This is a genomic window from Streptomyces sp. NPDC060064 (assembly GCF_042736455.1).
Taxonomy (GTDB): Bacteria; Actinomycetota; Actinomycetes; order Streptomycetales; family Streptomycetaceae; genus Streptomyces.
The window spans coordinates 1-51,019 of the sequence record NZ_JBHWWF010000027.1 but is presented as its reverse complement, the minus strand read 5'-3'; the positions used below and the strand labels follow the sequence as shown (position 1 = coordinate 51,019).

Below are 51,019 nucleotides of genomic sequence, written 5' to 3'. Positions count from 1 at the left end.
ACACGCCTACACCGCAGCGTTCATGTCCATCGGCCTGTCCGTCGCCACCTGGGCCCTGTCCCTCAACGCCGAACCAGGCGCCGGCATCGCCCGCGCCGACCGCTGGGGAATCTTCGTCGGCGAATGGGCGCCAACCTTCTTCGGCCTCGGCCTCGCCCTCTCCCACTATGAGCAGCAAGACGGGACCCTCACCGCGAGCGTCCACGACCTCCGCGAACAGCGAGAAAAGCAAGCCATGTAGACACGAACGCCCGCCCCGAGGGCGGGCGTTCCGCTCTCTCTGCACGAGGTGCTGCCGCCAGTAGGGCAGGCGGGTGGTGCACGAGGGCTGACAAGAAGGCCACGTTCCGCTTACGGTGATCGCGCGGCCATCGGCAGTTCGCACTGCCCCTCGAGGGTTGAAGCCTTCGGGCCTCCCGATGGCCGCACCTAAGCCCGGTGGCCGCATCCAAGTTGGAGGGCACATGAGCGACAGCGCCTGGGGCTAGACCCCACAGACAGACGCCCCCGCAGCCGGAAACTGCGGGGGCGTTCGCGCGTCAGGCGGTCGGGCGGAAACGGTCGGTGATGCCAGCGAAGAGCGCTTCGGCCGCGTCGACGTGGGCGGCGTTGCGCTGGATCCTCTCCTCTGGCGAAGCGTCAGAAGGAGCGATCACCTCGCCCCACGGCGAGCCGTACATCTCTTCGACTCCGAGGATCACGGCTGGCGGCCGTTCCCGGTAGGCGACGAATGACGGTGCACTCTGCAAGCCCTCGGCCGTATTGCAGCTGGTGCACAACAGGCCGCGCACGAGCCCGGTTTGGTGGCAATGGTCTACGAGGAGGCGGCCACCGGCAGCGCTGCACATCGCGCAGGCACCGGCCTGCCACCGACGAAGGGCCTGCGTGGCGGACAGATGAGACGGCACCTCCCTCTCGGGGACCAGCCAGACGTGGCAGGACGGGATGCCCTGCCTGTCGAGGAGCTCCGCCTCGGCGAAGGTCGGGCGCCCTTGGGTCGCGTCGCCCAGCCATTCCCCCTCGGCAGCCTGACGGCGCCGAACCTCCTCCAGCGCTTCCGCCGCAGTCATGGTCACAGGCCGATTCCCCTCATCGGATTCTCTTCACGAGCGTCGACGACGCGGATGTACTCCAGGACTTGCGGCGAACCGTCGGCCCATCGGCCTTGAGTCCTGATCGCAGAGAGAGGCGCCTTGTTCTTGTACGCCTCTCCGGCGCCGCCCGCCCGGAAGCCGTGCGCCGTATAGATCAGCCCATCGTCAGGGAGGACGCGCGACGCGCGACGCTGCACCATCTCGTTGATCGCGTCGCCGGACACCGAGTCGCGGGTGACCTGGTCCCATTGATTGATGGCGCGCAGCAGCCGCCCATCAGTGATACCGCGTTCCGCGAGGGCTGCCTTGTAGGCGCGCATGACGCGGACGGGGTCGGTCTCCCTGTGTACGCCACGGGGCACGATGACCTCGACGCCTTCTCCCTCCTGGTCGGTCTTGCTGGAGCGGATGAGGATCGTCAGGTCGCCTTCCTCGTCTTCCCGCACGTCCTCCAGGTAGAGCCCGGCGAGTTCGGAACGTCGGGCCATCATGGTGAACCCGAGGATGAAGATCACTCGATCGCGCAGGCCGGCGAGCGTGGCTGGGTCGCAGTCGGCGACGAGAAGCCGGAGCTTGGCAAGGTTGATGGCGGGTGCTTTGCGCTTCCGTGTACCCGACTCCGAGCGATCCTTCTTGTATCCCTTGAGGACACGCAGGGCCGGGGCGGTCTCGGGCTGATCGCGATGTCCGGCCGCTTTGTGGGCCGCCCGGATGACTGCGATGGCCTGCTCAATGCTGGAGGGTGCAGGCGTGCGGCCGGTGCGCGCGGACGGCGTGGTGGTGAGGTGGCGGACGTACTGCGCGAGCGTCTTGGGTGTCGCGGGCAGCGGCACCCTGCCTTCTCCCGCACACCAGTTGGCGAAGGTCTCCCACTGGCGGCCGTAGGCGCGGCGGGTGTTGTCGGGGATGGAGTCTTCGATGGCTTGTCGGGCGTCATCGGAGAGTTCGTGATCCCGTTCGGTGTGGACGATGCTTGACGGGAGATGCCCGGCGAGCACCGGCAGGCGGTCCACGTCCACGAGTTCGACTTCGATCGGCTCCTCTGAGGTCTCGTTCACCGTCCAATCTTACCGCTGATAAGGAAGGTTATCCGGGGTTAGAGCTTTCTCGAAGGCTCCAAGTAGCGCATAAGCCATAGGACGTTATGCGCTAGTGATGCCTCAGGCGGTGGTCTGGTCGTCGATGATGCCGAGGGTGTCGAGCGCGGTCAGCAGTGACGCGAGGGCAGCGTTGCCGCCGCGGCTGCCGGTGACGGCCTGTCGGGTGACAGGGGTTGCGCCGTGGAAGCCGAGCGTGTTCGCCGCGCCGTCGAGGGTGTGCCGCACAGTGCCGTACAGCGAGTCGGCGAACTCGACCTTCCCGGCGATCTGAATGTTCTGCGCGTCGGCCGACAGGCGCAGGTAGCTCCTCTGGGTGCCGTTGAAGCCGGAGCCGCTCCAGTTGCTGACGATCAGGTCCGTGCCGGTGGCCTCGAGGTCCAGGGACGATCCGTCGACGCGGAAACGGTAGCCCTTGGCGAAGTCGGTGACGGTCAGGTTCCCGCCGTTGACGTTGACGTCGTCGCTGCTGTTGACGCCGCTGAGGAAGGCCGTGCCTTGTTCGATCGCGGCGACGCGGGCCAAGCAGTCGTTGACGAAGCCGTCGAGGCTGACGACGCTTCCACTCAGCGCTGTGACCGTCGTGTTCAGGGTGCCGAGGGCGGTGGTGGTGGCGAACTTACTGTCGGCCCAGGACCGGTCACCGTGCGGGTCGACAGCGGCAGCATGCACGCTCACCTTCGACGTGGCGCCGGCCGCGGTCTCGAGAGCTGCCGTGTCAGTGATGCCGTGGACGTCGGTCGTGTCCGACGCGTGCGCGCTGAGAGCAGCCGATGCGGCCGCCCGGTCGCCGTGCGGATCGGTGGCACCAGAGTGCGCGGTGACCTTGGCCTGCGCGCCGGTGCTGGTCTCGAGGGCGGCGGTGTCCGTAATGCCGTGCACGCTGGTGGAGTCTGCGGCGTGGCTGGCGACGGCTGCATCGGTGTACGCCTCGGCTTGCGCGTTGGATCCGTTTGCGCCGGCGGGGCCTTGGGGGCCGGTCGCTCCCGCAGATCCTTGCGCGCCCGTTGCCCCTGTCGGTCCTGCTGGCCCGGTGACGACGACGTAGGTGCCTGTGGATTCGACGGTGGGTGCGATCGAGGGCAGGGCGACGGTGGCCGCGGATGCGGGGAGGCTGATGTTGTAGGCGCGGCCGGGAGCGTTGGTGAACTCCTCGTCCACGCGGTACGTCCAGCCGGACGGGGTGAAGCCGTCGGCGTCGTTGGCGAGGAGCGTGGCGGTGAAGCCGCCCGACGCGTTGAGGGTGGCGTTGTTGGTGCCGAGGGCGATGACGCCGTGCTCAGCCGAGGTGACGCGGGACACGGAGGGCGTGAAGCGGATCGTGCCGACGGCGTGACTGCCGTCCGGTGCCCGGTAGCCGACCGCTCCGGACGTCAGGGTCACCGTCTGTACGCCAAGCGGGAAGGGCATCAGAGTCTCCTGTATCTAGCGGAGGCGGCTAGTACACCGAGCCCGAGCAGGCCGGGCTTAGCTGGCTGCGGCGCCCCGTCCTTGCGGCAGACGCGGGCGTCGGGGTCGTAGTTGGGGGTCTGCCAGCTGTAGCCGTCTTCGCATGACTGGCCTGCCGGTCCGCGGTCGCCTTGCGGCCCCTGCTCTCCGCGGTCGCCCTGCGGTCCGGGGACTGTGGAGTCTGCACCGGGCTGGCCCTGAGGTCCCTGCGGCCCGGGGACGTTGGAGTCCGCGCCATCGCTGCCGTCTGTCCCAGGCTGGCCGTCGGCGGGTGTCGGCGCTGGTTTCCCGGGCTTTCCAGGGTCGCCGGGGTCGCCCTTGGGGCCAGGCGGTCCGGGGATCGGCACCGGCACCTCCGCCCGAGACGGCAAGTCCTCGACGGCCTGCTCCGGGTCCGGTGCTGCGGGCGTCTTCCCTGCGGCCTGCAACTGGCTCCGAAGCTGCCGGACGTCACTGGCCAGCGTCGACACGGCCTCGCCTCGCAGGTCCGCTTCCGCTGCAAGCTGGGCACGCGCTGACGCCTCGTGGTCAGTCCGCTGCCACATGAGGATGACCACGCCAGCCAACGCCAGCAACGCAGCAACCACCCACAGAAGATGCCGTCGGCGGGCGAACGCCCGCTGGCCACGGGTCACGGCGTGCCTCCGAGCTGTGTCACGAGCAGCTTCAGGCGCGTCGTCTCCGCCTTCTCCGTGGCCAGCTCCAGGCGCAGCGCGGCCAGGTCGGCGCGCATCTCTTTACGCTCCTCCTGTAGCTGGTCTGTGAGGCTGTTGTAGCCGCCGATGACTCCGCCCTCCCGCTGTGCCCTTCCTGCGATCCGGGAGCCGTACATGGCTGCCAGTCCGGCCACGGCGGCGCTACCAAGTACGCCTAGGGCCGTGACCGTGGCGGCATCCATGTGGCGCCCTCCCGGTCGCGCAGGGTGGGCAGACTCAGACGCCCGAGACGGTGCTGGCAGAGTTCCTGTCGCCGACGACCTTGGCGAACAGGCCCTTCAGCAGGGAGCCGACCGCGGCGATCCCGGCGGTGCCGACGGTCTCCCAGAAGGTGACGTTGAACATGGACGCCGGGCCGGCCGCGAGGGCTACGCCGCCAGCGGCCACGAGGAAGGTCCATATGACGCGCTCGGCGAGGTCCTTGCCGTAGGTGGCGGCGGTCTTGGTGATGGTCGTGACGTTCGACATGTCGGGGTCCTTTACTGCGGGTTGGGGTTAGGCGGTGACTGTGAAGCCGTACTTGGCGCCGAGCTTTCCGAGGGTGGTCTTGCCGGGGATGCCGTCGGCGGAGGGGCCGGTGTAGCCGAGACGTCGCTGGTAGGCGGCGTAGGCGGCGATCGTGGTGGTGCCGAACGACCCGTCGCCTGCATAGGTCTTGGCGAGGAGTCCTTCGCGGACGAGGGCGTTCTCGACGAGGTTGACGCCGGCCATGTAGGTGACGTGCCCCTGCTTGGCGCCGGGGTCGGTGCGCGCGGCGCTGATGAGGCGGGACAGGTCGACCTTCGGCTTGGCGGGGACCGGGGTGGGTGCGGGCTTGCCGGGCTTCGTGGCCAACTGGGTTCGGACGTTGGCGCGGAAGACGTCCATGTCGAAGCTGGGGTCGATCTTTCCGGGCTGGACTTCCTTGTGCCCGGCGATCGACTTCTCGGTCCAGCCGTGGAAGCGGCAGTGGGCAGCAGCCCAGAGGACAGCGTCCCTGTACTGGGCGGCCGGGTAGGGGTCTTCGCCGTCGCCGAGGTTCTCGATCTCGAGCCCGTAAAGGACGTCGTTGCCGTCGGCGTTGGCCTGGTCGTCCTTGGGGAGCGGGGAGCGTTCGTCGCGCAGGGCGTTGAGGACGTCGGGGTCGACGAGTCCGGCGTGGTTGGCGCGGCCTTGGCCGATCATCCACAGGCCGTCGGTCTTGCCGAGCCAGTTGTGGCAGAGCGGGCCGGGCAGGGTCGAATGCCCGTTGAAGCAGATCTCTTTGTCGTTGTGCCCGGCGGTGTGGTGGATGAGGACGCCGATCACGGGGCCGAAGACTTTGCCGGTGGCGGCTTCCCGGTTGTGGGTGCGCCAGCCGACGTGCTCGTGAACGGTCAGGCCTTCGGCTATGTAGGCGGTGATTCGCTGCGTGGCGGTCATTGGTGTGGCCATGCGGGTCTCCCTCGAAGGCTCTCTACCTTTGAATCGTAGCCTCAACCCCACCAATCACCTACGAATCACAGGTACATTGTGGGTGGGTTCTTGCTCAGGGACCCGCGGCGGGGCTCGGCTGTGCGGGTCTGTGCCCCGCCGCACCCAACCCGCGCCACCCGCACACCCGCACAGGAGCGCCCTATGAGCAATCTCGTTGACCACGCCCGCCGCGAACTCACCCTGCTCGGCGAAGACCCCTGGATCGTGGACGGCCTGTGCAAGGTCGTCGCCGCGTTCGCAGAGATGGGCCACAGCGGCTCATCTGCCGCCCACGCCACCACGTACCTGGAAAAGCTGCTCCGGTACGAGGCGCTGACCCCGATCACCGACGACCCCGCCGAATGGCAGGACTGTTCCGAGATGAGCGGGTATCCCATCTGGCAGAACGTTCGCGACTCGCGCGCCATGTCGGCCGACGGCGGTAAGACCTACACCCTCGTCGACGAGGAGCCGCAGGACGGCGCCAGTGGCCAGCCTGTGCATGTGAGCAAGCCGAAGGCGGGCTGAGTCGTGACGCCCCTCCAGATAGTCCAGTCGCTGCTGAGCATCGGGTTCGCCGTCGCCGCGTTCATCCTGTGCGCCGAATCCCGCCGCTACCTCATCCGCGCCCAAGCCGCAGCCACCCGCGCCAACGCGGCAGCCGAACGGGCCGAATGGGCAGCCCAGCACGCAGAGGCGGCCATTGAGCAGGGCATCGCCGAGGCGGCGACAGCGCTCCGGACCCAGCGAAGGAGCGCCCCGTGAGCGACTTGGACGCGTTCGGCTGGCAGGCCGACCAGAACGGGTGCGGCTTCTACCGCATCCAACTCCCCATGCAGGGCCTTGCTGGTCTCGGTCACAACGTCGCCCACGCGCAGCGCATGCCGACAGCTGTCCGTGAAAGCCCGGACACGGTCATCGTCGGACAGCGGGTCTGCAATCCCGAACCATCCGTGACCTGGCAGCAGCTGGCCTCAGAGGGCCGCAAGCTCATCTTCGAGATTGACGACGACCTGTGGAACATCGACGCCACCTCCCCCGTGGCGCACACCTTCTTTGCGCGGCCCGACATCCGCGCCAACCTGCAGCGGAACATTGAGGTCGCCGCCGCGGTCACCGTCACCACCGAGCCGCTCGCCGACATCGTCCGACAGTGGAACCCGAACGTGCACATCGTGCCCAACGCCGTCCCCGGCTGGCTCCTTGAGCACCAACCGGCCCGACGGGACGACGGCACCCTGACCATCGGCTGGGGCGGCAGCGCCACGCACAACATGGACTTCGGCGAGGTCTCGGACCAGCTGCGGCAGTTCCTGAAGCGCAACCCGCAGACCGAGTTCCACTGCATCGGCAACGACTACGCCCGCTGGATGCGCATCCCCCAAGACCGAGCCCGGTTCACGCCCTGGGTCCCCGACGTGGAGACGTTTCTCAAGACCATCGACTACCAGGTCGGCATCGCCCCCCTCAGGCCGCATGTCTTCAACCAGTCGAAGTCGGCACTGAAAGCCATCGAGTGCGGGGCGCTCGGCATCCCCATCGTCGCCTCCGCAGTCCGCCCCTACGAGGACTACGTCCAGCACGGCGTCACCGGATACCTCGTGCGCCGCGACCACGAATGGGGCCAGCACCTGCGAGCCCTCGTCAACGACCCCGTCATGCGCGCCGAGATGGGCGCAGCCGGCCGCCAGCAGGCCGCACAGCACACCGTCACCGCCACAGCGCCCCTCTGGGAGAAAGCGATCCTCGGATGACCAAGCGAGTACTCCTGACCGGGGCCAGCGGCTTCGTCGGCGCGCACGTCCTGCGGCACCTCCTAGCCAACACGGACTGGCACATCAGCTGTCCCGTCACGTTCCGGCATCACGGGAACAGCGACCGCATCGCCTCCAGCATCGAAGGGAGGCCCGACTGGGCAGCCCGCGTCGACGTCGTTCTCTGCGACCTGACAGCCCCAATCTCGTCCACGACGCGGCACCGGTTCGGGCCAGTCGACTACATCCTCAACGTGGCGTCCGAGTCGCATGTCGATCGCAGCATCGAGGCGCCCGGGGCGTTCATCGAGAACAACGTGCGGCTCATGACGAACGTCCTCGACTACGCCCGCTACGCCCAGCCCGACGTGATCCTGCAGATGTCGACGGACGAGGTGTACGGCCCGGCGCCAGCGGCTTACGAGCACCGGGAGTGGGATGCGATCCTGCCGTCTAATCCGTACTCGGCAAGCAAGGCCGCGCAGGAAGCTATCGCGTACTCGTACTGGCGGACGTTCGGTCTTCCCGTCGTCATCACCAACACCATGAACATCATCGGCGAGATGGCGGATGTCGAGAAGTTCGTGCCCAAGACGATCCGGGCGCTCCTCGCCGGGGAGCCAGTCACTGTGCACGTCTCCCCTGACGGCACACCCGGGTCCCGGTTCTATCTGCACGCCCGGAACCTTGCCGACGCCTGGCTGTGGCTGCTGAACCACGTCGAGCCGCAGATGTACGGCGAGTTCGACCGGCCGTCACGGTTCCACGTCGTCGGCGAACGCGAAGTCGACAACATCGAGATGGTTCGTCTCCTCGCCAGTTTCATGGGCATCCAGAACCCGCAGCTTGACCTCGTCGATTTCCACTCGAGCCGGCCAGGGCACGACCTCAGATATGCCCTCGACGGGCGGAAGCTCGCAGAGGCTGGCTGGACCGCGCCGCTGCCGCTGGAGGACTCGCTGCGGCGCACTGTGGAGTGGACGCTGCAGCATCCCGAGTGGCTTGGCGTGGAGACGCTGGGGGCCGCGGCATGACTGATCTGACCACCCTCGGCCAGGCTGAGGCTGACCGGTTCGCTGCGGCCGAGCCATTCCCGCACCTCGTCGTCGACGGCCTGTGGCCCAACTCGCTGCTCGCTGCGATCGACGCCGAGTTCCCCGCGGCCAACGATCCGCGCTGGATCACGTACCCGGACGAGAAGGAACGCGGCAAGAAGGCCGGGGACTCCTATATGTGGGGCCCGGCGACGCGCGGCTTCTTCGACGCCGCCCGCGGTGACGAAGCGTGCGCCATGCTCGAGCTTCTCACCGGTATCGGGCCGCTCACTGCGGACGACATCGGCGGCGGCATGCACGAGACGGGCGAGGGCGGCCGGCTCGACATGCACGTGGATTTCAACGTGCACCCGACGCTGCCCCTCGAGCGCCGCCTGAACATGCTGGTGTTCCTGTCCCGGGACTGGGATCCGGCCTGGGGCGGAGTCTTGTACCTGGGCAAGGATCGCGAGGTCGAGGTCGTCCCCGCCTGGAACCGGACGGTGATTTTCGCGACGGGTGAGAGGTCCTGGCACGGGCATCCCGACCCGGTTGTCGGCGAGCACCTGCGCCGCAGCCTGGCCTGCTACTACTACGCCCCGCTGCGACCGGAGACGGCTGAGGCTCACTCCACCGTGTGGAGGTCGCCGTGAGTCGCCCCTACCGGGTCGCCGTCATCCCCACCCGGGACCGGCACCAGATGCTCGCCGACTGCGTGAACTCGATCGTCGACCAGGTCGACCACGTACTCGTCGTCGACAACGGCAGCCAGCCCCCCATTGATACGAGCGCGTGGGGCCGGCGCACCCGCAGGTACGGCGTCGACATGGACCCGCCGAACATCAGCGCCCTGTGGAACATCGGCATCGGCAAGGCGGACGGTGTCGCGTGGATTCACGGGGCCACGGACTGGGACATCGCCGTCCTCAACTCGGATGTCGTCGTACCGCCAGGCTGGGTGGATGCCCTGTCCGGGGCGATGCGTTCGACGACCGCGGTCCTCGCCTACCCGGACCAGTTCGACGGCCGACAGCAGATCCTGCACACGAAGGCGGAGCCCGTCGACCTGCGGCAGCGCATCACGGGGTACGCCTACATGATCCGTGGCGAGGTCGGCCTGAGGCTCGACGAGTCGATGGCCTGGTGGTACTCGGACGACGACCTCGACTGGAGGGCCCGCGAGAACGGCGGCGCACTCCTCGTCCCCGGCATCCCTGTCCAGCACCTGGACCCAAACGGATCCACCAATGCCCGCCCCGAACTTGCCGAGCAGGCGGGCCGGGACCGGGAGACGTTCATCGCCAAGTGGGGACGAGGGCCACACTGATGCACCCCGAAGCGCACGATGCAGTGAGCCGCATGCTGGACCTGTCCGGCGTGGACCGTGGCGCCCCGTGGCGGGTCCTCGACCTAGGCGGGCGGGACATCAACGGCAGTATCCGCGGCCACCTGCACAACGCGGTCTGGACGGGCTGCGACATCGAACCAGGCCCCGGCGTCGACATCGTCCACGATGCGACCCTGCCCTGGCCCAAGGGCGTAGACCGGTACGACCTGGTCGTCTGTACCGAAGTCCTCGAGCATCTGCCGCTGTGGCGGCTTGTCTTGCAGACCGCATCGGAGGCTTTGGAGCCGGGCGGGCCGGAGCTCCTGGTCGTGACCTGCGCCTCCGATGGCCGTCCGGAGCACGGCATGTCCGGCGCCCCGCTGCCTGCATCGGGCGAGTGGTACAGGAACGTGCCGCCCGACCATCTGCGGGAGGCGCTCGAGACCTACTTCGGTGACGTGCACGTCGAGTACCGGGCGAACCCTGGTGACGCTTACGGCTGGGCGCGGGGGGTGCTGTGGTGACCGGGCCGGGAATCACTGTGGTCATTCCGGCTCACCCATTCCGGGTGATCAACGGGATGCTGGACAGGGCGGTCGCTTCGGTGGAGGCACAGCTGCTTCCCGCCGCTGATCTGGTCGTTGTCGTCGACAAGGACGGTGACGGGGCGGCCAGGACCAGGCAGCGCGGCCTCGAGCAGGTCAAGACCGAGTGGGTGGCGTTCCTGGATAGCGACGACTGGTTCTACCCGGGGCACCTGAAGGTCCTGGCGGCCGGGGCCCGAGTCCACCGCGCGCAGTACGTATTCAGCTACTACATGGTCCATCACCGTGACGGGACGCCGTGGCCGGAGAATGATCCGCTCGGGCATTTCGGGAAGCCGTGGAACCCGGCCGCCCCGCATCAGACGACGATCACCACTCTGGTCCGTACCGACATTGCGCAGCGGGTGGGCTTCTCGGATCCGCCGGAGGGCAGCACCGTCGGCGGCCACCGCGGTGGTGAGGACTGGCATTTCACGATCGGCTGCCGTGACGCCGGCGCCCGCATCGTCCACGTCCCTCGCCGCACGTGGGCATGGGTTCACCACGGCCTCAACTCGTCCGGCCTTCCCGGCCGCGGGGATGCCGCTATCCAGATGGGAGCAGCGCATGGCGCAGCAGATCAGCATTGAGGCAGCGCTCGACGGCTACCGTCGGCGAGCCGAGGAGCTGTTCCACGAGAACGTGCTCCTCAAGGCGCGCATGGGTGAGCTGGAGGCCGAGAACGAACGCCTCCAGGCCGACGCCGACGAGCCGGCCGGGGCTAACGCCGCAGGCTGAGCAGGTTCACGGCGGCGATGATTCCGACCTCGATCAGCAGGATGAGTTCGAAGTTGCTCACGGTGCTTCCCTTCTAGGCGACGCGCTCGAAGACGCAGGCGGTACAGGTGGCCGTGTTGGAGGCGCTGGCGGTGCCCCAGGTCCACGTTAGGACCATGGCCCGGGACACGGTGCTGTCCAGCGTCTGGTTGGCGATGGAGTTGGGGCTCGCCAGGGTGCCCGTCTGCGTGCCGGTGCCGAGGCAGTGGAACACGGCGAGGTGCGGACTCCATGAGGCGCTGGCGCCCGAGGAGACGACGCGCAGGTAGAAGTCTGCGCGCCAGGGGCGGCCGGAGATGCCGGTGGCTGTGGCTCCTGGGCCGATGGCGCCCATGGTGGTTCCGGCTACGCCGCCGAGGCGGGCTGTGAGGGTGAAGTTGGGTGTGCCGGTGGTGGAGGCGACGCCGTAGGCGGTGATCCGGTAGACGGCTCCGGCGACAGCGTCGTCGGCGGGGATGGTGCCGGTGGCGATGATCGTCTCGGTCACGGTGTTGGCGACCGTGGTTGGGCCGGTGGCGAGGGCGTTGCGGTAGGTGGTGGCCCCGTTGACGAGTTTCAAGTCGCCGCCGACTTTGAAGTGATCGCCGCTGGCCGTGCCGAGGGTGCTGGTTCCGGTTCGAGCGAGGCTGACGTCGGCCGCACCTGATCCTGGGCCCCAGTTCATGGTGCCGTCCGACGTCATGGAGAGCCGGTTGACGCTGTCGCCGGAGACGAGGAACGCGAGCTTCTCTGTTGCGTTGGAGGTTCCGTTGAGGGTGATGTCCTTGGTGCCGGTCATGGTGAACGCGGCGCCGTTGCTGGCGATCTCTATCCATGAGGCGGAGGCGGGGGCGGATCCGTTGGAGTAGTAGAGGCGGCCGGTGTCGGACTCGGCGATGGGTTTGCCGGAGTAGGGGGCGGCGGGCCGGGTGCTGGAGGTGACGATCTGGAATCCGGTGGCGAGGTCGATGCGGTCGAGGTTCTGGTTCAAGTCCGTCTGGACGCTTACGAACTCGCTGCCGTCGTTGAGGGGCTTGTAGAGGCCGAGTCTCGTGGTGGGCGTTTCAGGCACGGTGGGCCTCCTTCATCTCGCGGGTGCGTCGCTGGGCGGCGTCGTCGATGGGCGTGTCTGGCTGGGGGTTGCGGGGGATGCGTTCGCCCTTGATGCGGCGGCGGGTCTGGTCGACGCGGACCGCGAAGTCGGAGACCTGGGCGGGGTCGACGACAGTGTCGAGGACGGGCTTGAGCGGGTTCTGCCTGCCGGACGGGGCGTCGATGCGGGTCTGCTTCTTGGCTTCGGCGATGCGCATCAGGTGGGCTGTGCGGGCGTCGGCGATCGTCACGGCGTTGTGCAGGCGCACGGGCTCCGGGTCACCTACACGGACTCGCCCGTTGGCGCGCCGGGCTGGGACGGTCATCCCGACGCGCGCTGCCGGGTCCTTGGCCGCCTCGTCCGGGTCTTCCAGGTCGGGGAGGAGGGGTTCATGGAGGATGATGTCGAGGAGTGTGGCCGTGTCAGCAGGGTCGATGCCGTATTCGGCGGCCCGCCACGCGAGGGTGACGTGCGGGAAAACGTGCTCGTGAATGTTGCCTGCCGCGTCGGTGCTGCGGACGCGCCAGACCGGCACGGCGTCGCTGCCGAAGAGTTCGGTGACAACGTCGGTGACGGTGCGAATGCCAGGCACAGAGGCCTCCCTCTTGGTCATGTGCGGAAGGCCCAGTAGTTCAACCTCATACCCTGTGAGTTGTTCCAGGCCACGACAAATCCGGTGGTGGTGAAGCTCTGGATGCCCCACACGGTGGGCGTCGCGGAGCCGAAGTTGCCTGCCACGCAGGTGACGACGGGGACCGTCTGCGAGTCCATCGTGGCGCCGTAGGTGAGGGAGGCAGAGGTGCCCGCGCCGAAAATAACGGTGCCGGTGACGATGCCTTCGTTGGTGTCGGGTACAACAAAGTTGCGCCATTTACCGATGTGCCGGGTGACTCCGCTGCTGTCGAACTTGAAGCGGTTCACGCCTGAGCCGCCGTCATCCCAGCCGACTGCCCCTTCAAAGGATGACGCGGTAAAGACTCCGCCTTGGGTCCCGCCGGTGTGATTCCCGACCACGATGCCGCCGGAGGACATCCACACGAACGCACCTCGACGTGCCTGCGTATCGGCGCGCACGACCGCGAGCTCTGTGGTTGCAGAGGTCAGGAACAGCCTTGCGAACACGTCAACGCCGGAGTCGTCATATACGCCGCCGTTAACACCGAGGTCGGCGTTGGTTCCTGAGGAGTTGGCGTTGATGAAGCCGAAGTTGCTGCCGCTGCTGGCGTAGAAGCGGATCTCGGGGAGGAACGTCGCGGTCGGGTTGATCTCAAGACGGCGGCCAGATGTACCTGAGATGAGCTGCCCGAGAATCGACACGTCGCCAGTGGCGGCGTCGGCGAACATCGTTCGCGTTCCGGCCGCATTGAACAGCTCGTAGCCGTCGACGGACATCCGTGCGCGGGCCCCCGTGTCCGCCGTCTTGATCTCGCCCGCCATCACCCACGACGCGCTGATCGTGCCCGCAGTGACCTTGCTGACGGTCAAGTCGGAGATGTGTGCGTCGTCAATCAGCAGGGCGGTGGCTGTGGCCGCGTCGCTGGGACCGGACTTGTTGCCGGTCATGTCGACGGCGACGACACGGACGTAGCGTGCCGACGTCTCCTCCACCTGCACCGACGCGACGACCGGAATCTGAGCCTGAATCATGCCCGCCGTCGCGCTGACCTTGGCCTTCAGCGTGTCCGCGGTCGGGGTGAAGGTCGGCTCGTAGTCGACGTGGATCTCGAGGTGGTGAAGATCCGACTCGAGATTGAACGTGCCACCCGACGACTTCCCCAACTCGTGCGTGACCTGCACCGCGATCCGCGAGCCGGCCACCGTCGGCGCTGCCGGAGTCGACGGCGGAATGTTGTCCGAGGAGGCGACGAACGTCGTCGTACCGCTCCAGGCGCCCGTGTTGCCGGTCTTGTCGACGGCCCGGATCTGCACGTCGTAGCCGATGCCGGTCGACAGGTCCTGCAGCTGGAACGTGGTCGACCCCCATGGGGCGTAGGCAATCTGCCAGTCATCATCGGGCGCGGCGAACGGCTGCGCCCACGTCTGCAAGTCCATCCACCGGACCTGGGCGATCTGCGCCCACGTCGCCGGATACAGCATGTCCGTGTCGACGGCGTACCGGATCTCGAAGTGATCCCCGTCGAGGATCGTGCTGCCGTCCGTGTTGTTCGGAGCGTTCCACGACAGGATCACCCTGGCGCGGGTGAAGCCCCGACTGTCGAGGTACGAGGCCCCGGAGAAGGGTTCGATCAGCGTCGGTACACCGGGGATGCTCGTGTCGGCGTTCGGCCGTGACCCGACCGGTTCTGTCGACGACGACGCCAGCTGCCGGGAGAAGCCGCCCACCGTGACGTAGGTGCCGGCCTCCGACGTCTGAATGTGGTCGGTGAGGTCGTACCAGGTGCCGTTAGCGGCCCGGTAGGCGACCGTGTACTCCGGTGTGACACCCCACGAGACTTCGGTGACCTGCAACTTGATGGGGTTGAGGCGCTGCCCGCGGAACACGATCTCCGTGTCGACGTCGACGAGGCCCTTGTCGGGGTCGTAGGCGTACACGTAGTCGCCGAGGGCGAACGTGCCCTCTACGTCGTAGTCCTGAATGCTCAGGCGCAGGTCTTGCTTCGGTGAGATGAACTGCGACAGGGCGAGCTGGGCGCGGATCGCCGCGTTCGTCGCGGCCGTGTCGGACTCGGATACGAGGCGGGTCAGCTTGAGGATGTTGCCGTGGATGTCCTTGTACGGGTTGTCGCCCGGGTCGAGGTCTGCCGACCCGGTGGCGGTTGAGGCGCCCTCGCCTGCCGCGAGGAGCACGACGCGGGTGGTGTAGTCCTCCGCATCCCCGGACAGGTCCATGCTGCCCGGCACGGCGCGCAGGGCCATGTCCTCGCCGGCGCCGCGGGCTACGACGACGCAGCGGGGAGTGGTGACGAAAAGGTCAGACTCTGGCCCCGCATCGAGGGTGCCGTCGTTGTTGACGCGCCAGGAGACGGGCACTGCTGTCGTCGACATCGTCTGGCATACGTACTGGATCGCTTCACGCGGCGACTGCCACTGGTGCGTGCCGCTGTACGTTCCTGCGACCGGGTAGAGGGTGCCTTCGGTGACGGCCCCGGAGGCGGGCAGGAGGCCGCGGATGACGTCGGGGAAGAGGCTGCCGGAGGCGAAGGTGGTGGCGTTCTCGAGGACGCTGCCTTTGTTGTCTTCGTCGCCGAGCCACATGGCCATGCCGACGCCGCCGATTTTGACGTTGTCGTTGGGGATTTTCGTGCGGGCGTCGTCGGCCAGGGAGTTGGTGCGGAGCACGCCGACGTAGCGGGCGATGTCGAGCAGGTTGTCGCCGTACTGGGCGGGGTCGAGGCGGCCGTGGATGATCGCGACGTGGCCGAAGTAGGCGAGGGCGTCAAGCGTTTCGCGGGGAATGGTGGGCTGCAGGTCGATGTCCCACCGGCCGAGGGCGGTCAGCGTCTCCTGGATGGTCACCGGATCACCTCCTCACGCAGTACGTCGCTTCGGCCAAACTACCGACGTACTGATTTCGCAGGTCAGTGGCCGCGTCCCCGGAGGCCGGCGAGCCGCCACCGGCCTGGACACCGAGCCAGAAGTCCAAGGCGGTCGCCGAGGCTTTGGACACGCCGCCGTTGGCATGGGCGGTGAACGTGCGCGCCGACCCTGCGGCGAACCTGTTGCCGTCGCCGTCGTTGCCGGTGGCGATGACATACCCGGAGGCGGCGAAGCTGGTGTTGGTCTCCGACGCTTGCCTGTAGACGGCGAGGGTGGCGCTGGACCCGGACTGCAGGTAGCCCTCGAGGATTCGGGAGCCGCGGCGTAGGGCGAGGTCGACGGTCGCCCGCCCCGGACTGCGGGACGCGGTGAGCCTCAGGACGATGTGCTCGAGGTCGTTGCGGAGCAGCGTCGCCGAGTCCCATGTGGCGACGTTGGAGCCGCCGATGGTGACGTTCCACAGCTTCGAGTGCCAGGCGGAGCCGGTGTAGGCCTGCACGTCGATGACGCCGGCGGTCACCGTGGGGGTGACGTTGACCAGGCCGTTGGACAGGGCCCACGCGGTGGCGGGGACCGGGCGTTGGGTGCCGTCGACCTCGAGGCCGGCTGTCGTGTCGGTGACCCGTACACGGCCCTTCAGGTAGTCGAGCGGTGAGCAGCCCCAGCGGGGGGAGGCGGCGGCGGGGATGGACCGGTAGACGGTGATGGTGCCGTCCAAGGTGGCCCGGGTCATGGAGGTCGGGTTGGTGCTGCCCGTGTAGTAGGCGTAGTGGCCGATCGGCGGGGCGTGCCAGCGCTCCCCGGTCAGGGAGAAGTCGTTCAACCGGACGGCCCCGGTCAGCCGTGACTGCAGGTCGACTTCGCCCGCCGATCCGAGCCGGTCGAGGCCAATCTTCCAGTCGGCGAGGACACGGTCCCCGACATGCTCCGTGATCGTCGAGTTGCAACCCTTCACCTGGTAGAAGCCGTTCCTCTCCGGCTTGTCCGTCCAGGTGACTGCGATCGGGGCGTCGCTGTCGAGGGCGTTGATGTTGTCGTGCGTGGCGACCAGAACGACCCGAGTGAGGGGCGGGTTGGACTCCTGCCCGTCGAGGTCCATGCTGCGTGCGATGCCAGTCTCTGCCGCGGTGAAGCGTTCCCGCAGCAGGGTGCGGCCGAGTCGAATACTTCCCCAGGTCATCGGGCACGGCTCCTGTTCCAGACGCGGAGCGCCTCGTTCATCTCGGCGACCATGGCGTCTGCTGCCTGCTTCCTGGCCGTCGGGCTGGAGAAGTCGAAGGTCCCGTTGACGTTGAGGTTCTGGATCGTCACCGCGCCGCCGCCTTGGACGATCGCCTCGAACTTCACGCGGTCCTCGGGGCTGAGGACGGCCTCGGGCTTCCCGGTGTGGTTGTCGACGATGGTCCGGCCGGGCTGGAGCAGGCCGCCCGTGTCGTACTTGGTGGCCGGCTGGAAGCCGTAGCGGTCCGTCCACATCGAGTTGTTGGCGCCACGCGCCCGGGATCCGACGATGACGCCGCCTCCGCCGCCACGCGATTCGACGTTGACGCCGGCGATGGTGCCCGCGGTGTGGCCCACGCCTGCGTTGGTGATGCCGATCTGATAGGGCGAGACCAAGTTGCGGACCCAGCCGCCCGGAGCGTTAGCGCCGGAGAAGGCGCCGGTTGCCCAACGGCGGTGCGGGGACTCGCCGCGAATCACTGACTCGATCGCAGAAACGAAGCCCGAGCAGTCCCACGAGGGGTTCCCATTTCCGCCCCATTGATAGGGTTTGCCCGCTTGCGTCTTCGCCCACGACAGGCCCCTCTGTACGCCAGGTCCGCCGACCGCCTTCTTGTCCTCCTTGCCGAGCCAAACAAGCATCTGGTCCAGCGCAGAGTTGGGGATGCCCTTGGCGAGCTTCCCGAACGACGAACCGCCGTCCGGGATCATGTTGATGAGCGGGCGGACGATGCTCGAGATGGCCTTCTGCGCAGCGGACTTCAGCCCGCCGATGACGAGGTCCTTAGCCCAGTCGAAGCCCCCCTTTACTGTCCCCCAGGCTGCGCCGCCGAGGTCGGAGATGGTGCCGATGATGCCGCCCTTGTCGAAGTGCTGCATGCCCTGCGCCACCCGGTTGTCGGGGTTGCCGCCGGTGCGTCCCTGGGAGCGGTCTTTGCCGAGCATGGCGTCGATGGCGCGGTGTCCGCCAAGCTTGGCGACCTGGGCGAGCGAGAGGACGCGTTCGTTGGGGGTGAGCATGGCGGGGACGGTGTCGCCTGTGCCTGTACCTGGGACGACGCCACCCCGGGCGAACTTGAGGCCGATGGCGGGCAGCATGATCTTGCTGCTGATCTTCCCGGCGATGGTGTTCCACATGCGCCTGATGCCGTCGTTGTAGACGTTGCCGATCACCCACTTGATGGGGCCGGACAGCTTGCTTTGGATCCCGGACCAGATCTTGCCGATGCCGTCACGCAGCGAAGTGAAGGCGCTCGTCACACCGTTCTTGAAGTCGCCGATCTTTGTGCGGATCGTGGTGAAGATCGACATGGCCTTGTCGCGGGCCCCGGTCCACATGTTCGACCAGGCGGTCGTGACCGCCTGCTTCAGTAGGGACACCGAATCGCGGATCCATTTCCAGGCGCCGGTGAAGGAGCCCTTGATCCCGCCCCAGACCGTGTCCCATACCTGTCGGACGTTCTTCCATGTGGCGTTCCAGGCGCCGATGATGGAGTCCTTGATCAGGTTGAAGATCTTCTTGGCGCTGTCCCACAGGTCGGTGAACCACTTGACGATCGCGCGCACCAAGTCGGGGATGATCGAGTGGCCGACCAACTTGTCGTACAGCCACTGGAAGCCGTCCACGACCCACTTCACACCGGCCGTGACCTTGTCGACGAACAGGGTGATCCAGCCGATGACCGTCGTCAGGACCGGTACCAAGATGTTCAGCGCTCCGGCGAGGACACCCGCCAGCAGTCCGGCCAGCATGATGATGATCGGCATCAGGGGGGTGATGACCTGCATCGCCAGAGTCAGCAGCGACACGGCGAGCTGCGCCAACGGCGGCAGCAGTTGCAGCACAGTCGTGAGGAGCGGCAACATGATCGGGGCGAGCTGGCCGATGAACTGCCCGAAGATGCCGACGATCGGGATCAGTGCGTTGATGACCGTGATCAGCGGGCCCGCCAGTGAAGTCACCAGCTGCACGATCACATCGAGCACCACACCCAGGACCGGGGCCAGGGCGGCGACGACCGCCGCGATCAGCGAGCCGATCGGCCCCAGCAACGGCATGATCGCTGTCGCGACGTCCATCAGCGCCTTGCCCACTACAGCGACGATCGGCAGCAGCGCCTGAATGATCGGCATCAGCGCCTTGCCCAGCGCCTCCGCCAAGTCCGCCAGCACAGGCCCCAGTGCTTGCGCCAGAGCCGACACCGTCGGTGCCAGCGCGGCGAGCAGCGGCAGCACCGCCATGATGACCGCGCCGAGCGTTCCGGCGATCAGCTTCGCAATGTCGTTGACGGCCCGGAAGATCGTGGTCAGCATCTGCTGCACTTCGGGCATCGCCGTGATCCGGCGCAGCTCCTTGAACATGGCGCCGATGCCGCCGAGCGCGTCCCCCGCACCAGCACTGGCGGCCTTCATGATGTTGCCGACCGTGCCGAAGATGTCCCCGAGCAGGTGCCCGAACTGCTTCGCAATCTCGATGGCGTTGTTGATGGCCTTCTCGAGGGCGCCGCTCTTGAAGGCCTGCGTGAGTTCATCGGTGATGCCGCTCATCGCGTTGCCCGCAGCGGTGGTGAGCCGCTTGAAGGCGGGGGCGGCGGCAATCGACAGTTGGACGAAGCCCTGCGCCAACTGTCCGGGCACCTTCTCGAGGGGCTTCATCCCTTCGGTGAAGCCGTCGAACATGCGCTTCAAAAGCCCCTGGTTGCCGAGCTTGGTGAAGGTGTCCATCAGGCCGGTGCCCATGCGGTTGAGTACACCGGCCATGCCGACCAAGCCGTCCCGCACCGCGGGCAGTACGGCGGTGGACATGCGGGTCAGCGTCGTCCCGAGGCCGCGGAACAGGGCGTCCTGCACGTCGACACGGACCGCACTCCAGGCGGGGGCGATGCCCTTGACGGCCTCCACAAACGACCTAGCGTTCGGCGACAACTTCGACATGGCGTCGTTGAACTTGGTGGCCTCGGTGCTGCCCTGGGCCATGGCTGCGGCGACGGCACGGTTCGCGTCAGCCAGCGCTTCCTGCGCGCCGCGGACCTGCCGGGAGGCGGCCGTCTGCGCGTCCGCCACGCCCTGCTGCGCGTCGGCCAGTGCCTGCTGCGCGGCCCGGACTGAGTCGGCGCCGGACTTGGCAACTGCCGCAGCCTCGGCCTGCGCGTCCCCGACGCCACGGGCCTTGTCGCCGACGTTCCGCTGAGCGTCCGCAACCCGGTCATGCGCGGCCTTGACCGCGTCGGAGCCCTCAACGCCCTTCTTGGCCGCCTCGGCGCTGTCCTCCTGGAGACGCTGGGTTTCGATCCGCTGCTCCGACAAGCGCTGTACGGCCTTGTCGTAGTTGAGCTGGGCGCGGGCCAGGTCGTCGGCGTTCGCGGCGGCGCCCTTGGCCTTGAGGGCGTTGAGTTCCTTCTCGGCGTCGGCGACGTCCATGACCGCGTCACGCTGGGAGAGTTCGGCGTCCTTCAACCGGTTGCCGAGGTCTTCGAGCTGGTCGGCCGCAGTCTTGCGGGCCTCGTTGAGGCCTTCCTGGGCGCGGGTGGCGGCCTTCTGTGCGTCGGCCAGGTCCCGCTCGGCGTCAGCGACCCGGCGAAGTGCGGCCCGACGTTCGGCCGCGGCCCGCACTTCGGTGTCCCGGACTTCCTGGGAGGCTTGCTTGACGCGCTTCTGGGCGTCGACGATCTGCCGTGCCGCATCAACCTGCGCCTCACGCAAGGCGCGGGCGGAGCGGGCCACGTTGATCTGCGCCGACTCGAGAGCCCTGGTCGCTGAGGCAGCCGACGTGGCGGAGGACGCCCCGGTCTCGAATGCACTCTTGAACGCGGTGCCGACACCGTGGAGTCCGACACCCAGGGCGGCGCCCATCGTGATCAGCGACCCCAGGGCCGGGACCGCGACCGCCGCCGCCGGGCCCATCTGGACGATGGCCTGCCCCAGAGCAGCCACCGCCGGGAGGGCCATCAGCGCGGCAGACGCCAGCATCATGAACCGGGAGCCCATCATGCCTGCCGATGCGCCAGCCGAACCGAGGGATGAACCGAGGCTCCCCAGGCTTCCGAGGCCGAGCATGTTGGTGCGGATGTTGACGCGTCGGTCGCGGGTGAGGAGCGCCAAGCGCGCCGCGGCAGCAGCTGTGTCCGCGTCGGCCGTGACGCGCAGCATCCTGTTGCGGGTCAGGTTGGCGATGTCGGCCGCCGCGACCCTGGTGTCGACATCGACGCCGATGCGGACGCGCCGCCGTTGGGTTAGGTTGCGGATCTCGTCGGCGGCGACCCGGGTGTCGGCGGTGGCGAGGATGCGGACGGTGCGGACGGCGGTGAGCTTGTCGAGGGCCCGTTCGGTGCGGCGGAGCGCGGCGTCGTTCAGGTCGGCGGTGATGTCGACGCTGCGGCTGGTGAGCCGGTTGAGCGCCGTGTCGTCCAGGTCGATCTTCACCTGGATGGTGCGGCTACGGGTGAGGCGCTGGAGGGATGTGGTGACGGCCCGGTCGTCTAGGTCAACGCCGAGCTTCATGCGGCGGGTTTTGACGAGGGCTGCGATGCGGGTGGTCGCGGCGCGGTCGTCGAGGTCTGCCGTGACCTTCAGCTTCGGCGTCTCGCGCTTGAGCTTGGCGATGTCCGCGTCGAGCTTGGTGCGGTCCATGCGCGCTTCAACATAGGCGCCTGCCAGCCTGAACTCGCCCATCAGTCGCCCACCTTCACGAGTTCGATCTCTTCCGGGAAGCGTGCGGCCAGTGCCGTCACCGACTGGTACTGCTCCGGTTGCTGCTTCGGCGTGGGCCGCCGCTCGGCCGGCGCCGACCTACGGCCGCCGTTCTCCTGCTCTTCGCGCTGGGCTTCGGCGCGGGCCGACATGACACCGGTGTAGGCGGGCGCCCTGTGGGCGAGCGAGAAGTAGCGTGCTGCGCTGATCTCGTCCTCCTCCAGGTCGATGCCGTACACGGCAAGGAAGTCCGCGTCGAGGTCCCGCTGGTAGGCGAGGACCCAGGCGATCTGCTCGGTGCGTTCCGTCCATCCGTCGACCCAGGGGGCGGCGGTGGCGTGGTCGGACAGGTCGGTGACCCAGTAGAGGCCAGTGGCTGCGCGGTACCAGTCGATCCAGGCCTCGTCAGTCAGCGGCCCTTCGCTTTTCCCTCCGTCTCGTCTTCGACCTCTCCGAGGGCCATGTCCCGAAGCCGAGTCATGATCTTGTCCAGCTGTTCGTCTTCGAGGTCTTCGCATTCCATGAGCGCCGTGTATCCGTCCTCGCCGATCAGGACTTCGAGGAGCTCCTGGGCGGCGAGTGCCTCGCCCTGCTTGCGCATGGTCCGCAGGTAGCGCAGGCCGTGGTTACGGCCGACGCGCTTGGGGATCGAGTACTCCTGGTCGTCGACGTAGAAGAGGACGATCCGGTCTGCGGGGGTGTCGGGCTTGGATGTGAGGCGTACCGGCTCGAAGTCCTCGGCCACCTCGGGGGTGGTGGTCTTGGGCTTGGGGGCGGTGCGCTTCTTAGCTGCGGCGGTTCGTGTGTTGGCGGCCATGACCTGCTTCTTTCTGTGGAGGGGGTGGAGGGAGGTGGCCGGACCCGCCTCCCTCCACAGGTTTCGGGCCCGGCCGCTTGGGGGCGTTAGACGCCGTCGATGATCTTGTAGGTTCGGATCGACGGAGACACGTAGTGGGCCTGCATCTTGACCTTCAGGACGGTCTGCTTGTCCTTCGTGTAGGCCAGCTCCACCGAGTCCGTCGACAGGACCTTGCGGACGATGACCCGGCGCCGCAGGGAGTCCGGTGCGATGCCGTCGAACAGGACCGCCGAGTACGAGGGCTGCGTCGCCGAGCTGTCGTCGTTCGGCTCGTAGGTCTTGTAGCCCGAACCGCTGGCTGTGGTGCCGCCGTTGAGGGCGTAGGCCAGGTTGTCGAGCGTGACCTCAGCCATGTTCGTCTCGACGGACGTCATGCGCTTCGTCAGCCGCGAGCCGACACGGTCGACGATCTGGTCGACCTCGAGCTCGCCGTAGGTGTTCTCGATGGAGAGCTTGACGCCGTCGGTCGTTCCGCCAATGTCAGACCAGGCCGACGCGGGCGGGCTGGCGTTGAGGGCTGCCGTGGAGTCGGCCGGCTCGGTGGCACCGAAAGCGCCCCGGTACATCGCTGCCGGGCCCTGAATCAAGTTGTCGGGATCTACGCTGATTTGGATCACATCCTCAAGTCGTGACCCGGGCGGGCCGATGGGGCGGGGGCGTGGAGGGAAGAACTCGGGGGCCTCATGTGCGCCACTCCTCGCGTCGGAGCGGCCAGGAGACTCCCTCGAACTGGGGGTGGAAGCGCAGCTCGATGGTCTGCTCGGGCGGGATACTGCGCGGGCACTGGACGACCCGTGCGTTGGCCATCAGCCACTCGAGCTCGTGCCGGTTGCCGTGGACGATGACCTTGCCGCCGTAGGTGAGAAGGTCATGCGAGGTGGGGCCCTCGAGAGCCCAGCGGGTGGTCACGAGCCCACCTCGATCCAGTGCAGCTGCAGCGCCAGCACGATGCGGGCCCATGAGCCGAGGTCGGCGGACGCTTCACCGCCGCCCGGTACAACCGGCCGCCGCGGCTCCTGCACCGTGTAGGCGGACAGGACGCGGGCGTTCGGGTAGCCGGCCGGGAGGGTGAGGAGCCGAGGCGTTCCGGCGTGGTCGAAGCAGCCGGCGACGATCGCCTCAGCGAGCGCGGTGGCCTTGTTCCATGGCGGCTTGACGGAGTCGGCGGAGGCGGCCCAGCAGTCGACGAGGACGACGGGCATCCGCATCGGGACGTAGAGGTTGGTGCCGCCGCCGGACGTGTGGACGGTGACGAACCCGGTTTCCTTGACGGCGTCGGTGCGGGGCACGGTGGTGGCGACGATGTCGCCGACCAGGCCCTTGAGCCAGGCGATGGCGACGAGGTCGGTCGTGGCGTGCTTCGCGATGGTCACCATCACGCCTCCCGCTTGATCCACAAAGCGGGACGAAGGAACGGCTGGGCCTGCGTGCCGGGGTGGTTGACGAGCGCATAGGGATGCTCGGCGCCCTCCCAGAACAGGGCCTTCGCGTTCTTCGGTCGGATGACGTGCGGCTTCGTACCCTCTTCCATCCACAGGGCGCGGTCGAGGTCGGAGCCGACCCGGAACCGGCCGTTGTTTACCTCGCGCCGGATGGAGCCGGCGAGTTCGCCCGTCTTCTTGGGGGCGATGTTCTTCGCGTCCTCCTCCACCATGGCGCCGAGCCGGTCCATAAGGTCGTCGATGGCGGGCGTGAGGTGCGCCTGGATGGACGCATGGTCGATCTGCATCTGCCCGCTCCTCTCCGGCTCGGGTTGTTCGGTGGCTGTACGGATCCCGGTCTCCCCGGGGTGGTCCGTCAGCCGTTGGTTCAGGTGACGCGCTTCAGATCAAGTCGCAGGTCTGGGGTGTGGCCGACACCGCTGGGTGCGGTGACGGAGGTGATGGCGTAGACGGTGCCGGTGACGTCGTCCCGGATCCGGTCCTCCGCTCCGACGGTGGTGTTGGAGGGGAGGCGGGCGATCGTGTAGCGGATCACCCTGGGGGTGGACTGCTCCGGAGTCGTCACAAGCCGGGACTTCTCGATCAGCGACGCAGGGATCGCGGACGCCGACACCGTGGCGCCGTCGACCGTGTCGCCCCACTCGTCCGTGCTGGTGCCGGTGAGGACGCTGACCTTGGTGTTCGCGAGAGCCCTCACGACATCGACTCCCAGTGCTGTGCGTCGTCCTGAGACTCAGCCAGAGCGTTCGTCACCGCACTCCCGGACTCGAACGGTGAGCGCACATGGATCGTGCGAGACCGCATCCACGAGCAGCGGCGCAGCGACCGGGCCGTCATCGGCGCAGCAACCAGCGCGTCCGCCGTGTACTGGCTGGACACCCCGTCCTGCGACGTGCTGCTGGCGTCCAGGCGCGTGGTCAGGTCGAACTGCCCCTGAAGCCAGGCTGCCTGCCACGCCACCGCCCGGCCGAGCCAGTACAGATCCCGGGTCCGGATCTTGGTCGTGTCGGCGTAGATCCGGTTGGAGAACACCTCGACCGCGGCCTGCGCCTGGGCAAGCTGCTGCGGGTCAACGGTCACACCAGTGACGTCGATGACCTGCTGCGGCGTGGCCCAGGCGTCGACCATGTCAGGCCCCGCCCTCGATCACCTTGCGGGGCGTGGTCGTGTCCTCGGCATGGTCGTCGACCGCGGCAGGCACCACCTCGACGCTGTACGACAGCGACACCGACACCCCGTCCGGCTGCTGCGTCTCGCCGTCGAAGGACACGTCGCCCCGCGGGTGCAGGCCACGCTGAATCGCTTCCTGCACCACGCCGGCCCGGTTCGCGTCGTGCGCCGCATCGTCGGCGGTCTCCCACCCGGCGCCGAGGACCACGAACTCCTTGACGAAGCGCATGCCGTCAGAGCCGTCGGCGGACCGCTGGTCGACCTCCACCTCAGGCTCACCGGCGGTCGCCGGATGCTGTGCCTTTGCCGCTGTCTTCCTCGCCTTCGGCTCAGCCATGTCAGGCCTCGGCGACGAGGATCGCGGCGGCCTTCGGGTGACCGAGGGCGAATGCACGCCTCGCACGCATCTTGAGGATCGACTCGTCGGTCAGCGCCGACAGTCCATCGCGGCCGTCGATGAAGATGGACTCCGGGCCGGAGCGAATGCCGAGGCGCAGGAAGTCCTGGTTGACGACGGCGAGGATCGGCAGACCGCCGGGGGCGTCGGTCGCGGTCGGCGAGGTCTTTGCACCAAGGGACCAGCGGACGGGCAGGTCGAACAGGGTCGACGGGGTGCCGCGGTCGCTGCCCTGCCCCTGCACGAAGATCGGCTGGTGCTGGTCGTCCTTGATGCCGCGGAGCTTGCCCTTGAACGCCGGGTGGGCGATGACGACCATGCGGGACTCGTCGAAGTAGTCGCCGCCTTCCACGTCAGAGAGCGTCGCCGACAGGTTGTCGTAGGTGACGCCGCCCGACCCGGTGAGGGTGATGTTGTCGTTCGCGCCGTAGCCGAGTCCGGACGCAGCCTGGGACAGGACGTAGTACACCGACTCGAACGGGACGCCGGTGCCGACCGCCGCGGTGACTGCGAGGGTCGCGTTGTCGAGGAGCTTGGCGTAAGACGTCGCCCAGTCCGTCATCTTCGTCTTGAGGATGTCGGCGAGGGAGTCGTCGATGTCCTCTTCGGCGATGCGGATGGCCTTGCCGAGCTTCTGTGCGGTGAGGGTCACGTCGTCGTTGGTCGAGACGTCCTCGGTGTACGTGCCGCCCTTGGCGACGAGGGCGACGCCCACGCCGGCCGAGCGGGGAATGCTCTTGGTGTTGGACCTCATCGGCTCCGGGGAGGCGAGTGCCTCGACAGCCGACATCTGCTGGACGCGGGTGATGACGTCGGAGCCGTCCTCTTCCGGGATCCATGCCTCGAGCGTATTGCGTGCCACTGTGGCCCTCCTGCGGGCGGCGTGATGGGGAAGCTGGTGGGCTCGGGCCCCATCACGGGCGCCTTCGCAAGAGAGACCAGTGCGAGATCAGATCACCTGATTCGAAGGTCTAGCCGCAAATATACCTTCGAATGTCAAGACCTGCCCAGTACTCGCATCGCATGCTGCTCGGCCGACGTCTTCGGCTTCTCCTCCGCCGGCTTCCGGTCCGCCGCCGTCGGCCTGGCCTTGGGCTTCGGCTTGACCGCGGCCTGGAAGAACTCGGGGTACTCGGACTTGATGCGGTCGACCTCCGCCTCGAGTCCGACGATGTCGCCGTCGTCGTCCACGGACAGGCTGTCCATGTCGACGAGGCGCAGGACACGATCCGTTGAGCCGCCGACACCGGCCTCGGCGAGCGCGACCCGGGCGGCTGCCTTGACGAGCGGCGCCCGGTAGCGGGACTCACCCCGCTCCTCGGCCTCGCGGAGCGCCTTCTCGTGGTCCGTCTCGTTCGCGCGAGTCTTCTCCTCGAGCTCCTTGTTGCGGAGCCGGTGCCGCTTGCCGTCCTCGTTGGCCTTCTTCAACGCGGCCTGGGTGCGGGCCCATTCGTCCTTCGACGGCGGCGCGTACTCGTCGTCATCCGACTCGGTCTTCTTTGCGGCGGGCGGCTTCGGCTTGGGCTTCTCGTCCTCTTCCGGCTCGTCGTCGTTGTCGTCGGCGGGCTCATCCTCGGGCTCGTCGTCGCTCTCGCTGGTGCCGTCGTCGGTCTCGGCGCCGCCTGCGATGTTGTACACGGGCCGTCCGTTGATGACGCCGAGCAGCGTGCGAGGCGGCAGGCTTATCCCGGCCGGGCGTGCGGGCAGGGTCTCGTGGATGTCGGTCTGGTTGTTCATTGGTTCTCCCATCTCGGGGTTGCGGGTTGATGGCCCATCACGGGCTATCCGGTAGGGGCAGGTCGGCGCAGTGCGCGTGCCGCGCGGATGCGGGCGGCACGGGATTCGGTCGGCAGGCGGGAGCCGCCGGCCACATGGCGGCGGGCCTGGCGCTGGAGGTAGTCGGGAAGCGGCATCACACCGGGCACGGCCCATTCGTCCCGCCAGGGGACGCAGCGGCAGCGACAGTGCGGATGCTGGGGCGGCAGGTCGACAGCGGGTACGCGCCCGCGCTGGTTCGGATCGAACGAGAGCCCGTCCGGGAAGTCCTGGCCGACGTCGACAACCAGCCCGGCATAGGCGGCGCAGTTGACGCAGGCGGTGGCTTCGGCGATCCACAGCTTGCGGGCGCCGATCGCCTGAATCCCGGCATTGAGGCCGTAGTTCACGGCCTGGTTGACCACCCAGGCGATGTGGGCACGGACCGAGGACAGGGCGCTGCGGGCGGCCCCGATACCGGTGACGACGTCCGTCCAACGGCGCGCACGTTGCGGTCGCAGCAGACCAAGGGCGCGGTCGAGACTGCGGGCCACGATCCCGTCGACGCCCGACGCCGCGGTCCTTAGGCGGCGGTCTGGGTGGGTCGGGACGCCGGATGTGCGACGGCCGCGGGCGGCGCTGGCGAACGCGGCATGCTGGCGGGCACCGAGCAGGACGGCACCGACGAGCGAGTCGTCCAGGGCGCGCTGCGCCCGTGCCGGGAGCGGGCCGAGGAGGCGGCGAACAGCGGCCCGTACCGCGGCGAGGATCCGGCGCAGCACCGACACGTCCACGGCGATCGCCTCGACGCTTCCGAACGCTGCGACCCACGCGGCGACAATCCGCTTGGACAGGGACGCGAACTGCTCATCCGCATCACCCGCGGCCTGGTCGCCAACGCTCTGCTCGAGGGCGATGACTGCATCCGTGTGCTCCCCCTGGACCAGGGCGGCGAGCTGGGCGTTGCTGGTCATCAGGTGCGCGCCTCCACCCCGGCGAGCAGCTCAATGTCCGACAGGGCCCCGGTCAGCAGCGCCTGCACCTGCTCCGAGGTGACGACCCCGAGCGCGGCTGCAGCACCCAGCTTCTGTGCACTGTCCGCGACGGCGGCGAGGATCTGTACGCGGCGGCCGAGTTCGGCGTCGTCGACGCCCTCGAGCCATTCGTCTACCTGCTCCTGCCGGTATCCGGCCTCGAGGAGGACTTGCTTGCGGGGGACGCCGTTCTTGACCTTCTCCGTCGCGGTCTGCCAGCCGGTCTGATCCTCGACGGTGGCGGCCGGCACCCATCGCACGTCGACGGTCGCGTCCTTGATGCCGAGGAGGCTGAGAGCGAAGGTGAACACCTCCCGCCACGTGGCACCGAAAGACATCTGCCGGTTGCGGATCTTCTTGACGAAGGGGGCTTCCTTAGCGCGGATGGATTCGCCGCTAGGTACTTCACCTTGAGGGTCGAAGAGGTGTAGCGGCGTGGTGGTGATCTGCGCCATCGCCCGGACCTCGAACATGATCGGGTCGAGGAAGATGTCGGGCTTCGCCGCGTCGAACTGGCCGACACCCTTGAAGCCCCTGAGCAGCCACACCTCGCCCGGACCGGCCTTCAAGCTCGAGTCGTCACCGGTGTCGGTCGGGCCTGCGGTCGCATCGTCCGGGGGAAAGTCGTCGAAGTCGCCCGGCTCGAGGTCCGACGTGTCCGTCGTGGCCGCGTCGGTCAGGGCGTACCGCTGCGGGAAACCCTGGTAGTCCACCGTGCCCATGTGCGTGATCGACAGCTTGTTGATCGCGTTCTGCGGGCCGTAGGCGCCCAGATGCTCGGGCCTGCCGAACGGGCGGGAGGTACGGAAGTGGAAGGCGGGCGGGCGGCCAAAGTCGTGCTCGATGATCCACGAGTCGTCGCCGCCGGCGTCTGGGTCGTCGGGGTCTTCGTCGGTGAGCCAGTGATGCCAGTCGCTGGCCGCGGTCCCCTTGGCGCCGGGCATGGTGGTCCAGCGTTCGGTGCGGTCGTCGTACAGCAGCTCGGCTCGGTGGATCTCCCCGAGGCTTGTGCCCTCGCACCAGCGCTTGACGTAGTACTCGACTTCGCGGGGGTTCTCGCTGGAGTAGATGGCGCGCATGACCTGCGGGGAGTTGTAGTGCATCTCCACGCTGACGACGTTGCCCGCCTCATCCTCGACGGGGAGGACTATCAGGTAGGCGTCGCCGAGGGTGCAGGCGTGGCAGTGGACGTCGGGGGCCTCGAGGTCCATGCCGTTGTCGTTCCACAGCTTGGAGATCAGCTCGGTGTGGGCGTCGTCGGTACCGGTGATGGCGGCGATCTCGAGGCGGTCGACTACGGCGTCGACGGGGGTCTTGGCGAAGTTCAACCGGAAGTCGGTGCCGGTGTCCTCGAGGACGCGGCGCAGGCGGGCGGAGGCGAAGATCTCGGGGACGTCGCCGTCGTAGAACTGCTGGGCCTGCCGGTAGTGGGGGCGCGCCTCGTCGAGCTCTTCGATGCCTTGCATCAGGTCACTTGAGGCCACTTCCGCCACCCTTCATCCAGGCAAGCATAGACCGTCACCTTTAAATCAAAGGTAACTGGCGCTACTCGCCTTCGAAACCGGCCGCCTCACACGTAGCTTGCGGCGGTCGCGGACGGCGGGGCCTTCTTCGGCGGAGGCCTGAGGAATCGCAGCACGGGGTTGCCGACGGCGTCGACAAGGTCGTCGTTGAGCCCGTTCGGGAACGCGCACATCTGCTCCTCCAGCGCAGGTAGATGCTCGGCGTGAACGACGCGCGGAGGCAGGAGTTGGTACAGGTTGAGGACCCGCCCGGCGCGAACCTCTTTGGCCTCCGAGTTCGAGAAGGTGATCACCCGCACCGGCAGGTTGTGCAGGACTTCGTGCCACAGGTCGCCACCCTGGTTCGCCTCAACGAGGATGGCGCCGATCTCCGGATACGAATCCAGCAGTTGCAGGACTCGATCCCGGAGCGCCTTGCCTTTCAGCTTTACCGCCTCGGCGTGCTCCACCAGGCAGCGCGCGGGCGTTGGTCGGCTGCCATCACGTGCAGGACGCGCAGGAGCACAGCCAACAACCGCCAGGCCGGTGTAGTCCGACTTCTTCTTGGTGGTGACGGCGCCGTCTACAGACAGATAGGTGTGCGCGACCGGGAAGCGCCCGTAGGTGAAGTCGTCCTCGGTCCAGTAATCCGAGTCCATGTTCGCCGGTTGATTGAGGAAGTTGAGCTTGAAGCTCCGAGTCGACCTCACTTGCGTCATGTAGGTCATGGGCCACTTGGCGGGCCAGATCGACCGTTCCCCGGTCTCGGTCGTGATGATCGGCTCGTAGTAGTGGATGCGGAACTTCTCCTCCGTGATCCAGGCGGCCGGCTCCTCTGTCGTCGTAACGCTCTTTACGCACTGGTGAATCAGACCTCCGGCCATCGTCGTCGTCCCAACGACGGCCACCCGGGCGAACTCTGACAGGGGGAGGATCACGTTCTGAAGAGTGGAGAGCCGCTTCTTTGCCTGATGGACCGAGTAGTTCGCCTCGCCGCTCTCGATGTCGTCGCAGATCAAAGCGTCGGGGCGGTCGCGGCCGACCTTGAGGCCAAGGTTCCCCGAGTCGATGCCTCTTGCGGCAAAGGTGAACCCGGACGCCATCTGGATCTGCGACTGACGATCCGCGACTACGGCACCCCGACTCCGTGTCGCTGGCTTCGTGAGGTCAGGGAAGTCCTCTTGCAGGAGCCGGTTGCCATCCAATTCGGCTTTGAAGGTCGAGAGGTGAGTCTCGCTCTGCGAAGCGCTATCCGAGAAGGCGGCGACAAATTTGATGAAGCCGTGAGCGGCAGCCCACATAGGGATGATCAGAAACCACCATGTGCTTTTGGCCGACTCTCGTGGGCTGATGAACACGTCCCGGGCGGAGCGCGGCTCCGTAACCGGGCGCACCCACTGGCGGGCCATCCGAGCCCAGTCCAGGTGACAGTCGGCGAAGGTGATCCTCTCGCCGGTCTGCTTGCCCTTCAAGTGGTGCGGCAGGTACAGCAAAGCGAAGGCGAGAGGATCAAGGCGCGTAAGGGTCCGCCGCCCCTCGCTCGACTCCAGTAGGCGCGGCTCCATCCCTGCCAGGTGAGCATCCAGGGAGAAGGTGGCGGAGTTGTACGGCTCGCCCGCCTCGTCGCAGAGGTATGCGTTACTCGACATGCGCCCAGCTCCTTCGGCGCGCGATCCGCCAGGTCTGGTTGTAGGGCAGGTGGAACCTTTCGGCCAACGCGGATATCGGCACGCCCGCGTCCGACGCTCGGCGTATTCCCCTGACCATGTCTTCTGTGATGGAGAGGCCGCGCTTCTCTGCTTCGTATCGGCTCCGTGCGGCGCTGATCTTTGCCTTCGCGTCATCCGACAGGCGATGCCCCTGGAGTGTCTCCGAGCGCTTCCGTCGCGTCTCCTCGGACTGTGGGGGACGCTTCTTCGCTCCGGCAACCAGGGCGGCCCGATGCTCGGCGGTGAGCTTGCGGCCAGTCATGGCGGCCGATTGCCTGGCCTTCTGCTCCTCTGACATGGGCGCTCGGTGGGCGTGCGCGGCGCGGAGCTTCTGACGAGTCGCCTCGGTGACGGGGCGACCTGGCCGGCCGGCGTTGGCGGCGGAAAGCTTCGCTCGCCACTCAGCGTCCAGGGTGCGCCCCTTCATCCTGGCCGACATCTTGGCGCGCGCCTCGGCGCTGTGTACGTGCCCCGGCAATCCCCCCCGGCCTCCGACCGTTACGTTGAGGAGATCGAAGCCTTGGCCTCGCAGTAGGACAATCCAGGCAGCTTCCCGATCGCCAATCGTTTCGGGGGTACACACCTCAAGGACGACCGACTTGATCTCGTGGCCGAGCAGTCGATGCTTCTTGATCCACCGAGCCGACGGAAGCGTTGGGGCGCGGCCGGTCTTGAGGTGAATGCGCAGCCGCGCCTGAGCCCCGATCTGCGTCATGCCGACGTAGCGATGGGTTTCGCCGTCGATCGAGAGCGCGTAGATCACGCACAGTGGCTCGCCGTCGGATGTAGCTTGGTCCATGTCTGCCTGCTTTCTCAGGTGGGCCACGCCCCGGGAGTGTTCACAGCACTCGCCGGGGTCTTCGTCGTTGTGGCGTACTCCAATTGTCCCAGGTCAGGGGCGAGTTGGGGCGCTTTCGGAGCCACGGTCAGTTCCCGCCCATGGGGACCTCTATGTCGAACTCTTCGACCTCGACCTCAATCCGCAGCAGGACCATGCCGACCGGGGCAGGGACTTCGCCGCGCACCTGGATGATCCGGATCGGGCCGACAATCTCGTAGCCCTGCAGCTCCATCCGGTCCCGCATGTGCTGAGTGAGGGCGGCCCGGTAGCCGCCGTCGTGCGTCAGCCACGAGGGGGCGAGGGACTCGAAGAAGTACGTGGACCGGGTCACGTCGCCTCGCCCTCGACGATCGCCTGCTCCTCGGCTGCAGACTTCGCCTTCGCGGTGCGGATGAGTTCCTGCAACTCGAGATCCTGCTGGGTGACTTCGGTGACCTGCGCCTCGATCTTCGTCGTCGCGATACCCAGGAGCTTGTTTTCTTCGGCGACGGTCTTCGTCACGCCATTGAGGGCGCGGTCGACAGCGAGCGCCGCGGCCACCTCCGGCCCCCTCTCCTCGCTGCCCATGGCCCGCTCCCAATGCGCGTTGCGCAGCGCGAGGTGGTCGTGTAGGACGGCTTCGAGGCGGTCGAGTTGGAGGGTCCGCCAGGCGTCGACCTTCGGGTCGACACGGCGGGCAGCCTCGGCATAGACGAGCTCTTTGGCGGTGGTGATGCTGATGCGGTGGCCGCCGGTGGGCCCGTCGGGGGCCCGAGACAGGGCTTCGATGGCCGCGAAGGTCAAGCCTTGGAGGCGGAGGTCGAAGACGACGCCGGCGTACTCCGAGTACTGGGCGCGGTTTCGGCGTCGGGATGGTGCGGGTCCTCCGGGCATGGCCACCACTCCTCACTGCCCGTTGATTCTGTAGCACATGAGCGCTATCGCCTTTGAATCGTAGGCTACGTGGTGGTTTTAGTCTGCACTATCACTCCCGCACCAGCCGTCGCGGGCGCACCCCGAATCCCCAGGACCCGACGCTGGCGTGACGGATGCAGGCAAGCCCCTCCCCGCGCACCCTGCCCGCCTCTACCGTGTCCCCCACTGAGCGAAGGGGGCCGTGATGGCCGGGGGTTGTAGGGATTGCCGGACGTGCACGATGCCGGGCGCGGCACGGGCGGGTCAGAACTTGGGCGTCGGAATGATGCACCTGTGCACGGGGGGCATGAGCTGGCTGGTGAAGCGGGGCGGGATGCGGCACTGCCCGCAGTGCAAGCACCTCGACAGCAGGCACCGCAGGCGGGCCGACGGCTCGTTCATGGACTGAGGCGGGCGATCAGGCGCCGGCAGCCTCAGCCGTTCCGCGCGCCTTACACGTGAATCCGGCAGGCGGGAAGCCCTCGCATGCTTCGCAGGCTGGCGTGAGCAGCGCCGTCGGGTCGCAGCCGAAGAAGGTTGCGAAGGCCATGAGTTGATCAACGCTGACGTTGCGGTACTGATTCTCGGGGCGTCGACCGACACGGCCGGCTTCAATGAAGCCGATCACTGTGGCGGTGACGGGCAGGTCCGCGGCGGTCATGGCAGCCACCAGTTGTTCCTGGCTCAACCCTCTACGGGTCCGCCGGAGGGCGATGTTGCGTCCGACGATTCGGGCGTAGCGGGTTGTCTCTTCGGTGAGTCGTGGCTTGGTGGCGCGCGTGGTGACGTCGAGGGTCATGGCTTCCGTCCTGTCTCGCAATGCGGAAGTGGCCTGCTCCGGCGGGGGATTCCAGAGCAGGCCACGATCCAGGGTGACACGGGCTATCGGGTCACTGGCCCGCGTTCGCAGTGTTGGTGGTGGGCGGCCACCAGTGCGGGTACTCGTCGGCGGGGCAGCTGGGGCCGTTCTCGTCGAGCTTGTCGATGCGCCGCCGGAACCAGTCGAGCGCCTGAACCTCGGTCCCCTGCCACGCGTGGCTGACGATCTGGCCGTTGATGACGGTCTTGACGTGGTCGGGCTTGCCGCGGGCTTTGAGGATCTTCAGCGCGCGGCCCTTATAGGTGGTGCGGATCATTCGTCGTTCTCCCGAGTCTGTTGGCTCTGGCAGTTCGAGTCGTGGCCGCAGGCCCAGCAGCAGCTGCCGCAGTCGCAGAGGTGCGTGCGGGGCTCCGACGGGTCGTCGTCTTCCTCCTCGTCGTCCGGTTCGCGTTCCCAGTAGTCCCGGTCGAGCTGGGCCTCTTCGGCGACTGTGAGCTCCCACAGGTCGTTCACGGGCTGGCCTCCTAGGCGGCGGTGAGGATGGTGGCGGCGATGGTGCGCACGACGTCCATGGGGACTGGCTCGCCGGCTTCGTCGCGCCACCAGGCCCAGACGTCGCCGCGGGTGACATCGGTCAGCGTCACGGCGCCGTCGTCGGCCTCGACCTCGTACTCGAACTGAACGTCCGCATCGGTGCGTGCGCCTTCGATGTCCACAAGCTGGCCGGACGGGGCGCGCACCAAGTAGTGCAGCAGCTCACCGCCGTTCACGGTGACGGCGACGATCGGCCAGCCGGTCGCGTCATGGAGGGCGATGGCGAGACCGCCACAGGCCCCGTACTTGAAGGCACGGACCGCGGTCTGGTTGATGACGCCGGCGGTGACGTTCCAGTTGGTCTATGCGCACCTCGCGTAGTCGGCGGCGACGAGGTGGCGGGTGGCCTTGTAGCTGGTGAGCGCCAGGTACAAGGCCTGGTCGAGGGGGTTGTAGACGTGGACGTGAATGAAGCGGCCCGTCGTCCGGTGCTGCGCCCAGACCTTGATGGCGCTGGCTCCGTCGTTCGCCGCGCGGTACGCCTTCGCCACGTGACGCCCGAACCAGCTCTTCTGGCCGTCCTTGAGGTCGTCGGCACCCAACCGGTCGAGCAGGTCCCCGGTGCGAATGAGCCGGCCCTGGTCGACGAGCTGGGCGACGATGCCGGAGAGGGTGCGGTAGGCGAGGTGCTTGCCGGCCTGGAGTGCGGCGGTGATGGCCTGGCGGACGGTGCGGAGCCTGCGGTTCATCGGGTCCCCCCTTGCGGTTCGTGTATATGCACAGCCTAGACCCTGGTGCATATACACCGCAACCCCTACGATGGAACCCATGCATATACAGGACTACGCTGGCCCCATGGCCAAGCAGAACACCGAGAAGCACACCCCCCTACGCCCGCTCCGCATCCCCAACGACGAGTGGGAAGCCCTCGGCAAGGCCGTCGGTGACCGCAACCGCACGCAGCTCATCCGCGAGTACATTCGCTGGCATCTGCGCTGGCCCGGCAACACCCAGCCCACCCGCGCCAGCGAGCAGATCGGCGGGCCGGGCATCAGCAAGAAGGCCGAGGCCAGCGAGGAGCGGCCGGCATGAGCATCGCCTTGATCGCCCTCGGGTCGATGGCGGGCGGCTCTATCGTCGGCTGGCTCGCCGTCCGCGCCGCAATCCGTGGAACCATCCCCGGCCTGCGCGACCACGGTCCCGAATGCCAGTCATGCGGCAAGGCCACAGAGCGCCCGTACCTGTGGAGCAACCCGCACACGCACTGGCACTGCGCCAGCTGCGAGCGGAAGTTCACCGACATGATGTTCAGCGGGAAGCTGCGCCCCAGCGCCTGGCGCTAGTTCCGCGCGTTCCGCCCCACCGTGACCCCCTTGCCCGGCAGACTCTGGGCATGGGGGTTTCGTACATGGTCCGCGGCCGGACGCAGCAGGAGTGCCAGCAGGCGCTCGACCGCCTGTGCCGGCTGCTCGAGGCCACGCCCACGCTGCCGCCGTCGGACCGGGTCGGGCCCGGCTGGGTGGCACGGGCAACAGCAACGGCCCCCGCCGCGAAAGGCGAGGGCCGCGGGGCGTAGCGGGCTACGGCTGGTTGTTGTTCTTGACCCACACGCCGACGCTCTTGCTCCGGACGCTGCGCTGATCGACGGGCCCGTTGAAGTTGTTGATGGTGGTGGTCTTCACAGCCCGAGCCTTGTTGATTGCTCCGCCGATGGCGGTGGCGGCCATAGCAAGACCGGCGAACGGCAGGGTGACCATGAGGACGCCGTTGAGGGTGACCGTGGAGAGACCCTGCAAGACGAGCCAGACACCGCAGCCGATGCCGGTGATCCCGGCGCCGACGCCGATGGAGGCGACTGCGATTCCGGCGGCCCAGGCGGGCACGATCCGGCTGTCCGGCTGGGCGACGGGCGGCGTGCTGCCGATTCGGGGTCCGTCTTGCCAGGACGGAACGTCGGGGCTCTCGAGACGGACCGACGTCCGCATCTCCTCGGCGAGCGCCTCCTCGACGGCGTTGGCGAGCTTGCGTACTTCGGTCCGGTCGGTGGGCTGCCCGACGTAGGTCGGACGCCCGTCGGGCAGCTGGGACATGAGGATCTCCTAGGCGGTGCGGACGGTGAGTTCAGGCGGTGACGCGGCCGGCGACGCAGCTGGTGCAGCGGATGAAGATCTGCCGGTCGTAGTCGGTCTTGGCGTTGGCGTTGACGACGGGCAGGAAGGTCGTGCTGCGGCACTCGGGACACCCGCCCTTCTCGAGGGGCCGGTCGCAGCCCTGGGCGACCCACTCCGTGTCCGTCAGGCCGGAGTGCGGGTTGCGGACGCTCGGGTCGGGGTTGACGGGTCCGCGGCGGTGTTCCTGCGTCGGGTCGTTCGGGTCGTGGGGTGAGGTGGGGGCGCGGACGGTCCTCGAAGCGACGGTCGGCCCGTTCTGGGCGGCGGCCTTCTTCTTCGGGGCGGGCTTCTTCTGGTCGGTCACTTCGGTGGCTCCTTCGGGGACTTGGCCGTACCAGGCGCCGCCGACGCTCTTGCCGCCGTGCTTCTTCCGCTCGTGGGTGCGGAGTGCCTTGGTGGCCTCGCGGGCGTCACGGAAGCGGGGCTTCTCTTTCGATCCGCAGGGGCAGGTCCAGCCGACGAGGCCGGTGCGCTTGTCAGATCCGAAGCGGGCCGCGATGGCGACGCGCATCCGGCCGGCCTTCGCGCGGGTGGGCTTGGCCGGGCAAGGCTTGGAGCCGGTGAAGGATCCGTCTTTTCCCTTGGTGAAGATCTGCCCGTTTCCCTTGCAGCGAGCACAGCCTTCGTGGGTCATGCGGAGGATGGCGGCGTCCTTGCGGGACATGACGGTGCTGGTGTGCTTCTCGGACGCTTCGCCGATCTTCGTGGCGGCCCAGGTGGCGAGCTTCTGGCCGCGGGTGGTGGCGCGGGGCTTGCGGACCTGGCTGGTGCGCTTGACGGGCTTGCGGCGGCGGGTCGTGGGCTTACGTCGGGCGGTGGCCATGATTCGGGTTCCCCTCGCGGTCGATCATTTTGTAATGGTTTGTGAGGTGCTCGCGTGCTGCTCGGTCGTGCTCCGTTGCAGGTCACAGCCGCTCAGAGTGCTGCTCGCGGGGTGCTCGCCATTTCGTCGAGCGGTTGACCGAGCAGATGGTTGAGCGGCCGTGACCTGCGGTCGAGCAGTGGCGAGCACCCGCCGAGCAACGGGCGATTCACCGCAAAGCGGTCAGGGCTTCGAGCTTGTAGCCGCGCGGGTTCTTCAGCCCGTCGATGTCACCGAGCGGGACCGGGGAGCCTGCGCCCGTCTCCTTCAGGAGCTTCCGGAGCTGGTCCGCCGTCAGGTCGCCGTAGGCCTCCGTGTCGTGGTCGGCGAGCGCTTCGACGAGCTTCTCGGTGCGCATCCGGTCGACGCCCTCGTTCGCCATGACGGCCGCCGCATCCTCGGCGATCTGGCGGCCATCGCCCCGCTGCTCCGAGCCGCCGTCGGCCAGGTGCAGCAGGCCCGCCGCGGCGAGTGTGTCGCGGTCGAACCAGGGGCGTCCCGCGGCCTGGCGGTCGGCGACCGCCCGCTTGATCTGGTCGCGGCTGAACTCGTTCCACCCGTACAGCAGGGGGCGGTCGAGGCCGGGGCCCTTGATGTACGACTGGCCGGCGTCGTTCTTGATGTCCTTGGTCTGGGCGGGGACGAGCCGGTCGGGACGGAACCCCTTGGCCGCGGATCCTTGCCCGAAGACGATGCGGATGTCGTCCCACCGCGAGGCGAGCATGATCCGCAGCGTGAACGAGTCGGCGATGGCGTCACCCATGGCGTCGCTGGTGGCGTCCTGGCCGGCGGCGACGGGGTAGATCCCGGACTGCTTGGCCAGCCGCAGCAGCTCGATGAAGAGCTCTTTCGCCTTGGGGCTGAGGTAGATGAACTCGTCGACGAACGGGAAGATCGCCGGATGCTTGGCGGTGGCGACCCAGGTGTCGCCCATGTCGAGCCGGTTGCGCACCGTGTTGCGGGCCTTGGCCATCTTGACCAGGTACTCGAGCCACTTCTCGCAGTCCCTGTTGCCGCGGATGGGCGGGGCGGCCATGACGCCTTCGAACTCGCGGAGTCCGTCCTTGACGGGGTCGAGGTCGAGGGCGATGGCGTTGTGGCAGGCGGTGATGACCTCGGCCAGGTCACGCAGCACGCCGGTGGTCTTCGCTGCGCCGGAGACGCCGATGGCGAGGATCCGCAGGCCTTCGAGGACCAGGTCGAGGAGGCTGCCGTCCATGCAGCGGCCGAAGTTGTGCGGGTCGGAGATGTCGAGGCTGTTCGGGGCGTGGATGCTCGGCTTGGGCATGTTGTCGAACGGGTTGGCGGTTACGAGGCGCAGTACGAGGTGGGCCGACTCCTGCGGGTCGGGGTCGATCAAAGTGCCGCCGGCCTTGATGTTGAAGTGGGAGTCGAGCTGTTCGGCGGCGGCGTTGACCTTGCCGACGGTGGAGCCCTTGAGAACGACGTCGATCTCCCAGAAGGCGTCGCGCCGGCCGATGACCCGGCAGCTGCGGGTGGCGATCCCTTCGTAGGCGAAGGCCCGTTCGACGCACTCCTGAACCTGCTCACCGCCCGTGCACCAGGCGAGGGGGAACGGCTCCTCGCCGTCGTCCTGGTCGGCGTCGGCCACGATCTGTCCGGCGGGCATGCCGGGGTTGGCGAGCCGGTACCGCCCGTACAGGGTGGCGATGCTGGACGCGGCGAGAACGGTGAAGCCGGGCATGACGGCCCACGACCAGTCGAGGGCGGTGAGCCCTGCGTACTTCACCAGTGCCCACCAGCCGGCCAGGTTCAGGGCGGCCGTGGCCGCGGCGCTCCAGCCGAGGAGCTTCCAGCGCTCCCGCCGCTCCTGCTTGATCATCCGGACGTCAGCCTTCGACGTCTTCCCGCCGATGTCCTCGATGACGTCGTGGGCGCGCACGTACCGGTAGCCGAGGTGACACATGGCGGCACTGCCGACACCGAAAGGCTTGGCAACCCACCACGCACCGCGGGCCGTGAGACCGACGGCACGGCCGGTGTAGGAGACGACGGTCATGGCGTAGGAGCCGGCCGTGTACAGGACCGGGGTGCGGTCGGGCACGACCTCGATGACGCCGGGCGCGATGTCGTCCTCGTCCACCTCCGGCTCAACCAGCTGACCGGAGATGACCTTGCTTATGTCCCAGTCGATGGGGAGCGTCCCCGGCTCGATGTCGGTGCTCACTTCTGCTCCTCGAGGGCGGCGTTCTTCGCGGTGATGGCGGCCTGCTTGCGGGCTGCTTCGACGTACTTCGGGGTGTCGCCTGCGTGACGTCGCCCGCGCCTCGTGGGCGGCTTGTAGACGCGCGGCTTCTTGATGGGGGGCATTTGTGATGCACGCTGCGTAGACGTGACCTTGCTGGGGGTGCCGCCGGGGGCTTCTGAGCGGGCTGCTTCGACACGCCGGGCGGCGATGTTCCGGCCGCGGATGATGTCGACGGACTCGCCAGGGTCGGTGCCTTCGATGTCGCGCTTGGCGCGCTTCCAGATGGCTTCGGTGACGGTCGTCTCGCCGAGGTCGGCGGCGAGCATCACGGCGTGGTCCCACACCTTCTCGAAGTACTTGGCCCGGTCGACGGCGAGCTGCTGCGCGGCCTCGGCTGCAGCCTTCTCGGCAGCCTCCTTCTCGGCGCGCGCGGTGGCCTCGGTGCGAGCCTTCTCAGCGGCGGCCCGCCACTCTGCCCGCTCCTGCGCCTTGCGCTCCCGCCGGGACAGGACACCGTCCCGCTTGCGGATGCGGCCGTGCTCGTGGAGATCCCACACGCCGGGGCCGGCGAGGCTGGCGAAGGCGGTGGCACCCGCGGTCGCCGGGTCGAAGGCGGCGAGGCCGTGCCAGAGGTTGATGCCGGCCGCGACGAACGCGAGGAGCCAGGCGATGGAGCGGTAGTGCCACAGCGGCCGCCGGTTCGCCACGGCCGCTGCCGCGCCCCGCTGGACGACCCAGGATCCGCCTTCGAGCATCACCGGGGCGGCGACCAGCCACCACGCTTCGGGATTCCAGAACGCCGCAATCTGCACGGGGAGGGCGACGATGCCGCAGACCACGGCGAACCGGATCGCGTACTTGCGCCACTTCTCGTCAGCTTCGGCGATCTCTGCTGCAGCCATTGCCTCGGCCTGCTGCTCGGCTTCCGCCTTGGCGTCGGCTTCTGCGGCGAGGCGTTCGGACTCCTCGCGCTTCCGGTTCGCCTCGGCGATCTTCGCGCGCTGTTCGGCCTGCTCCCGCTCGAAGCGGAGCGCGGCCCGCTCGTTCGCGATGCGCTGCTTCTCCGCCTCCTCAGCCGCTTTGACCTCGACGGCCTTGGCTTCGGCGCGGGCGAGGGTGAGGCGGGCTTCGGTCTCGGCCTCGCTGCGGCTTCGGATCGCCGCAGCCTCGGCCAGCGCGACCGGGTCGAACCGCGGTTCTGCGGTCACGGCGTGGCCGTTGACCTTGTCGATGGCGGTGCTCACGGTGATCAGTTCCCTTCCTGAGTTAGAGCTGGCGGGCGAGGCGTTCGAGACGGGCGGCTTCGCGTTCGTCCTGGTCGACCTGCCGGTTCAGGTCACGCACCTCGGCGCGCGTCAGCGGCTCGAGGCGGTAGTTGTTCCGGAGGCTGCGCAGGATCCGGTCGCGGGCGCCCGGCTTGGTGAACTGGGCGGCGTGGACGAGCTCGTGGACCAGGGTCTTGTCGATCTCCTTGGTCCGTCCGCGGCAGATCTGGGCGTTGACGATGACGAGAACGCCGGACTCGTTGATCGTGGTGGTGCCGAACTGGCGGCCGAGGTAGCGGTCCGTGGCGACCTTGGTGTTGAGGAGATCGCGGTGGGCCTGCTTCACCATGTCGATCACGCCGCTGTTGGTGGCGACGGCGATCTCGACGTGGCCGACGCTGCCGCGCATGTGCTTCTCGACGAGACGGATGGCCGACTGGGCGATCTCGTCGACCCGGTCGAGAGTGTCCTGGTACTGGCGGCCGATGCGGTGCTCGATGATTCGCATGTCACTGCCCCCGTCGCCGCGAGCCGCGGTTGGACCGGTAGCCGAAGCCGCCCGGCAGGTCCATGGAGGTGGTGCGCCGGCCGGTCGAGCTGATCGTGTGACGCGGACCGGAACCGCCCCCGAGGGTGATCGACCAGGAACGCCGGTTGATGTTCAGGCGGACCCCGGGCAGGATCCGGAACGACTTACGGAACGTGATCGGCACGACGGCCGTCCTCTCAGGCGTTGGCGCCGGTGCGGGCGCGGTGGAATTCGCGGATGAACTCGTCGGTCAGGCCGTCGCCGAGGGCCGCACCCATGGGGCCGATGCCGGTCACGGACGCGGCCCACAGCTCCAGCCATGCCGCCCTGGTCGCCGCGTAGTTGATGACCGGGCGGGCGCAGCGGATGGTGAACACGGCCGCGCCGAGCAGGACCATCACCAGCAGGGCGAGGAGACGCACCGTCCACGTCCGCACCCAGGTCAGGGCTCGGGCCAGCCGGGCCGGCTTTCCGGTGATCAGGTACGGGTGCACGCTGCGACTCCTCTCGACTCGACGGGCTCAGCCGTTGTCGGGCAGGCGGTCGAGGAGGCGGGACAGCTTCTTCACGCCGGCGAGGTCGGCGTTGATCTGCGGGCTGCCGCCCTGCTTGTCGGCGGACCTCTTGTTCGCGGCGACGGTCGCGACGATCTGCGCCATGGCGGCCCGGGCCTTCTGCTTGCCCATGACGGGCTCCCTTCGATCGGTGGTGCGGGATGAGTGGAAGTCAGGCGGCGGCGAGCTGGTCGATGGCGTTATCGAGTGCGCGCCACAGGCGGTCGTCGGATCCCCAGCGGGGATCGATGATCGTCAGCTGGGCGGCCCCGGCGACGGCGTCGACCGCCTGCCGGTTGATGACCGGCCACATTGCGCGCAGGTCCCGGGTGGACACGTAGTCGCCGAACGTGGTGTGCGGCTGGCCATCGAGCCGGGTGACGGTGTAGCCGTCGAGGGTCAGGCTCGGTGCCGGGCGGTGGATCAGCACGAGGAGACCGGCGTCGATCGCAGCGGCACCGAGGTCCTCGATGAGGTCCTCGTCGTCGATGAGGCCGGTGACGGCTGCGCGCTGCTTCCAGTGGTGGCCGTCGATGGTCTCGTCAGCGCCGGGCTGCGAGGAGTCGGTGAGGTATCCGGCCCGGTTGAGGCGGGCGAGGACCGGGATCAGCTCCGCGGTCTCGGGGTCGGGCCCGTAGTTGGGCTGGTAGCCGGGCCAGGACTTGATGTCGCCTTCGAGCCAGGCGGCCATCAGCTGGCCGAGGTCGGCGAGCGTGCGTGCGGACTGCCAGCGCTTACGGTCAGCGCGGCTCATCCACGGGAGGCGGATCGTCACGGTCGTCAGTCCCTTTCAGGCGGCGGTGAGTTCGGCGAGGAGCTGGGTGCCGTGCTGCAGGTCGTGGGCCTTGATGGCGGCCTTGGCGCGGCGGATGGCGAGCTGGTCGCCGTTACCGAGGGCGATGTCGTAGCGGGTGGCCAGCTCGAGGCGGTCCTGCTGTACGGCCTCGTAGGCGTCGAGCTGGACGGTGATCAGGCGAAGAGACATGGGGGTACTCCTGTCGCGGGTCAAGTGGGTGAAGGTGGAGCGGGAAGCCGCGGTGCGGAGGCGGCGGGGGATGGAGCCCCCACACCGCGGCGGCTTTGGGGTTAAGCGGCCTTCTGGGCGGCGGCGAGGCGGGCGCGTTCCGCCGTCTCGGCGGCCTGCCTGGCCTGTTCGGCGCGGTGCATGGCGTCACGGGTGGCCCGGTCGGCGATACACAGGTCAGCGGATCCGAACATGGCGATCACCACCCGCGCTGCTGGATCGCGCGGCGACGGGCAGCCGGCTGGGCGGGAAGCGGCGAGAGCGGCGCCTGCTCGACGACTGCAGGGCGGCGCACATACGACGCGGCGTCGTGGGCGGCAGCGTCGGCCGGCGACATGGCCTCGACGACCAGGGGGCCGGAGCCACGCCTCGCGGCGGCCGCGATCAGGCGGCGACGTGCCGGGATAGAGTTCTGCTCAGCCATCGGGGATCCTCTCGAGATCCTGGTGGTTAGGCCCTGCCTTGGTGTGTGGAAGCCCGAGGCGGGGCCGCTGCATGCCGGGGTCCGGAGAGGCGGTGGAAGACGCCTTCCCGAGTGGCACTCCACTAACGTAGCGCCTTCCCTAGACCGTGGCAATCCACTGTGCGACGATTCCTGCATGCCAGCCGGAATCCACCTCAAAAGAGCCCGCACGTACCGCCCTGACCCGGAGCTGTACGAGCAGGCCAAGACCGCCGTCGCCGAGGTGGGCTCCGACATGAACAGCCACATCAACGGCTTCCTCGAATGGCTCACCCACAAGACTGACGAGCTCCCCGAGAGGCCGGCCCGCAAGCCGGACGACCGGGCGTAAGTCGCGTCAGAAGCAGCGGAGTTCGTCATGCCTTCGAGCCTCGCCGCCAGCGGCTTACCGGACCATGAGCTGCCGATGCAGTCGCAGTGCAGTCCCAGTGCAACCGCAGTGCAGGTGCCCACCGACAGGACCGTGAGGGCCGGATAGTGGACGTCACGTGGAACGGCCGGACTGCCTGCGCACTGCAGGCAGCGATGCGCGCCACGAACGAGGACTTCGCCAACCGGCTCGGGGTCGCTGTCCGCACCGTGGCCAGCTGGCATCAACGGCCAGGCACGGTGCCGCGCGCCGAGATCCAGGAAGCCCTCGACACCATCTACGGGAGGGCGTCCGCTCCAGTGCTTCGAAGGTTCTCGATCCTGTCCCGCCCGGCAGCACCGCCGGTTCCGACGCAGGCCTTGCGGGTGGCGATCGCCGTGGTGACGAGGGGCGACGAGGTGCTCCTCGTGTGCCGGCGCGGCGACGACTCGCTCACGTGGCAGTTCCCCGCCGGGATGGTGAAGCCCGGCGCCTCAGCCGAGGCAGTCGCGATAGCCGAGACGCACGGCGAGACCGGCGTCCACTGCTCAGTCCGCCAGCCCCTCGGCTCACGCATCCACCCCACCAAGGGCGTGCTCTGCGAGTACTACCTCTGCGACTGGCTGATGGGCGACGCCGCGAACCTCGACCCGCTCGAGAACTCGGACGCCCAGTGGGTGCCGATCAGTTCACTGCCCCGCTTCATCCCGACCGAGCAGATCTATCCGCCCATCCTGGAGGTACTGGCGTGACCGAGACCGAGCAGAAGCCCCCGATCTCCATGGCAATCATCGTCAGTGACGGACGCGTGCTCATGATCAGGCGCAGGCAGCGGGAGGGAAAGCTGCTCTGGGCTTTCCCCGGTGGCGGCATCGAGGCTGGCGAGACGCCGGAACAGGCCGCGGTGCGCGAGGTCGACGAAGAGGTCGGCCTCGAGGTCAAGTCCGTTCAGGTGCTCGGTTCCCGCGTCCACCCGTACACGGGCGCCGACATGACCTACGTGGCATGCGACGTGGTGGCCGGCGAGGCGTTCGTGAAGGACGAGGAAGAGCTGGACGTGGTCGCCTGGCTGACGCACGGTGACCTGCCGCAGTACGCGAAGGGCCTGTTCGACAAGGTGCAGGCGTACTTGGACGACGTGTTGCCGCACTGAGGCCGGACGCAGCGAAAGGCCCCGCCCGGATTGGGCGGGGCCTTCGTCATGCGGCCATGCTCCTGTGTCCGCGGGTGAGGTCGATGAGTTCGGCTCGCCCGTATTCGGTGTGGCAGGTGCGGCAGCGGCGGTGCTCGGTGTCGAGGGTGTACCGGATGGTGTTGCCGCAGGGGCAGGGGGCTTTGAGATCACGGGGCGGGGGCTCTTCCGATGCCTGCACCCGGCATGCCCGCTCCGCCTTCCACACCTCGTGCGCGAAATCGTCGATCGCCCCGTGTGAGCGAATGGCCCAGTCGAGGTTGAAGCGCAGGGTGCGGACGGCTTCGTCGACTTGGCGCTGCAGTGCGCCTCGGGTGTCGAGGGTGGCGTGGCCGTAGCTGGCCCAGTCTTCGACCCAGGTTTGCAGGAGGGTGACCAGGCCGCCCCTGCTGGCAAGGCTGAGGGCTTCGAGCTTGGGCGGGATGCCGGGTGTTTTGGTGCCGGACACTGCGGGGCCTGCGCTGCCGGAGCCGGGCATGATCGCCTGGTTGACGCGTGCGTAGAGCCCACTGGGGCCGGTGAAGGCGAGCAGGGTTTCGTCGATGCGGCGGGCGCAGATGCGGCAGGTTCGCTGCGTCATCTCGTCGTCGAGTAGGCCGCGGTAGCAGATGCAGCAGGCGGGGGCGGGCGCGTCGTTCACGGTCACTCCTTGGTGCGGCGGTGCGGGCGGTCGTGGTTCAGCGGGCGTCAGGCGGTGGGGCCGACGCGGCGGATCTCGTCTTCGGTCATGCCGAGGCGGCGGTCGTAGTTGTCGCAGGCGCGGGTCATCCAGCTGCCGGGGATGAGGTGGATGCGGTGCAGCCAGACGTGGCGGACACGGGCACACTTGCGGCCCATGAGGGCGGGCTCGTACAGCCAGTGGACGAACTCGTGCCATCCGGTGTGGAGGTGGTGCTCCATGCGGGCGCGGGTGTGCTTCACGGTGTCTCCTGGCTGCTGCTGGCGGGTGCGGGCTGGAGTTGGACGTCGGCGCCCTGGTGGGCGGTGATGGCGGCGAACGCGAACAGGAACGCGAGCGCCGCGGTGACGCCCCTCACGACGGGTCCTGTCCGTCGAGGGCGGCGTGGATGAGTGCGGTGTCGATGCCGGCGGGGTACTCGTCGGCGAGGCGGGCGACGTTGGCGAGCTGCGCCTGTAGCTGCTGCAGTTCGGGTTCGACCGCGGCGAGTACGGCGTCGGCAACGGCTTGGCGGGCGCCGCGGGGCAGCCATTCGGCGCGGGCGAGGAGGGCCGGGCCGACGGCGTCCAGGGCGAGGGCGCGGCGGAATTCGGTGAAGGTCATCGGGCGTCCTTCTCGGTATCGGTCATATCGGGTTGTTTCGGACGGGTAGTTGGGGTTCGGTCTGGACTCGCGACCCTGAAAGGCTCTGAGCGCCTCTCAGGAGGCCCGGCGGGAAAAGGGACCCGCGCGGGCTGCGAGGCCGCCTACGGGCCGCTGGAGGCGCGGGAAGGGGCATCCCCGGTCCGCGTGCCCGGTGTCGCTGCACTGGATCCGGTTGCGGCAGCTGGCCGTTGAGCGGGCCCGTCGAGCGCGGTGAGGAGCGCTTCGTCGAGGCTGACGAGGTAGCTCTGGTTCATCACCGCGTCCGTCACCCGGGCGACCGTGGCCTCGGCCTGCTCGGCACGTTTGGTCAGGCGAACGACCTGAACCTCCAGCCCGTCCCGGATGCGGGCGAGAGCAGCCTCGGTGAACTCCAGCCGCTCGTACAGCTGGTCGAGTTCCTCGTCGTTGATCGTGGATGCGGTCTTGCGGGTCATCGCTTCCTCCTGGCGAGCGCACGTCGCGCCTTGCGGTTGGGCTTGGGGTCTGGGGCGTCGTCGTCGATCACGACTTCGGTGGTGCGGAGTTCGGTGGCCCAGCGGGCGCCGGGCTTCCCTGCGGTCTCGCCGCGCGGACTCGAGCTGGGCCCGGTCACAGCAGCCCCCCGGCAACGTGCACGGTGTCGATGTCGCGGTAGGCCTCGGGCGGCGCCTGGCTGACGACGGTCCGCACTGGCGCGGGTTCGCCGTGCAGGTCGACGTGGGCCTGCTCCCGCTCCCGGTCGTAGGCGGCCTCCGCGGCGGCGAGTTGGCGCTCGAGCTCGGCGGGGTCGTCGGGCCAGTCGCACGGCGCCGTCCACTCGCCGCTCACGTCGTCCTCCGTCGGTCGCGTTCGGTGGTGGGCCGACCGCTGGCGTCGAGAAGCCCGTCGGCCTGGGCTAGGAGGCGGATGGCGCGGGCGACGACAGCGGCGGGCTTCTCGCCCCGGTAGCGGCGCAGGATGCGGGTCGTCGCCTCGTCGAGGCGCACCGTCCACACGGGGGCGGTCATGACGGGTCACCGTTGATGGCGCGTGCCACAGCGAGGGCGTGCACGAGGTGCGTCGGGTGCGTTGGGCTGGGGGCGTAGTAGTCAGCCTCCGCGTCCAGCCAGTCGGCGAGGGCGAGCCCGACACCGGGATGCATCACGGCGATGTACAGGGCGTTGCTCTGGCCATTCTCGGACTCGGGCAGCTCGGCGATCGTTCCTCGGCTGCTGGCGACCTCGATCTCAGGAGCCTGACCCCAGGCGGTCTTGGTGCGCTCGTCCCACCACGGGCCGGGCGTCGCGTCGGTGGCCAGCCCACGCAGCTTCGCCGCAGCCGCGCGCAGTTCCTGCTCGGGCGTCGGCGTTGCTCCGTCGATCAAGGTGCGGGGGCGCCTCACCGGGACTCACCACCAGCAGAAGCGGCGGCGGGCTGGCTGTGCTCGGGGCAGTAGTCGCGGCCTTCGCGATCAGTCCACCCGTCGGCGGCGAGCTTCCGACGATGCTCGGCGGCACGCTCCTCGCGGGTGCCGGGCTGGTAGAAGGCGGTGATCGAGTACTCCTGGCAGGAGTCATCTCCGGCGCAGGTGATCTGGTGGACGGTCATCGGTTGTTCCTCGTGTCGATGGCGCGGGGTGGGGTGTGATGGGATCCCGGAACGGCCGGCCCCTCGGGTCCAGCGAGGGGCCGGTCGGGCGGGGTCAGTTGACGGGCCAGAGGAAGACCGCAGGCACGGCGTCCTCCGGGGCGCCTTCGTCCTCGTCCGCGTTGGGGTCATCGCGGAGCTGCTCCTCGGTCGGGTAGTGCTCGCCGCTCCAGGTGTTCTCGGCGAGGTACATGCCGGGTGACAGTTCGGCGAGCGGCGAGTAGCCGTTGCCCTCCCCGTCCTTGGACATGACGACTGGGGTGTCTCCGGGCAGGTCATCGAACGCGGCGAGCTGCTGGCGCAGGTCGGCAAGGGTCAGGCTCATCGGGTTCTCCTCGGGTTGCGCCCAGCGGTTGCCGGGCGGTTGCGGATCAAGCAGCAGGGGTGCGGAGGGTGGGGGCGACTGCGGTCAGCAGGTCGGCGTCGGGCTTCCACAGGCCGAGGGCGCCGGCCTTCGCGACGGCCTGCTTCAGCGGCCGAACGTCGGCGAGTTCCCAGTGCCACTGGTCGGCGAATCCCCACGGCGAGCAGCAGCCGTCCGCGGCCTCGTGGCAGCCAGCGAGCCGGGCGGTGGCGATCACCCCGGACAGGGCCAGCGAGGCGTGCGGGGGCTTCAAGACTCGGCTGGGGAGGTAGGCGCGAGCGTCCCAGAAGTTGCTGCGTCCGCCGAGTTGGTCGAGACGGACCGCGGACTCGCGGCTATACCGGGTGATCGACACGGACTTGTCGAAGACCTGGCCGGCGTGGATGAGCAGCGTGCCGCGGTAGTTCGTGCGCCGGCTGCGGTTCTCGACGGTCTTGAATCCTTCGGCGATCGCGAACGCCCACGGCTGCTTGATCGTGAGTCCGCGAACGGTGTCAACGGCGGTGGTCACTTTGTCTCCTTCGGGGCGGGTGGGTTCGGGGCGGGGGGTCACGTCTGCGCCATGTCGACAAAGCGGCTGTAGTGGAGTTGAGCGGCGACCGTGATCGTGGCCGTGGATCCGTTGCGGTGCTTGTCGACGATCAGGTCGGCCTCGCCGGCGCGCGCAGACTCGGGGTCGTAGGCGTCCTCGCGGTGGACGAGGATCACGATGTCGGCGTCCTGCTCGAGGGATCCGGACTCACGCAGGTCGGACTTGGTGGGCCGCTTGTCCTGCCGCTGCTCGGGTCCGCGGTTGAGCTGGCAGAGGACGACGACGGGAACCTCGAGCTCCATGGCCATCAACTTGACGTTGCGGCTCATGTCGGAGACCTCTTGCTGCCGGTTGTCCCGGCCGCGGGAGGTGCCGGACTCGAGGAGCTGGAGGTAGTCGATGACGACGAGGTCGAGGCCGCCGCGCTGCTTGAGCTTCCGGCAGCGGGCTTTGATCTGCATGACGGTCTGGCCTTGGGTGGAGTCGATCGTCAGCGGGGCGGCAGTGAAGCGGGGCAGCGCTTCGGCGTAGCGGACCCAGTCGGAGTCCGTCATGGTGCCGCCGCGGAGGTGGTGCAGACCGACGCGGGCTTCGGCGGACATGATGCGGTTCTGGACTTCGCGCCGGGACATCTCGAGGCTGAACAGGACCGCGGGCCGGCCGTGCTTGATGGAGCAGGAGCGGGCGAAGTCGACGGCGAGTGTGGACTTCCCCATGGCGGGCCGACCGGCAACGATGATCATCTGGCCGGGGTGGAGTCCGTGGGTGAGGATGTCGAGGTCGACGAACCCAGTGGGCACGCCGAGGGCGCGGCCATTCTTCTGGAGCTCCTCGAGCTCGGTGACCATCTCTTCGGCGTCGGCGCCGAGGAGTGCCGACTCGGCGCTGTCGCGGATCTGAACGGCGGAGTTGAGTTCGGCTTGTGCGGCGTCGGCTGCTTCGTCGGCGTCGCCGCCCGCGTAGCCGAGCTGCGCGATGGTGGTGCCGGCTTTGACGAGGCTGCGGAGGACGGCCTTCTCGCGGACGATGTCGGCGTAGTAGCTGGCGTTCGCCGCGGACGGGGTGGCGTTGACGAGGTCGAAGACGGCGTTGTTGCCGCCGCACCGCTCGAGCTGCCCTTTCTCGCGGAGGTGGTTGGTGACGGTGACCGGGTCGGCCGGCTCGCCCTTGGCGTACAGGTGGGTGATGGCGTCGAAGACGGTCTCGTGGACGGGGCGGTAGAACTCGGTGCCGGCGAGGATCTCGAGGACGTCGGTGATGACGTCCTTGGAGAGGAGCATGCCGCCGAGGACGGACTGCTCTGCGTCCACGTCCTGGGGTGGGCGCGGGCCCCGGTCGGTGGGGGCGTCGACCCACAGGTCGGTGTCGATCTCGGTGGTCACGCGGCCACGCCCCGGCGGCGGTCCTGGCCGGTGATGACGACGCGCTGGCACATCTCGGTCAGCCGGGATGCGACCCGGTCGCCGAGCCGGGCCGACAGCTCCTGCGGCACCACGTTCGACGTGATCAGCGTGGGGAGCTCGTGGTCGTACCGGTAGTTGACCAGCCGGAAGTTGATGTCCTCCGTGAACTCGGAGACCTTCCCGCCGGCGCCGAGGTCATCGACGAGGAGGATGCCGGCCTTCGAGTACTTCTGGAACTCGGTCTCGGAGTCGACGCCGTGGCGCGGGCGGAGCTGGGCGTACAGGTCGGCGGCGGTGACGACGGTCCAGCGGGCGACGATGCCGGTGACGGCGAGTTCGCGGATGGCGCCGTAGGCCTCGTAGGTCTTGCCGACTCCGGGCGTTATCGCCGGTTCGTTCGCGATCTGAGCGTGTTGTTGCAGCTCAAGACGGTTCTTCGATCGATGGAGCGTGGTCAGCAGGGGCCGATG

At 68.3% G+C, this 51,019-nt stretch carries 74 protein-coding genes (1 of these 74 cut by a window edge); 16 read left to right on the top strand and 58 right to left on the bottom strand.

Features of this window, described 5'->3' with window-relative positions:
• On the top strand, window positions 1–241 hold the 3' portion of the coding sequence (locus ACFWDI_RS28505) for a hypothetical protein (RefSeq protein WP_385308111.1). Its footprint begins 38 nt before the window's first position; 241 of the gene's 279 nt are visible here — the last part of the coding sequence; the start codon falls outside the window, past its left edge; the stop codon is at window positions 239–241.
• A gap of 298 nt (window positions 242–539) precedes the next feature.
• Here the strand turns inward: ACFWDI_RS28505 and ACFWDI_RS28500 are convergent, their stop codons facing one another.
• From ACFWDI_RS28500 to ACFWDI_RS28475, 6 genes are all read right to left on the bottom strand, one after another.
• On the bottom strand, window positions 540–1,070 hold the full coding sequence (locus ACFWDI_RS28500; protein ID WP_385308248.1) for an endonuclease domain-containing protein: 531 nt from the start codon (window positions 1,068–1,070) through the stop codon (window positions 540–542).
• Between the two features lie 2 nt (window positions 1,071–1,072).
• Complete coding sequence (locus ACFWDI_RS28495; protein ID WP_385308109.1) at window positions 1,073–2,152, bottom strand: hypothetical protein; 1,080 nt, start codon at window positions 2,150–2,152, stop codon at window positions 1,073–1,075.
• Window positions 2,153–2,254: 102 nt separating this feature from the next.
• A complete protein-coding gene (locus tag ACFWDI_RS28490) occupies window positions 2,255–3,601 on the bottom strand; it encodes a collagen-like protein (RefSeq protein ID WP_385308106.1) in 1,347 nt (448 codons plus the stop codon).
• A gap of 670 nt (window positions 3,602–4,271) precedes the next feature.
• Window positions 4,272–4,538: a hypothetical protein gene (locus tag ACFWDI_RS28485; RefSeq protein ID WP_385308103.1), complete on the bottom strand. Its 267-nt coding sequence runs from the start codon at window positions 4,536–4,538 to the stop codon at window positions 4,272–4,274.
• 34 nt (window positions 4,539–4,572) lie between these two features.
• On the bottom strand, window positions 4,573–4,824 hold the full coding sequence (locus ACFWDI_RS28480) for a hypothetical protein (RefSeq protein ID WP_385308100.1): 252 nt from the start codon (window positions 4,822–4,824) through the stop codon (window positions 4,573–4,575).
• 27 nt (window positions 4,825–4,851) lie between these two features.
• Window positions 4,852–5,769, bottom strand: a complete 918-nt coding sequence (locus tag ACFWDI_RS28475) for an N-acetylmuramoyl-L-alanine amidase (protein WP_385308097.1) — start codon at window positions 5,767–5,769, stop codon at window positions 4,852–4,854.
• A gap of 183 nt (window positions 5,770–5,952) precedes the next feature.
• On the opposite strand from ACFWDI_RS28475, the gene ACFWDI_RS28470 reads away from it, so the two are divergent.
• The 9 genes from ACFWDI_RS28470 to ACFWDI_RS28430 are packed head-to-tail and all read left to right on the top strand — an operon-like array spanning window position 5,953 to window position 11,227.
• Entirely contained in the window at window positions 5,953–6,318 is a 366-nt protein-coding gene (locus ACFWDI_RS28470) for a hypothetical protein (RefSeq protein ID WP_385308095.1), read from the top strand.
• Between the two features lie 3 nt (window positions 6,319–6,321).
• The gene (locus ACFWDI_RS28465; RefSeq protein WP_385308092.1) at window positions 6,322–6,555 is read left to right on the top strand and encodes a hypothetical protein; all 234 of its coding nucleotides are present in this window, start codon (window positions 6,322–6,324) and stop codon (window positions 6,553–6,555) included.
• Window positions 6,552–7,544 carry a glycosyltransferase gene (locus tag ACFWDI_RS28460; protein ID WP_385308090.1) on the top strand — a complete coding sequence of 331 codons (993 nt, stop codon included), beginning with the start codon at window positions 6,552–6,554 and terminating at the stop codon, window positions 7,542–7,544. The genes ACFWDI_RS28465 and ACFWDI_RS28460 overlap by 4 nt, the downstream gene beginning before the upstream one ends.
• Window positions 7,541–8,578 (top strand): dTDP-glucose 4,6-dehydratase, encoded by a 1,038-nt coding sequence (locus ACFWDI_RS28455; protein WP_385308087.1) that lies wholly within the window; start codon window positions 7,541–7,543, stop codon window positions 8,576–8,578. Before ACFWDI_RS28460 ends, ACFWDI_RS28455 begins: the two co-directional genes overlap by 4 nt.
• Window positions 8,575–9,231, top strand: coding sequence for a 2OG-Fe(II) oxygenase (locus ACFWDI_RS28450; RefSeq protein WP_385308084.1), 657 nt, complete (start codon window positions 8,575–8,577; stop codon window positions 9,229–9,231). Before ACFWDI_RS28455 ends, ACFWDI_RS28450 begins: the two co-directional genes overlap by 4 nt.
• Window positions 9,228–9,905: a glycosyltransferase family 2 protein gene (locus ACFWDI_RS28445; RefSeq protein WP_385308081.1), complete on the top strand. Its 678-nt coding sequence runs from the start codon at window positions 9,228–9,230 to the stop codon at window positions 9,903–9,905. Before ACFWDI_RS28450 ends, ACFWDI_RS28445 begins: the two co-directional genes overlap by 4 nt.
• On the top strand, window positions 9,905–10,429 hold the full coding sequence (locus ACFWDI_RS28440) for a class I SAM-dependent methyltransferase (protein ID WP_385308079.1): 525 nt from the start codon (window positions 9,905–9,907) through the stop codon (window positions 10,427–10,429). Before ACFWDI_RS28445 ends, ACFWDI_RS28440 begins: the two co-directional genes overlap by 1 nt.
• Window positions 10,426–11,079 carry a glycosyltransferase family 2 protein gene (locus ACFWDI_RS28435; protein WP_385308076.1) on the top strand — a complete coding sequence of 218 codons (654 nt, stop codon included), beginning with the start codon at window positions 10,426–10,428 and terminating at the stop codon, window positions 11,077–11,079. Before ACFWDI_RS28440 ends, ACFWDI_RS28435 begins: the two co-directional genes overlap by 4 nt.
• Window positions 11,057–11,227 (top strand): hypothetical protein, encoded by a 171-nt coding sequence (locus tag ACFWDI_RS28430; RefSeq protein ID WP_385308073.1) that lies wholly within the window; start codon window positions 11,057–11,059, stop codon window positions 11,225–11,227. The genes ACFWDI_RS28435 and ACFWDI_RS28430 overlap by 23 nt, the downstream gene beginning before the upstream one ends.
• A gap of 73 nt (window positions 11,228–11,300) precedes the next feature.
• Here ACFWDI_RS28430 and ACFWDI_RS28425 read toward each other — a convergent pair whose 3' ends face one another.
• From ACFWDI_RS28425 to ACFWDI_RS28295, 27 genes are all read right to left on the bottom strand, one after another.
• The gene (locus tag ACFWDI_RS28425; RefSeq protein ID WP_385308071.1) at window positions 11,301–12,317 is read right to left on the bottom strand and encodes a hypothetical protein; all 1,017 of its coding nucleotides are present in this window, start codon (window positions 12,315–12,317) and stop codon (window positions 11,301–11,303) included.
• A complete protein-coding gene (locus ACFWDI_RS28420) occupies window positions 12,310–12,930 on the bottom strand; it encodes a hypothetical protein (RefSeq protein ID WP_385308068.1) in 621 nt (206 codons plus the stop codon). The genes ACFWDI_RS28425 and ACFWDI_RS28420 overlap by 8 nt, the downstream gene beginning before the upstream one ends.
• A 17-nt stretch (window positions 12,931–12,947) precedes the next feature.
• On the bottom strand, window positions 12,948–15,815 hold the full coding sequence (locus ACFWDI_RS28415; protein ID WP_385308065.1) for a hypothetical protein: 2,868 nt from the start codon (window positions 15,813–15,815) through the stop codon (window positions 12,948–12,950).
• 4 nt (window positions 15,816–15,819) lie between these two features.
• A complete protein-coding gene (locus ACFWDI_RS28410; RefSeq protein WP_385308062.1) occupies window positions 15,820–17,016 on the bottom strand; it encodes a hypothetical protein in 1,197 nt (398 codons plus the stop codon).
• A complete protein-coding gene (locus tag ACFWDI_RS28405; RefSeq protein WP_385308060.1) occupies window positions 17,013–21,728 on the bottom strand; it encodes a hypothetical protein in 4,716 nt (1,571 codons plus the stop codon). The genes ACFWDI_RS28410 and ACFWDI_RS28405 overlap by 4 nt, the downstream gene beginning before the upstream one ends.
• Complete coding sequence (locus ACFWDI_RS28400) at window positions 21,728–21,985, bottom strand: hypothetical protein (protein ID WP_385308058.1); 258 nt, start codon at window positions 21,983–21,985, stop codon at window positions 21,728–21,730. The genes ACFWDI_RS28405 and ACFWDI_RS28400 overlap by 1 nt, the downstream gene beginning before the upstream one ends.
• 170 nt (window positions 21,986–22,155) lie before the next feature.
• Window positions 22,156–22,563: a hypothetical protein gene (locus tag ACFWDI_RS28395; protein ID WP_385308056.1), complete on the bottom strand. Its 408-nt coding sequence runs from the start codon at window positions 22,561–22,563 to the stop codon at window positions 22,156–22,158.
• 86 nt (window positions 22,564–22,649) lie between these two features.
• A complete protein-coding gene (locus ACFWDI_RS28390) occupies window positions 22,650–23,222 on the bottom strand; it encodes a hypothetical protein (protein ID WP_385308053.1) in 573 nt (190 codons plus the stop codon).
• Window positions 23,223–23,286: 64 nt separating this feature from the next.
• The gene (locus tag ACFWDI_RS28385; protein ID WP_385308051.1) at window positions 23,287–23,514 is read right to left on the bottom strand and encodes a hypothetical protein; all 228 of its coding nucleotides are present in this window, start codon (window positions 23,512–23,514) and stop codon (window positions 23,287–23,289) included.
• Window positions 23,511–23,981 carry a hypothetical protein gene (locus ACFWDI_RS28380; RefSeq protein ID WP_385308048.1) on the bottom strand — a complete coding sequence of 157 codons (471 nt, stop codon included), beginning with the start codon at window positions 23,979–23,981 and terminating at the stop codon, window positions 23,511–23,513. The genes ACFWDI_RS28385 and ACFWDI_RS28380 overlap by 4 nt, the downstream gene beginning before the upstream one ends.
• Window positions 23,981–24,334: a hypothetical protein gene (locus ACFWDI_RS28375; RefSeq protein ID WP_385308045.1), complete on the bottom strand. Its 354-nt coding sequence runs from the start codon at window positions 24,332–24,334 to the stop codon at window positions 23,981–23,983. The genes ACFWDI_RS28380 and ACFWDI_RS28375 overlap by 1 nt, the downstream gene beginning before the upstream one ends.
• Before the next feature lie 80 nt (window positions 24,335–24,414).
• The gene (locus ACFWDI_RS28370) at window positions 24,415–24,744 is read right to left on the bottom strand and encodes a hypothetical protein (protein WP_385308044.1); all 330 of its coding nucleotides are present in this window, start codon (window positions 24,742–24,744) and stop codon (window positions 24,415–24,417) included.
• Window positions 24,741–25,175, bottom strand: coding sequence for a hypothetical protein (locus ACFWDI_RS28365; RefSeq protein WP_385308042.1), 435 nt, complete (start codon window positions 25,173–25,175; stop codon window positions 24,741–24,743). Before ACFWDI_RS28365 ends, ACFWDI_RS28370 begins: the two co-directional genes overlap by 4 nt.
• Window position 25,176: 1 nt before the next feature.
• Window positions 25,177–25,554: a hypothetical protein gene (locus tag ACFWDI_RS28360; protein WP_385308040.1), complete on the bottom strand. Its 378-nt coding sequence runs from the start codon at window positions 25,552–25,554 to the stop codon at window positions 25,177–25,179.
• Between the two features lies 1 nt (window position 25,555).
• Window positions 25,556–26,476: a phage major capsid protein gene (locus ACFWDI_RS28355; protein ID WP_385308037.1), complete on the bottom strand. Its 921-nt coding sequence runs from the start codon at window positions 26,474–26,476 to the stop codon at window positions 25,556–25,558.
• A gap of 134 nt (window positions 26,477–26,610) precedes the next feature.
• Window positions 26,611–27,351, bottom strand: a complete 741-nt coding sequence (locus ACFWDI_RS28350) for a hypothetical protein (protein WP_385308034.1) — start codon at window positions 27,349–27,351, stop codon at window positions 26,611–26,613.
• 44 nt (window positions 27,352–27,395) lie between these two features.
• The gene (locus ACFWDI_RS28345) at window positions 27,396–28,343 is read right to left on the bottom strand and encodes a hypothetical protein (protein WP_385308032.1); all 948 of its coding nucleotides are present in this window, start codon (window positions 28,341–28,343) and stop codon (window positions 27,396–27,398) included.
• The gene (locus ACFWDI_RS28340; protein ID WP_385308030.1) at window positions 28,343–29,887 is read right to left on the bottom strand and encodes a phage portal protein; all 1,545 of its coding nucleotides are present in this window, start codon (window positions 29,885–29,887) and stop codon (window positions 28,343–28,345) included. The genes ACFWDI_RS28345 and ACFWDI_RS28340 overlap by 1 nt, the downstream gene beginning before the upstream one ends.
• Before the next feature lie 86 nt (window positions 29,888–29,973).
• A complete protein-coding gene (locus ACFWDI_RS28335; RefSeq protein ID WP_385308027.1) occupies window positions 29,974–31,554 on the bottom strand; it encodes a hypothetical protein in 1,581 nt (526 codons plus the stop codon).
• Complete coding sequence (locus ACFWDI_RS28330; RefSeq protein WP_385308024.1) at window positions 31,544–32,413, bottom strand: NUMOD3 domain-containing DNA-binding protein; 870 nt, start codon at window positions 32,411–32,413, stop codon at window positions 31,544–31,546. The genes ACFWDI_RS28335 and ACFWDI_RS28330 overlap by 11 nt, the downstream gene beginning before the upstream one ends.
• A 127-nt stretch (window positions 32,414–32,540) precedes the next feature.
• Window positions 32,541–32,786, bottom strand: coding sequence for a hypothetical protein (locus tag ACFWDI_RS28325; RefSeq protein WP_385308022.1), 246 nt, complete (start codon window positions 32,784–32,786; stop codon window positions 32,541–32,543).
• Complete coding sequence (locus ACFWDI_RS28320; protein ID WP_385308019.1) at window positions 32,783–33,328, bottom strand: hypothetical protein; 546 nt, start codon at window positions 33,326–33,328, stop codon at window positions 32,783–32,785. The genes ACFWDI_RS28325 and ACFWDI_RS28320 overlap by 4 nt, the downstream gene beginning before the upstream one ends.
• 439 nt (window positions 33,329–33,767) lie before the next feature.
• Window positions 33,768–34,148, bottom strand: coding sequence for a helix-turn-helix domain-containing protein (locus ACFWDI_RS28315; protein ID WP_385308016.1), 381 nt, complete (start codon window positions 34,146–34,148; stop codon window positions 33,768–33,770).
• Window positions 34,149–34,239: 91 nt separating this feature from the next.
• Complete coding sequence (locus tag ACFWDI_RS28310; RefSeq protein ID WP_385308014.1) at window positions 34,240–34,485, bottom strand: hypothetical protein; 246 nt, start codon at window positions 34,483–34,485, stop codon at window positions 34,240–34,242.
• Window positions 34,482–34,682, bottom strand: coding sequence for a hypothetical protein (locus ACFWDI_RS28305; protein WP_385308012.1), 201 nt, complete (start codon window positions 34,680–34,682; stop codon window positions 34,482–34,484). Before ACFWDI_RS28305 ends, ACFWDI_RS28310 begins: the two co-directional genes overlap by 4 nt.
• Before the next feature lie 11 nt (window positions 34,683–34,693).
• Window positions 34,694–34,939, bottom strand: a complete 246-nt coding sequence (locus ACFWDI_RS28300) for a hypothetical protein (protein ID WP_385308010.1) — start codon at window positions 34,937–34,939, stop codon at window positions 34,694–34,696.
• A gap of 126 nt (window positions 34,940–35,065) precedes the next feature.
• On the bottom strand, window positions 35,066–35,452 hold the full coding sequence (locus tag ACFWDI_RS28295) for a hypothetical protein (RefSeq protein WP_385308008.1): 387 nt from the start codon (window positions 35,450–35,452) through the stop codon (window positions 35,066–35,068).
• 106 nt (window positions 35,453–35,558) lie between these two features.
• Between ACFWDI_RS28295 and ACFWDI_RS28290 the strand changes: the two genes are divergently transcribed.
• From ACFWDI_RS28290 to ACFWDI_RS28280, 3 genes are read left to right on the top strand one after another with little or no spacing between them, the layout of a single operon-like run.
• Window positions 35,559–35,795 carry a hypothetical protein gene (locus ACFWDI_RS28290; protein WP_385308006.1) on the top strand — a complete coding sequence of 79 codons (237 nt, stop codon included), beginning with the start codon at window positions 35,559–35,561 and terminating at the stop codon, window positions 35,793–35,795.
• Complete coding sequence (locus ACFWDI_RS28285; protein ID WP_385308005.1) at window positions 35,792–36,046, top strand: hypothetical protein; 255 nt, start codon at window positions 35,792–35,794, stop codon at window positions 36,044–36,046. Before ACFWDI_RS28290 ends, ACFWDI_RS28285 begins: the two co-directional genes overlap by 4 nt.
• A gap of 50 nt (window positions 36,047–36,096) precedes the next feature.
• A complete protein-coding gene (locus ACFWDI_RS28280; protein ID WP_385308004.1) occupies window positions 36,097–36,279 on the top strand; it encodes a hypothetical protein in 183 nt (60 codons plus the stop codon).
• A gap of 4 nt (window positions 36,280–36,283) precedes the next feature.
• Here the strand turns inward: ACFWDI_RS28280 and ACFWDI_RS28275 are convergent, their stop codons facing one another.
• From ACFWDI_RS28275 to ACFWDI_RS28220, 12 genes are all read right to left on the bottom strand, one after another.
• Window positions 36,284–36,793, bottom strand: a complete 510-nt coding sequence (locus ACFWDI_RS28275) for a hypothetical protein (RefSeq protein ID WP_385308003.1) — start codon at window positions 36,791–36,793, stop codon at window positions 36,284–36,286.
• Window positions 36,794–36,824: 31 nt separating this feature from the next.
• Window positions 36,825–37,697, bottom strand: coding sequence for a hypothetical protein (locus tag ACFWDI_RS28270; protein ID WP_385308001.1), 873 nt, complete (start codon window positions 37,695–37,697; stop codon window positions 36,825–36,827).
• A 208-nt stretch (window positions 37,698–37,905) separates the two neighbouring features.
• The gene (locus ACFWDI_RS28265; RefSeq protein ID WP_385307999.1) at window positions 37,906–39,924 is read right to left on the bottom strand and encodes a hypothetical protein; all 2,019 of its coding nucleotides are present in this window, start codon (window positions 39,922–39,924) and stop codon (window positions 37,906–37,908) included.
• Window positions 39,921–41,189 carry a hypothetical protein gene (locus ACFWDI_RS28260; protein WP_385307997.1) on the bottom strand — a complete coding sequence of 423 codons (1,269 nt, stop codon included), beginning with the start codon at window positions 41,187–41,189 and terminating at the stop codon, window positions 39,921–39,923. The genes ACFWDI_RS28265 and ACFWDI_RS28260 overlap by 4 nt, the downstream gene beginning before the upstream one ends.
• Before the next feature lie 22 nt (window positions 41,190–41,211).
• The gene (locus tag ACFWDI_RS28255; RefSeq protein ID WP_385307995.1) at window positions 41,212–41,718 is read right to left on the bottom strand and encodes a hypothetical protein; all 507 of its coding nucleotides are present in this window, start codon (window positions 41,716–41,718) and stop codon (window positions 41,212–41,214) included.
• Window position 41,719: 1 nt separating this feature from the next.
• Window positions 41,720–41,923, bottom strand: coding sequence for a DUF4236 domain-containing protein (locus tag ACFWDI_RS28250; RefSeq protein WP_385307993.1), 204 nt, complete (start codon window positions 41,921–41,923; stop codon window positions 41,720–41,722).
• A 13-nt stretch (window positions 41,924–41,936) separates the two neighbouring features.
• Window positions 41,937–42,233: a hypothetical protein gene (locus ACFWDI_RS28245; RefSeq protein ID WP_385307991.1), complete on the bottom strand. Its 297-nt coding sequence runs from the start codon at window positions 42,231–42,233 to the stop codon at window positions 41,937–41,939.
• A 27-nt stretch (window positions 42,234–42,260) separates the two neighbouring features.
• The gene (locus ACFWDI_RS28240) at window positions 42,261–42,425 is read right to left on the bottom strand and encodes a hypothetical protein (protein ID WP_385307989.1); all 165 of its coding nucleotides are present in this window, start codon (window positions 42,423–42,425) and stop codon (window positions 42,261–42,263) included.
• 40 nt (window positions 42,426–42,465) lie between these two features.
• Window positions 42,466–43,047, bottom strand: coding sequence for a DUF6919 domain-containing protein (locus ACFWDI_RS28235; protein WP_385307987.1), 582 nt, complete (start codon window positions 43,045–43,047; stop codon window positions 42,466–42,468).
• Window positions 43,048–43,083: 36 nt separating this feature from the next.
• The gene (locus tag ACFWDI_RS28230; RefSeq protein ID WP_385307985.1) at window positions 43,084–43,278 is read right to left on the bottom strand and encodes a hypothetical protein; all 195 of its coding nucleotides are present in this window, start codon (window positions 43,276–43,278) and stop codon (window positions 43,084–43,086) included.
• A gap of 101 nt (window positions 43,279–43,379) precedes the next feature.
• On the bottom strand, window positions 43,380–43,511 hold the full coding sequence (locus ACFWDI_RS28225; RefSeq protein ID WP_385307983.1) for a hypothetical protein: 132 nt from the start codon (window positions 43,509–43,511) through the stop codon (window positions 43,380–43,382).
• Window positions 43,512–43,516: 5 nt separating this feature from the next.
• Window positions 43,517–43,741 (bottom strand): hypothetical protein, encoded by a 225-nt coding sequence (locus tag ACFWDI_RS28220; RefSeq protein WP_385307981.1) that lies wholly within the window; start codon window positions 43,739–43,741, stop codon window positions 43,517–43,519.
• 175 nt (window positions 43,742–43,916) lie between these two features.
• On the opposite strand from ACFWDI_RS28220, the gene ACFWDI_RS28215 reads away from it, so the two are divergent.
• The 3 genes from ACFWDI_RS28215 to ACFWDI_RS28205 all read left to right on the top strand — a co-directional run bounded on the left by ACFWDI_RS28215 (window position 43,917) and on the right by ACFWDI_RS28205 (window position 45,282).
• Window positions 43,917–44,111, top strand: a complete 195-nt coding sequence (locus ACFWDI_RS28215) for a hypothetical protein (RefSeq protein ID WP_385307979.1) — start codon at window positions 43,917–43,919, stop codon at window positions 44,109–44,111.
• 194 nt (window positions 44,112–44,305) lie between these two features.
• The gene (locus ACFWDI_RS28210; protein ID WP_385307977.1) at window positions 44,306–44,881 is read left to right on the top strand and encodes an NUDIX hydrolase; all 576 of its coding nucleotides are present in this window, start codon (window positions 44,306–44,308) and stop codon (window positions 44,879–44,881) included.
• Window positions 44,878–45,282: an NUDIX hydrolase gene (locus ACFWDI_RS28205; RefSeq protein ID WP_385307975.1), complete on the top strand. Its 405-nt coding sequence runs from the start codon at window positions 44,878–44,880 to the stop codon at window positions 45,280–45,282. Before ACFWDI_RS28210 ends, ACFWDI_RS28205 begins: the two co-directional genes overlap by 4 nt.
• Before the next feature lie 46 nt (window positions 45,283–45,328).
• Here ACFWDI_RS28205 and ACFWDI_RS28200 read toward each other — a convergent pair whose 3' ends face one another.
• The 13 genes from ACFWDI_RS28200 to ACFWDI_RS28140 form a co-directional block, all read right to left on the bottom strand.
• Window positions 45,329–45,961, bottom strand: coding sequence for a hypothetical protein (locus tag ACFWDI_RS28200; protein ID WP_385307974.1), 633 nt, complete (start codon window positions 45,959–45,961; stop codon window positions 45,329–45,331).
• 47 nt (window positions 45,962–46,008) lie between these two features.
• Window positions 46,009–46,242, bottom strand: coding sequence for a hypothetical protein (locus ACFWDI_RS28195; RefSeq protein WP_385307972.1), 234 nt, complete (start codon window positions 46,240–46,242; stop codon window positions 46,009–46,011).
• 112 nt (window positions 46,243–46,354) lie between these two features.
• Complete coding sequence (locus tag ACFWDI_RS28190; RefSeq protein WP_385307970.1) at window positions 46,355–46,603, bottom strand: hypothetical protein; 249 nt, start codon at window positions 46,601–46,603, stop codon at window positions 46,355–46,357.
• A gap of 143 nt (window positions 46,604–46,746) precedes the next feature.
• Window positions 46,747–47,079, bottom strand: coding sequence for a hypothetical protein (locus tag ACFWDI_RS28185; protein WP_385307968.1), 333 nt, complete (start codon window positions 47,077–47,079; stop codon window positions 46,747–46,749).
• The gene (locus ACFWDI_RS28180; RefSeq protein WP_385307966.1) at window positions 47,076–47,237 is read right to left on the bottom strand and encodes a hypothetical protein; all 162 of its coding nucleotides are present in this window, start codon (window positions 47,235–47,237) and stop codon (window positions 47,076–47,078) included. The genes ACFWDI_RS28185 and ACFWDI_RS28180 overlap by 4 nt, the downstream gene beginning before the upstream one ends.
• Complete coding sequence (locus ACFWDI_RS28175) at window positions 47,234–47,452, bottom strand: hypothetical protein (protein ID WP_385307964.1); 219 nt, start codon at window positions 47,450–47,452, stop codon at window positions 47,234–47,236. Before ACFWDI_RS28175 ends, ACFWDI_RS28180 begins: the two co-directional genes overlap by 4 nt.
• Complete coding sequence (locus ACFWDI_RS28170) at window positions 47,449–47,631, bottom strand: hypothetical protein (protein ID WP_385307961.1); 183 nt, start codon at window positions 47,629–47,631, stop codon at window positions 47,449–47,451. The genes ACFWDI_RS28175 and ACFWDI_RS28170 overlap by 4 nt, the downstream gene beginning before the upstream one ends.
• The gene (locus tag ACFWDI_RS28165) at window positions 47,628–47,987 is read right to left on the bottom strand and encodes a hypothetical protein (RefSeq protein ID WP_385307959.1); all 360 of its coding nucleotides are present in this window, start codon (window positions 47,985–47,987) and stop codon (window positions 47,628–47,630) included. The genes ACFWDI_RS28170 and ACFWDI_RS28165 overlap by 4 nt, the downstream gene beginning before the upstream one ends.
• A 14-nt stretch (window positions 47,988–48,001) precedes the next feature.
• The gene (locus tag ACFWDI_RS28160; protein ID WP_385307957.1) at window positions 48,002–48,211 is read right to left on the bottom strand and encodes a hypothetical protein; all 210 of its coding nucleotides are present in this window, start codon (window positions 48,209–48,211) and stop codon (window positions 48,002–48,004) included.
• Between the two features lie 94 nt (window positions 48,212–48,305).
• Window positions 48,306–48,575, bottom strand: a complete 270-nt coding sequence (locus ACFWDI_RS28155) for a hypothetical protein (protein ID WP_385307955.1) — start codon at window positions 48,573–48,575, stop codon at window positions 48,306–48,308.
• Window positions 48,576–48,621: 46 nt separating this feature from the next.
• The gene (locus tag ACFWDI_RS28150) at window positions 48,622–49,125 is read right to left on the bottom strand and encodes a hypothetical protein (protein ID WP_385307953.1); all 504 of its coding nucleotides are present in this window, start codon (window positions 49,123–49,125) and stop codon (window positions 48,622–48,624) included.
• Between the two features lie 38 nt (window positions 49,126–49,163).
• Window positions 49,164–50,597 carry a replicative DNA helicase gene (gene dnaB, locus ACFWDI_RS28145; RefSeq protein WP_385308245.1) on the bottom strand — a complete coding sequence of 478 codons (1,434 nt, stop codon included), beginning with the start codon at window positions 50,595–50,597 and terminating at the stop codon, window positions 49,164–49,166.
• On the bottom strand, window positions 50,525–51,019 hold a 495-nt coding region (locus tag ACFWDI_RS28140; protein ID WP_385307951.1), incomplete at its 5' end, for an ATP-binding protein. The genes dnaB and ACFWDI_RS28140, both read right to left, overlap by 73 nt.

Coding starts and splice junctions, on each gene's coding strand:
- ACFWDI_RS28455 (WP_385308087.1), top strand. CDS start 7,541: ATGACCAAGCGAGTACTCCTGACCGGGGCCAGCGGCTTCGTCGGCGCG.
- ACFWDI_RS28235 (WP_385307987.1), bottom strand. CDS start 43,047: ATGAGCCGCGCTGACCGTAAGCGCTGGCAGTCCGCACGCACGCTCGCC.
- ACFWDI_RS28375 (WP_385308045.1), bottom strand. CDS start 24,334: ATGCAGATCGACCATGCGTCCATCCAGGCGCACCTCACGCCCGCCATC.
- ACFWDI_RS28360 (WP_385308040.1), bottom strand. CDS start 25,554: ATGGCTGAGCCGAAGGCGAGGAAGACAGCGGCAAAGGCACAGCATCCG.
- ACFWDI_RS28315 (WP_385308016.1), bottom strand. CDS start 34,148: ATGACCCTCGACGTCACCACGCGCGCCACCAAGCCACGACTCACCGAA.
- ACFWDI_RS28485 (WP_385308103.1), bottom strand. CDS start 4,538: ATGGATGCCGCCACGGTCACGGCCCTAGGCGTACTTGGTAGCGCCGCC.
- ACFWDI_RS28185 (WP_385307968.1), bottom strand. CDS start 47,079: ATGACCCGCAAGACCGCATCCACGATCAACGACGAGGAACTCGACCAG.
- ACFWDI_RS28210 (WP_385307977.1), top strand. CDS start 44,306: ATGCGCGCCACGAACGAGGACTTCGCCAACCGGCTCGGGGTCGCTGTC.
- ACFWDI_RS28285 (WP_385308005.1), top strand. CDS start 35,792: ATGAGCATCGCCTTGATCGCCCTCGGGTCGATGGCGGGCGGCTCTATC.
- ACFWDI_RS28295 (WP_385308008.1), bottom strand. CDS start 35,452: ATGAACCGCAGGCTCCGCACCGTCCGCCAGGCCATCACCGCCGCACTC.
- ACFWDI_RS28190 (WP_385307970.1), bottom strand. CDS start 46,603: ATGACCTTCACCGAATTCCGCCGCGCCCTCGCCCTGGACGCCGTCGGC.
- ACFWDI_RS28330 (WP_385308024.1), bottom strand. CDS start 32,413: ATGGACCAAGCTACATCCGACGGCGAGCCACTGTGCGTGATCTACGCG.
- ACFWDI_RS28480 (WP_385308100.1), bottom strand. CDS start 4,824: ATGTCGAACGTCACGACCATCACCAAGACCGCCGCCACCTACGGCAAG.
- ACFWDI_RS28215 (WP_385307979.1), top strand. CDS start 43,917: ATGCCAGCCGGAATCCACCTCAAAAGAGCCCGCACGTACCGCCCTGAC.
- ACFWDI_RS28275 (WP_385308003.1), bottom strand. CDS start 36,793: ATGTCCCAGCTGCCCGACGGGCGTCCGACCTACGTCGGGCAGCCCACC.
- ACFWDI_RS28335 (WP_385308027.1), bottom strand. CDS start 31,554: ATGTCGAGTAACGCATACCTCTGCGACGAGGCGGGCGAGCCGTACAAC.
- ACFWDI_RS28280 (WP_385308004.1), top strand. CDS start 36,097: ATGGGGGTTTCGTACATGGTCCGCGGCCGGACGCAGCAGGAGTGCCAG.
- ACFWDI_RS28350 (WP_385308034.1), bottom strand. CDS start 27,351: ATGAACAACCAGACCGACATCCACGAGACCCTGCCCGCACGCCCGGCC.
- ACFWDI_RS28155 (WP_385307955.1), bottom strand. CDS start 48,575: ATGAGCCTGACCCTTGCCGACCTGCGCCAGCAGCTCGCCGCGTTCGAT.
- ACFWDI_RS28405 (WP_385308060.1), bottom strand. CDS start 21,728: ATGGGCGAGTTCAGGCTGGCAGGCGCCTATGTTGAAGCGCGCATGGAC.
- ACFWDI_RS28230 (WP_385307985.1), bottom strand. CDS start 43,278: ATGTCTCTTCGCCTGATCACCGTCCAGCTCGACGCCTACGAGGCCGTA.
- ACFWDI_RS28345 (WP_385308032.1), bottom strand. CDS start 28,343: ATGACCAGCAACGCCCAGCTCGCCGCCCTGGTCCAGGGGGAGCACACG.
- ACFWDI_RS28395 (WP_385308056.1), bottom strand. CDS start 22,563: ATGGCCGCCAACACACGAACCGCCGCAGCTAAGAAGCGCACCGCCCCC.
- ACFWDI_RS28475 (WP_385308097.1), bottom strand. CDS start 5,769: ATGGCCACACCAATGACCGCCACGCAGCGAATCACCGCCTACATAGCC.
- ACFWDI_RS28320 (WP_385308019.1), bottom strand. CDS start 33,328: ATGCCCGGAGGACCCGCACCATCCCGACGCCGAAACCGCGCCCAGTAC.
- ACFWDI_RS28255 (WP_385307995.1), bottom strand. CDS start 41,718: ATGCGAATCATCGAGCACCGCATCGGCCGCCAGTACCAGGACACTCTC.
- ACFWDI_RS28270 (WP_385308001.1), bottom strand. CDS start 37,697: ATGGCCACCGCCCGACGTAAGCCCACGACCCGCCGCCGCAAGCCCGTC.
- ACFWDI_RS28225 (WP_385307983.1), bottom strand. CDS start 43,511: ATGTTCGGATCCGCTGACCTGTGTATCGCCGACCGGGCCACCCGTGAC.
- ACFWDI_RS28450 (WP_385308084.1), top strand. CDS start 8,575: ATGACTGATCTGACCACCCTCGGCCAGGCTGAGGCTGACCGGTTCGCT.
- ACFWDI_RS28290 (WP_385308006.1), top strand. CDS start 35,559: ATGGCCAAGCAGAACACCGAGAAGCACACCCCCCTACGCCCGCTCCGC.
- ACFWDI_RS28500 (WP_385308248.1), bottom strand. CDS start 1,070: ATGACTGCGGCGGAAGCGCTGGAGGAGGTTCGGCGCCGTCAGGCTGCC.
- ACFWDI_RS28365 (WP_385308042.1), bottom strand. CDS start 25,175: ATGGTCGACGCCTGGGCCACGCCGCAGCAGGTCATCGACGTCACTGGT.
- ACFWDI_RS28220 (WP_385307981.1), bottom strand. CDS start 43,741: ATGGCTGAGCAGAACTCTATCCCGGCACGTCGCCGCCTGATCGCGGCC.
- ACFWDI_RS28160 (WP_385307957.1), bottom strand. CDS start 48,211: ATGACCGTCCACCAGATCACCTGCGCCGGAGATGACTCCTGCCAGGAG.
- ACFWDI_RS28310 (WP_385308014.1), bottom strand. CDS start 34,485: ATGATCCGCACCACCTATAAGGGCCGCGCGCTGAAGATCCTCAAAGCC.
- ACFWDI_RS28240 (WP_385307989.1), bottom strand. CDS start 42,425: ATGGGCAAGCAGAAGGCCCGGGCCGCCATGGCGCAGATCGTCGCGACC.
- ACFWDI_RS28380 (WP_385308048.1), bottom strand. CDS start 23,981: ATGGTGACCATCGCGAAGCACGCCACGACCGACCTCGTCGCCATCGCC.
- ACFWDI_RS28490 (WP_385308106.1), bottom strand. CDS start 3,601: ATGCCCTTCCCGCTTGGCGTACAGACGGTGACCCTGACGTCCGGAGCG.
- ACFWDI_RS28440 (WP_385308079.1), top strand. CDS start 9,905: ATGCACCCCGAAGCGCACGATGCAGTGAGCCGCATGCTGGACCTGTCC.
- ACFWDI_RS28430 (WP_385308073.1), top strand. CDS start 11,057: ATGGCGCAGCAGATCAGCATTGAGGCAGCGCTCGACGGCTACCGTCGG.
- ACFWDI_RS28470 (WP_385308095.1), top strand. CDS start 5,953: ATGAGCAATCTCGTTGACCACGCCCGCCGCGAACTCACCCTGCTCGGC.
- ACFWDI_RS28410 (WP_385308062.1), bottom strand. CDS start 17,016: ATGACCTGGGGAAGTATTCGACTCGGCCGCACCCTGCTGCGGGAACGC.
- ACFWDI_RS28170 (WP_385307961.1), bottom strand. CDS start 47,631: ATGACCGCCCCCGTGTGGACGGTGCGCCTCGACGAGGCGACGACCCGC.